We start from the raw sequence: 56227 nt of genomic DNA, 5'->3' as shown, positions 1-56227 counted from the left end.
TCGGAGCCGAACTGCGCGAAAGCAGCCATCTCGCGGTACTGCGCAAGCTCGCCCTTGATCGATCCGGCAACCTGCTTCATCGCCTTGATCTGCGCCGAGGAGCCGACGCGCGACACCGACAGGCCGACATTGACCGCCGGACGGACGCCCTGGAAGAACAGATTGGTTTCCAGGAAGATCTGGCCGTCGGTGATCGAGATGACGTTGGTCGGGATGTAGGCCGAAACGTCGTTGGCCTGCGTCTCGATGATCGGCAGCGCCGTCAGCGAACCGCCGCCATTTTCGTCATTGAGCTTGGCGGCGCGCTCAAGCAGGCGCGAGTGCAGGTAGAAGACGTCGCCCGGATAGGCCTCGCGGCCCGGCGGACGGCGCAGCAGCAGCGACATCTGGCGATAGGCGACGGCTTGCTTCGACAGATCGTCGTAGCTGATCAGCGCATGCATGCCGTTGTCGCGGAAATATTCGCCCATGGTGCAAGCGGTGAACGGTGCCAGGAACTGCATCGGCGCCGGATCGGAGGCGGTCGCGGCGATGATGATCGAATAGTCGAGCGCGCCGCGCTCTTCCAGGACCTTGACGAACTGCGCCACCGTCGAGCGCTTCTGGCCGACGGCGACATAGACGCAGTACAGCTTTTCCTTCTCAGGGCCGTTGTCGTGCACCGATTTCTGGTTGAGCATGGTGTCGAGGATGATCGCGGTCTTGCCGGTCTGGCGGTCGCCGATGACCAGTTCGCGCTGGCCGCGGCCGACCGGGATCAGTGCGTCGATGGCCTTGAGGCCGGTCGACATCGGCTCGTTCACCGATTTGCGCGGGATGATGCCGGGCGCCTTGACGTCGACGCGCTTGCGCTCGGTGGCCTGGATCGGGCCTTTGCCGTCGATCGGGTTGCCGAGCGCGTCGACGACGCGGCCGAGCAAGCCCATGCCGACGGGCGTATCGACGATGGCGCCGGTGCGCTTGACGGTGTCGCCTTCCTTGATGTCGCGGTCAGCGCCGAAGATGACGACGCCGACATTGTCGGCTTCGAGGTTGAGCGCCATGCCGCGGATGCCGCCGGGGAACTCGACCATCTCGCCGGCCTGGACATTGTCGAGACCGTAGACGCGGGCGATACCGTCACCGACGGACAGCACCTGGCCGACTTCGGAGACCTCGGCCTCCTTGCCGAAATTCTTGATCTGGTCTTTCAGAATTGCGGAAATTTCCGCGGCGCGGATGTCCATCAGCCGACCTCTTTCAGTGCAAGCTTGAGCGAATTGAGTTTGGTTTTGAGCGACGTATCGATCTGGCGCGAGCCGATCTTGACCACCAGTCCGCCGAGCAGCGACGGATCGACGGTGACCGTGATCGCCACGTCCTTGCCGGCGACGCTTTTCAGCGCCGCTTTCAGTTCGGTTTCCTGGGCAGGCGTCAGCGCATGCGCCGAGGTGACCTCGGCAGCGGTCTCGCCACGGTGTTCGGCGGCGATCTGGCGGAACGCCTTGATCATGCCGGGCACGGCAAACAGCCGGCGATTCTGGGCAACGACGCGCAGGAAATTGCCGGTGAGGCCGGTAATCCCTGCTTTGTCGGCGATCGCGGCGATCGCCTTGGCCTGGTCCTCGCTGGAGAAGACCGGGCTCCTGATCAGCCGCGAAAGGTCAGCGCTGCCTTCGAGCATGGCTTCGAACCTGTTGAGGTCGGCCTCGACGCTCGCGACCGAATTGGTCTGCAGCGCGAGTTCGAACAGCGAACCCGCATAGCGTTCTGCGACACCTGAGATTGGCGATGACGATTGGGCCACGGACCGTCTTTTCTCTTGTCTGACAGGCCGCAGATTGTTGGCGCGAGCAAAAACTCTGGCTAAATCTTTGACCTTACTGCATTTTTCCAAGCACGGAGGCGCGGCTTCCGCTATCCCCGGTCGAAAGTCGATTGCCGTCTAGCACAGGCATTTTCAGACCGCAATGCGTCGTCCGGCATGGTTTTCAGGCACTATTGTCGCATCCGCTGGCGGAGTTCAGCAACCAACCCCGGATTGATCCCTGATTCAGGGCAAAAAGCCGAAGGCGAAGGCAAGCGGCAGCGCCGCCAGCACCAGCTCGACGACGATGGAAGCCCAGTTGAACGGCGTATTGGCGCCGTCCGACATCATCGACAGCAGCCGGCCGAAGGCGGTGAACAGCCAGGAGAAGCCGAGCGCCATGTAGAGCAGCGGCTGCGCCAGGAGGATGCAGCACAGGCTGACGCCGAGATAGAAGCCCGACATCCGGCCGCGCCCCTCGGCGATCGCCGCTGCCTTCTCCGGTCTGACCTGCAGCCGCAGGATGCGGAATGCCAGCTGTGGCGCCAGGAATAGCAATAGGCCGAGCAATAAGGTCGCGACCGCGCTCGACCATGCCAGCCACTCGCCCTGGCTCATCGGCCATGGAAACGCAAATTCCATCTTGTCCCCTCGTAAATGCATGGTCGAAATTTCGGACATTCTAGCGAAGCAACTGACATGCGCCAGATGGCCGTCGGCAATATGCAGGGCGCGTCAGCCCAACGCGCGCGCCGTTGTCTCGACCGGGCTAACAGGATGTTACACGACCGGCGGTTTTTTTTTCTGCACAATTCCTATTTGTGGCTACATGAGACCACAAGGGGTTCCGCGCATGAGGACGATGCAACTACGAGAGGCAAGGGCCAGCCTTTCCGCGCTCGTGGAGGCTGCTGAGAACGGTGAGCCCACGGTTATCACCAAGCACGGCAAGCCCGCAGTCATGGTGGTGCCAATCGGTGAGGGACGGAAACTTTATCCGCAGAACAGCCAAAAAGACTTCGTGGATTTCCTGCTTCGGTATCCAGGCGGCATCGAGCTTGAGCGAAACGAATCGCCGTCGCGGTAAGTGGAGTTTTGACCGGCTATCTGCTTGATAAGTCTTTTCTCTCGGCATTTGCACCTGGTCGGCCTCTGCTTCCGTCACACGTGCAGAACTGGCTTGCCGAACAAAGAGAACGCGGCTCTTGGCAGCTCTCGTCGATAGTTATCTTGCGAAACTGAAGCGGGCGGGCGGACATATGAAGGCAGAGCGCATCAATGAGTGGTTCAAAAGGTTGCTTCTGGAGTTCAACCAGCGCATCCTTCCCATCGATTTAGCTATCGCGCGAGAAGCTGGAAACTCGAAGATGCCACGATCGCCAGAGGCGCCAATCCGGGTCTGGCGGACGTTCTGATCGCAGCTACTGCCCGTTTGCACGGCCTGTCAGTTTTGACGGCCAACACCCGGCCTTTTGCGATTCTCGACGTGCCTTACCTTAACCCATTCACCGAAGGCATCTCGAAAGGGTAATTCGACAGCTTACAAGAAGCTCTGCGGGTCGATGTCGACCTGGACTCGCACCGAGCCCCTTATCTTCGGTCCCTCGGCCAGCATGGTGCGAATGAACCCTTGCATGTCGGCGCGCCGCTCGCCCTGGATCAGCAGGCGAAAGCGATGGCGGCCGCCGATCAATGACAGCGGCGCCTCGGCCGGGCCGAGCACGAACACGTCGGTGGCTTGTGGCGCGGCGCGACGCAGGCCACGGGCGTGCCCTTCGGCTTCGGCCCGTGTCGCCGCGCTGACGATGACGCCGGCGAGCCTGCCGAAGGGCGGCAGCCCCGCCCGCTCACGCTCGGCGATCTCGCGCTCGTAGAAGGCCTCGGCGTCGCCGGAGACGATCGCGCGCATCACCGGGTGGTCGGGTTGGAAGGTCTGCAGCAGGCCGAGGCTTTTCTTGCCAGTGCGGCCGGCGCGGCCGGTCACCTGGCTGAGCAGTTGGAAGGTGCGCTCGGCGGCGCGCGGGTCGCCATTGGCAAGGCCGAGATCGGCATCGACCACACCGACCAGCGTCATGTTGGGGAAATTATGGCCCTTGGCGACGAGTTGCGTGCCGATGACGATGTCGGCCTCGCCATTGGCGATGGCTTCAAGCTCGAGCCGCAGCCGTCGCACGCCGCCCATCAGGTCGGACGACAAGACGATGGTGCGGGCATCGGGGAAATGCGCGACGACCTCCTCGGCGATGCGCTCGACGCCCGGCCCGCAGGCGACCAGATGGTCGAGCGTGCCGCATTCCGGGCAGGCTTCGGGCCGGCGTTCATTGTGCCCGCAGTGGTGGCAGACGAGCTGGCCGCGAAAGCGATGCTCGACCAGCCAGGCCGAGCAGACCGGACAGCCAAAGCGGTGGCCGCAGACCCGGCAGAGCGTCAGCGGCGCATAGCCGCGCCTGTTGAGGAACAGCAGCGACTGTTCCTTTCTCTCCAGCGTCTGCCGCATATGGCCGAGCAGCACCGGCGACAGGAAGCCGCCGCGTGCCGGCGGCGCGCGGCGCATGTCGACCGTCTTGAGATCGGGAAGTGCCGCCTCGGCAAAGCGCGCCGAAAGCACCGCCCTGCTGTAGCGGCCCTGGCTGGCATTGACCCGGCTTTCGACCGACGGTGTCGCCGAAGCGAGCACGACTGGAAAGCCGCCGATATGGCCGCGCACCACGGCCATGTCGCGCGCGTTGTAGAAGACGCGATCCTCCTGCTTGTAGGCGGGATCGTGCTCTTCGTCGACGACGATAAGTCCAAGCTCCCTGAACGGCAGGAACAGCGCCGAGCGCGCGCCGGCAACGACCCGCACGCCGCCTTCCGCCACCTGTCGCCAGACCTTTTCGCGCATTCTTGGCGGCAGGTCCGAGTGCCACTCCGCCGGCTTGGCGCCGAACCGCTCCTGGAAGCGTTCGAGAAAGGCGTGGGTCAGCGCAATTTCCGGCAGCAGGATCAGCACCTGCTTGCCACGATCGAGTGCCGCCGCGACCGCCTCGAAATAGACCTCCGTCTTGCCGGATCCGGTTACACCGTCGAGCAGGGTGACACCGAATGTGCCGGTCGCGACATTGGCGCGCAGCGTCTCGGCGGCATCGCTCTGGTCCGGCATCAGTGAAGGCTGGGCGTAGCCCGGGTCGGGTGCTGCGACTACCGGCCGCGGCGGGATCATCACCGTCTCGAATACGCCCTGCGCCCGCAGCCCGTCCACCACCGTCGACGACACGCCTGCCGCATGCGCCAGGCCGGACCGCGTCCAGGCCAGTCCGCCTTCGGCTGTCTCCAGCACGCGCGTTCTCGCCTCCGTCATCCGGTCGGGTCTGGCGAAGGTGCGCTGCAGCCCTTCGATCCACGGCTCCGGATCGAACGCCTCTGGCGCCCTGAGCAGCATGCGCGCCACCATGCCGGGCGGCGACAGCGTGTACTGCGCCACCCAATCGACAAAACGCCGCATCGCGCGGTCGATCGGCGGGCAGTCGAAAACCTGCTCGATCGGCCGCAATTTCTTCGCGTCAACCTTTTCGACGACGCCGTCCCAGACGATGCCGGCGACCTGGCGGGGCCCAAGCGGAACGCGCACGATCGAGCCCGGCACCACGCGCATGCCAGCCGGCACGGCATAGGTGTAGGGGCGCTCGGCGGGCATCGGCACCAGCACCGCTGCGGCCGCGACAAAGGGCGAATCTTCGATCATGAGGCGTGACCTTGCCCCGACTTTGGTCTAGATCAAAGTCCGACCCCAAATGTGCATGACGTGCACATGAAAAATCTTCAGGAGACCGCCATGAAATTTTTTGTCGACACCGCCGATGTCAAGGAAATCCGCGAGCTGAACGATCTGGGGCTACTCGACGGCGTAACCACCAATCCGTCGCTGATCCTGAAATCCGGCGGCAAGATCGCCGACGTCACAAGAGAGATCTGCGAGATCGTCAAGGGCCCGGTCTCGGCCGAAGTCGTCGCCACCGAATACAAGGACATGATGGCGGAGGCCAAGATCCTGGCCAGGATCGCCGACAATGTCTGCATCAAGGTGCCGCTGACGCTCGACGGCCTGAGAGCCTGCAAGGACATCCGGTCGGACGGCCGCATGGTCAACGTCACGCTGTGCTTCTCGGCCACCCAGGCGCTGCTCGCCGCCAAGGCCGGCGCCTCCTTTATCTCGCCTTTCGTCGGCCGCATCGACGACAGCGGCTGGGACGGCATGGAGCTGATTGCCGATATTCGCACCATCTACGACAATTATGACTTCCAGACTGAAATCCTGACCGCTTCGGTGCGCACCGTGAACCATGTCAAGCAGGCGGCACTGATCGGCGCCGACGTCATCACCGCGCCGCCGGCGACGCTCAAGGCACTGGTCAAGCACCCGCTGACCGACAAGGGCCTGGAGCTGTTCCTCGCCGACTGGGCAAAGACCGGGCAGAAGATCGGCTGAAGCGACTATCCTGCGAACAAAAAAGGCCGAGCAATCGGCCTTTTTTGCAGATTGCGCACTCTGGAAACACCTAGCTTGCCGCCGGCTTGCCGTGCTTGATCAGATCCTGGGCGATCGACAGCCGCAGCACATCCGCCAGTTCGCGCGCCGCACGGTTCTCGGCGTCGATCTGGGCTCGGTATGACGCGAATTCCTGGCGGGGCCTGTCGTATGACGACGGAATCGAGCGCTTGCCCCTCGCTATGACCGTGCCCGTCTTGGCATCGCTGAGCACATAGTTGGCGGTCAGCGTCACGGTGCCGGCGGTCGGCTCGTCCTCGTCGGTCGTGACCTGCTCGATTGCCGCCGATTCGACGAGTTCGGAGACGCCCAGATCAAGCGAATAGACCGGCGAAGCTGGCTCGCCGGCGCCCTGGCCGAGTGCGAAGATCAAATTGTTGCGGACCTGCTGGGCGTAGCGGGTCTTGACCGGCTTGACCGAGATCGATGCCAGCTCCGCAGCAGCGCCGACCTGCGAGCCGGCGACCAGCGGCGCGCTCGAATAGAGCGGCCGCACCGTGCAGGCGGAAACCAGCGCCACCGAGGCGAGCAGCCCGCAAAGCACGATACGGCGCACCGTCAGCTCTGTCTTTCGCGGCTTAGGCAACGACATTGACGATCCTCTGCGGCACGATGATCACCTTGCGCGGCGCCTTACCTTCGAGCGCTTTCTGAACGAAGTCGAGAGCCAGAACCGCCTTTTCGACCGCACCTTGATCCGCGTCGCGGGCAATTGTCAAATCGCCGCGTTTCTTGCCGTTGACCTGCACCGGCAGCACGATCTCGGCGTCGACGACAAGCGAGGGATCGTAGTCCGGCCAGGGCCGCTCGGCGACAAGGTCGGTGCCGCCGAGCGTCTGCCAGCACTCCTCTGCCAGATGCGGCATGACCGGCGCGATCAGGTGCACCAGGATCTCGACGGCCTCACGGCAGGCCGCTTGCAGCGCCGGACCGGCTTTGCCCTCTGCCGCCTCGTTGAGCGGTACGGTCAAGGCATTGGCGAGCTCATAGATGCGGGCGATGGCGCGGTTGAAGGCGAGCTTTTCGATGTCCTCGCCGACCGATTTCAAGATCTTGTGCGCGGCCTTGGACACTGTCCCGGCCTCGCCGTCCTTCGCCGCCTCTGGCCGGACTCCGGCGAGCGATTCGGCAGCCGTCGACACCAGGCGCCAGATGCGCTGGATGAAGCGATGGGCGCCGGCCGCACCCTCGTCGGTCCATTCGACATCGCGCTCGGGCGGCGAGTCCGACAGCATGAACCAGCGCGCCGTATCGGCGCCGTAGCCGTCGGTGATCTCTTCCGGGCTCACCGTATTCTTCTTCGACTTCGACATTTTTTCGAGCGGACCGATCACCGCCTCTTCGCCGGTGGCGATTTCGAAGGCGCGGCGCTTGCCGTCGGCGTCTTCCAGCCTGACCTCGCTGGGCGCAAGCCAGCGGCCGTTCGAGGCGCCGCCAACCCGATAGGTCTCGTGCACCACCATGCCTTGCGTGAACAGGCCCCTGAACGGCTCGGCCAGATCGACATGGCCGGTCTCGCGCATGGCGCGGGTGAAAAAGCGCGAATAGAGCAAATGCAGGATCGCATGCTCAATGCCGCCAATATACTGGTCGACCGGCAGCCATTCGGTCGCGGCCTTGGGATCGGTCGGATCGTTTGCCCAGGGCGCCGTGAAGCGCGCGAAATACCACGAAGAATCGACGAACGTGTCCATCGTGTCGGTTTCGCGCCGCGCGTCCTTGCCGCAACGCGGGCATTTGACGTGCCGCCATGTCGGATGGCGATCGAGCGGATTGCCCGGCCGGTCGAACTCGATATCATCCGGCAGCTTGACTGGCAGGTCGGCTTTCGGCACCGGCACCACGCCGCAATCCTCGCAATGGATCATCGGGATAGGGCAGCCCCAATACCGCTGGCGCGAAATGCCCCAGTCGCGCAGGCGGAAGTTCACCTTGCGCTCGGCCATCGGCCGGTTGCCGATGGTCTTTTGTTCCAGCAGCTTCGCCACCTCGTCGAACGCCTGATCAGGCTTCATGCCGTCGAGGAAGCGCGAATTGATCATCACGCCGTCGCCGACATAGGCCTCATCGATGACCTGGAAGCTTCCTTGATTCTCGCCTTCCGGCATCACCACCGGAATGACCGGCAGGCCGTATCTGTTGGCGAAGTCGAGGTCGCGCTGGTCACCGGACGGGCAGCCGAAGATGGCGCCGGTGCCGTAGTCCATCAGCACGAAATTGGCGACGTAGACGGGGAGCGTCCACTTCTCGTCGAACGGATGGACGACGCGAATGCCGGTATCGAAGCCCTTCTTCTCCGCCGTCTCCAGGGCCGCCACCGAGGTGCCCATATGGCGGACCTCGTCGATGAACTTTGCCAGCGCCGGATTGTCTTCGGCGGCCTTTTTGGCCAGCGGATGGTCGGCGGCAATCGCCATAAAGGAGGCCCCGAAGATGGTGTCAGGCCTTGTCGTATAGATTTCGAGCTCATGCTCGCCGGCTGCTGGCTTGGCCAGCGGCCAGCGGATCAGCAGCCCTTCCGAACGGCCGATCCAGTTCGCCTGCATCAGCTTCACTTTTTCCGGCCAGTCGTCGAGTTGATCGAGCGAATCCAGCAGGTCCTGCGCGTAGTCGGTGATCTTGAAGAACCACTGCGTCAGCTCGCGCTGTTCCACCAGCGCGCCTGAGCGCCAGCCGCGTCCGTCGATGACCTGCTCGTTGGCAAGCACCGTCATGTCCTCCGGATCCCAGTTGACCTTGGAGGATTTGCGCGTCACCAGCCCCTTCTCGACGAAATCGAGGAACAGCATCTGCTGGCGGTGATAGTAATCGACATCGCAGGTGGCGAACTCGCGCGCCCAATCGAGCGACAGGCCCATGACCTTGAGTTGCTCGCGCATGGCGGCGATGTTCTGATAGGTCCAGTCCTTGGGATGGACCTTGTTCTGCATCGCCGCGTTTTCGGCTGGCATGCCAAAGGCGTCCCAGCCCATCGGGTGCAGCACGTTGAAACCCTTGGCCCGCTTGTAGCGCGCCACCACGTCGCCCATCGTATAGTTGCGGGTATGGCCGATATGGATGCGCCCCGACGGATAGGGGAACATCTCCAGCACGTAATATTTCGGGCGCGGGTCGTCATTGTCGGCTTCGAACAGCTTCTTGGCGTCCCAGGCCTTCTGCCATTTGGGCTCTGACGCGCGCGGATTGTATCGTTCGGTTGCCATCGGGTGTTTTTCACTTAAAAGCATGCGCGAGCCGCCGGACAATGCCCGGGCGGCTCAGGAAATGTCGTCGCGGTGTTCACCATGGATTGCCGGACCCGTCAACTGCGGCGATCCGGCGAAAGCCAAACACAGGCAGGATATAGGCATGGCGAGCGCCGTCGAACAGCTTTTCACGGTTAAGGCAAGGATCGCTGCCGCCGAGCGCGAGGCAGGACGCGACGCTGGAGCGGTGACGCTGGTCGCGGTCTCGAAAACCTTCGACGCCGCCGATATCCGCCCCGTCATCGAGGCCGGCCAGCGCGTCTTCGGCGAAAACCGGGTTCAGGAAGCACAAGCCAAATGGCCGGCACTGCGGACGGCGTTTCCCGATGTCGAGCTGCATCTGATCGGTCCACTGCAATCGAACAAGGCAAAGGAAGCGGTGGCATTGTTCGACGTCATCGAAACCGTCGACCGTGAAAAGATCGCCGCCGAACTCGCCAAGGAGATCGCCAGGCAAGGCCGGTCACCAAGGCTGTATGTCCAGGTCAACACCGGCTCCGAGCCGCAAAAGGCCGGCATCGAGCCGCGCGAGGCTATCGCCTTCGTGGCCCGCTGCCGCTCGGTTCACGCCCTCGCCATCGAAGGGCTGATGTGCATTCCGCCGGCCGGCGAGAACCCCGGTCCGCATTTCGCGCTGCTGGAAAAGCTTGGGCTTGAGGCCGGGGTCGACAAGTTCTCCATGGGCATGTCCGGCGACTACGAAACCGCGATCGCCTTCGGCGCGACCAGTGTCAGGGTTGGATCGGCGATTTTCGGCGCCAGATGAGGCGCAGCCGGCCTTAGGCCACAGGCTGACATTGACTAAGCCAAGGTATAGAAACGGAACGTTTCGTTCCTATATGGCTCGAGTTATTCTCAACCCGTCTGGAGCCACCATGCGTTACAATCAACTTGGAAATACGGGGATGTTCGTCTCCGAACTTTGCCTCGGCACGATGACGTTCGGCGCGGCCGGCGAGAACGCCCAATGGGGTCTGATCGCCAGCCTCGACCAGAAGGGCGTTGACGAGATCGTTGCCCGCTCGCTCGCCGCCGGCGTCAATTTCTTCGACACGGCGGATGTCTATTCCTTTGGTGCCTCGGAACGGCTTCTCGGCCAGTCGCTCAGGAACCTTGGCGTCAACCGGCAGGACGTGATCATCGCCACCAAGGTTCATGGCGCCATGGGCGGAGGCCCGAACCAGCGTGGTTCCTCGCGCGGCCACATCATGGATTCGGTCGAAGGCAGCCTCGAACGGCTGCAGCTGGATCATATCGATCTCTACCAGCTGCACGGCACCGACACGGTGACGCCGATTGACGAAACGCTGCGGGCGCTCGACGACCTGGTTGCCGCCGGCAAGGTCCGCTATGTCGGCGTCTCGAACTGGCAGGCCTGGCGCATCGCCAAGGCGCTGGGTATTGCCGAGCGCAAAGGCTTTGCCCGCTTCGAGACCGTGCAGTCGTATTATTCGATCGCCGGCCGCGATCTCGAGCGCGAGATCGTGCCGCTGCTCAACGAGGAGAAGCTCGGGCTGATGGTCTGGTCGCCGATGGCTGGCGGCTTGCTCTCCGGCAAATACGGACCGGGCGCCCCCGGCAATGGCGAGGGCCGCCGCGCCAGCTTCAATTTCCCGCCGGTCAACGAGGACCGTGCCTGGGCAGCAGTCGCCGTCATGCGCGAGATCGCCGCCAAGCACGGCGTCAGCGTCGCTACGGTGGCGCTCGGCTATGTCCTGGCCAAGCCATTCGTGATGAGCGTCATCATCGGCGCCAGCCGCATGGAGCAGCTGGAACAGAACCTTGCAGCCACCGAGTTGCAGCTCGATGCCGATGATCTTGTTCGCCTCGACGAAGTCAGTGCCCTGCCCGCCGAATACCCGGGCTGGATGCTGGAGCGTCAGGCGGCCGGCCGACGGCCGGCGCCCTTTGTGCCGAAAAAGTAACTCAATCTTACCTTCCTCACCTTCGTTGCTTCGGGAGCCGGCAGGCTCCCGATCGTTTTGGGCTCAGTTCAGCCGGACAGTCTCGACCAAAAAGTCCAAAAAGGCCCGCACCCGCGCCGGCAGATGCTTGCCTTGGCCGACATAGACGGCGTGGGTGAGTTCCTCGTCGCCGGGGTTGAACTCTTCCAGCAGCGGCAGGAGCCGGCCGGCGGCAATGTCGGCCTCCACATGCCAGCTTGCCAGCCGGGCGATGCCCGCCCCCGAGAGCGCCATCAGCCGCATCGTCTCGCCGTCGCTGACCAGCGTATTTCCGATGATCGACAGGGTGATCGGCTTGCCGGCGGCATCGATAAAAGGCCAGCCCTCGAGGTGGCGTACGAAACGGAAGCCCATCCGGTTGTGACGATCGAGATCGGCGGGCGTCATGGGCGTGCCACGCGCTTCGAGATACGATGGCGCCGCAACGACGACCACCCGGCTCTGCCCGAGCTTGCGCGCCACCAGCCGTGATTCGCCGAGTGGCCCGGCCCGGATGGCGACGTCAGCGCGCTCCTCCATCAGGTCGATGACATCGTCGGTCAACACCAGATCGACCGAGATTTCGGGGTAGCGCTCTAGAAAACGCGGCAAAATCGGGATCAGCCGATGCTGCCCGAAAGGCACGTAGCTGTTGATCCGCAGCCGGCCACGCGGCGCGGCACCCGCCGCCGCCTCGCGCTCGGCCGCTGCCATATCGGCCAGGATACGCACGCCGCTGTCGAAGAAGGCCGCCCCCTCCGGCGTCAGTTGCAGCTTGCGCGTCGAACGGCTGACCAGCCGCGCGCCGAGCCGTGCCTCCAGCCGCGCAATCAGCTTGCTCACCGCCGACGGGGTCATCCGCAACGCACGGGCAGCGGCCGAAAAGCTGCCCGCCTCGACCACGCGGACGAACACTTCGATCTCGCCGGAGCGGTTGATGTCGGGCCTGGCCATTGGTGAATCTATTTCACAGACGATGTGCCCGATGCAAGGCTGGTTCACAGCACATCGCGACACGATCTTCCGGATTGGGGCGTAGGAGGAGCACGGCGCCCGTCGTCAAAACTGGTCGTCATCGAAGTGGGAACCGCCATGCCGTTTGCTCTTTACGCTCTTGCCGCCGGTGCGTTCGGCATCGGCGTCACCGAATTCGTCATAATGGGACTGCTGCTCGACGTCAGCACCGATCTCGACGTCTCGATCTCGGCTGCCGGCCAGCTTATTTCCGGCTATGCGCTCGGCGTCGTCATCGGCGCGCCGCTGCTGACGATCGCAACCGGCCGTTGGCCGCGCAAGACCGTGCTTCTGTCGCTGATGGCGATCTTCACGCTGGGCAACCTCGCCTGTGCGCTTGCCCCAGACTACTGGACGCTGATGGGTGCGCGCGTGCTGACCGCCTTCGCCCACGGCACCTTCTTCGGCGTCGGCTCGGTCGTGGCGACCGGGCTGGTGGCGCCCAACAAGAAAGCTTCGGCGATCGCCCTGATGTTCACCGGCCTGACCATCGCCAACATCCTCGGCGTGCCCTTCGGCACTTGGCTCGGCCAGGCCTTCGGCTGGCGCGCGACGTTCTGGGCGGTGACCCTGGTCGGCATCGCCGCCTTCGCCATCATTCTCCTGCTGGTGCCGCGCAGCCGAACAGAACCTGAGAAGAGCAATTTGCGCGCCGATCTCGCCGTGCTCGGCCGCACGCCCGTCCTGCTTGGCTTTGCCACCACCGTGCTTGGCTATGCCGGCGTCTTTGCCGTCTTCACCTACATCGCCCCGTTGCTGACCGAGATCACCGGTTTTGAGGAAGCAGCGGTGTCGCCTATCCTGCTGGTCTTCGGCGGCGGCCTCATCGCCGGCAACATCGCCGGCGGCAAGTTCGCCGACCGCCGGCTGCTACCTTCCGTTCTCGGCAGTCTCGTCGTCCTGGCGCTGGTGCTCGGCACCATGACCTTCGCCCTGCACAGCCAGGTCATGGCCGTTATCTATGTCGGCCTGCTCGGCGCCGCCGCCTTCGCCACCGTGGCGCCACTGCAGATGTGGGTGCTGGAAAAGGCACAAGGCGCCGGCCAGAGCCTCGCCTCGTCCTTCAACATCGCCGCCTTCAACCTCGGCAACGCGGCCGGCGCCTGGCTCGGCGGCGTGGTCATCGCGCACGGTCCCGGCCTCGGCGCCGTCACCTGGGTCGCGGCCCTGTTGCCGCTTTCAGCGCTTGCCGTGGCGGCGTTTGCTCTGCGCCTCGACCGAGACCCCGCCCTCCCCACACCGGAAATCGCGCCGTCATAGAACGGCAAACCTCAACCAATCTTTGAAACAGCCATCCTTCCACAAGGAGCAAACCCATGGATTATCGAAATCTTGGCGCATCAGGCCTGAAGGTCCCGGCACTCTCGTTCGGCGCTGGAACCTTCGGCGGTTCAGGCCCGCTGTTCGGCGCCTGGGGCAACAGCGATGCGACGGAAGCACGGCGGCTGGTCGACATCTGCCTAGAGGCCGGCGTCAACCTGTTCGACACCGCCGATGTCTATTCGATTGGCGCTTCCGAACAAGTGCTCGGCGCTGCCATCAAAGGCCGCCGCGACGCCGTGCTGATCTCGACCAAGACCTCGCTGCCGATGGGCGACGGTCCCAACGATGCCGGCTCGTCACGTTCACGCCTGATCAAGGCCGTCGAAGACGCGCTGAAGCGTCTTGGCACCGATTACATCGACCTGCTGCAACTGCACGCCTTTGATGCCGCAACACCGATCGAGGAAGTGCTGTCGACGCTGGACGGTCTCGTGCGCGCCGGCAAGCTGCGTTATGCCGGCGTCTCCAATTTTTCCGGCTGGCAAGTGATGAAGTCACTCGGCCTGGCGGACAGATATGGCTATCCCCGATACGTCGCCCATCAGGTCTACTACTCGCTGGTCGGACGCGATTATGAATGGGAGTTGATGCCGCTCGGCCTCGACCAGGGTGTCGGTGCGCTGGTGTGGAGCCCACTCGGCTGGGGCCGCCTGACCGGCAAGATCCGCCGTGGCCAGAAGCTGCCTGAGAAAAGCCGGCTGCATGACACGGCAAGCTTCGGACCGCCCGTCGAGGATGAGCATCTCTATCGGGTCGTCGACGCGCTTGATGTTGTCGCCGAGGAAACCGGCAAGACCCTACCGCAGATCGCCATCAATTGGCTGCTGCAGCGGCCGACCGTCGCCTCCGTCATCATTGGCGCGCGCAACGAGGAGCAGTTGCGCCAGAATCTCGGCGCCGTCGGCTGGTCCTTGACAGCCGAGCAGATGAAGAAGCTCGACACGGCAAGTGAGGTCACCGCACCCTACCCGTATTTTCCCTATCGCCGGCAGGAGGGGTTTGCCCGGCTGAACGCGCCCGCAGTCTGACGCTCCAAAAGCTGGCGGCGGCTCCCGGGGCTGCCGCCCCCGGCTAATGCAGCACGAACTCGCCGTCGACCTTGCGCCATTCGTTCGGCGCGATCAGCTTCTGGTGCGTGTAGCTGACCGAATGCAGCGGGCCTTCGAGCTCGGCCTTCCAGAACTCGATGAAGCGGATCAGCACCGGAAATTTCGGGGCGATGTCGTAATCCTGCCAGATGAAGCTCTGCAGCAGATGCGGATGATCGGGAAAGTGATAAAGAATCTTGGCCGTGGTCAAGCCATAGCCCTTGAGCATCAGGTCCATTTCTGAATGGTCGCGCATTGCGGTCCCCTGGTTGATTCTCCTTCCTCCCAGCCTGAAATTGTGCACCCCATTTGCTTATTCGTCTATTGATATTTCTGCGATCAAACCAGATTCCTCCCGCAAAAACATGCGCTTAGCAGCCGCCTCACGAGAGTGCTGACACCGCCTGGCAAGGCACCTGCGGCATCCCGCCGCGCGAATCCAACGTCTAATGTTGCCGTCACCGCCGAACTGTTAATAATGCGCGCGAATTCGCGGCCGCATCGCTGCGATCCTGCCGGCGGTCAAGCCGGCGGTTTGGTTTTGGGGAGGAAGGCGAAGAAATGTCCGATGTTCATGTCCATCGCGTCCAGCCGGCGTGGAAGAAGAACGCGCTGATTGACAATGACACCTACCTGAAATGGTACGCCGACAGCGTCAAGAACCCGGACAAGTTCTGGGGCAAGCACGGCAAGCGCATCGACTGGTTCAAGCCCTACAGCAAGGTCAAGAACACGTCCTTCGACGGCAAGGTTTCGATCAAATGGTTCGAGGATGGCCAGACAAACGTTTCCTGGAATTGCATCGACCGGCATCTGAAGAAGCGCGGCGAACAGACCGCCATCATCTGGGAAGGCGACAATCCCTACGACGACAGGAAGATCACCTATAACGAACTTCACGCACATGTCTGCCGCCTCGCCAATGTGATGAAGAAGCACGGCGTCAAGAAGGGCGACCGCGTCACCATCTACATGCCGATGATCCCGGAGGCCGCCTATGCGATGCTCGCCTGCACGCGCATCGGCGCCATTCATTCGGTCGTCTTCGGCGGCTTTTCGCCGGACGCGCTGGCCGGACGCATCGACGACTGCAAGTCGACCTTCGTCATCACCGCCGACGAAGGCCTGCGCGGCGGCAAGACTATCCCGCTGAAGGACAACACCGACAAGGCGATCGAGATCGCCGCCAAGGCCGGAACAAAAGTCGAAAAGGTCTTGGTCGTGCGCCGCACCGGCGGCAAGACCGGCTGGGCCGCCGGGCGCGACGTCTTGTACCATGACGAGGTCGCCACGGTTAAGGCCGAATGCAAGCCCGAGAAGATGAACGCCGAGGACCCGCTGTTCATCCTCTACACATCCGGCTCAACCGGCAAGCCGAAGGGGGTGCTGCACACCACAGCCGGCTATCTCGTCTATGTCTCGATGACCCACCAATATGTCTTCGACTATCATGACGGCGACATCTACTGGTGCACCGCCGATGTCGGCTGGGTCACCGGTCACAGCTATATCGTCTACGGGCCGCTCGCCAACGGCGCCACCACGCTGATGTTCGAAGGCGTGCCGAACTACCCGTCGCAGTCGCGTTTCTGGGACGTGATCGACAAGCACAAGGTCAACATCTTCTACACGGCGCCGACGGCGTTGCGTGCGCTGATGGGCGCCGGCGATGCCCATGTCACCAAAACGTCGCGCAAGTCGCTGCGCGTGCTGGGCACCGTCGGCGAGCCGATCAATCCGGAAGCCTGGGAGTGGTATTTCAACGTCGTCGGCAACGGCAAGGTGCCGATCGTCGACACCTGGTGGCAGACCGAGACCGGCGGCATCATGATCACGCCGCTTCCGGGCGCCACCCACCTCAAGGCGGGTTCGGCGACGCGGCCCTTCTTTGGCCTCAAGCCGCAGCTGGTCGACGCCGACGGCAAGGTACTGGAAGGCGAAGCCAGCGGCAATCTTTGCATTGCCGACTCATGGCCGGGCCAGATGCGCACCGTCTATGGCGATCACGACCGCTTCGTGCAGACCTATTTCTCGACCTACAAGGGCAGGTACTTCACCGGCGACGGCTGCCGCCGCGATGCTGACGGCTACTACTGGATCACCGGCCGGGTCGACGACGTCATCAACGTCTCTGGCCACCGCATGGGCACCGCCGAGGTCGAATCGGCGCTGGTTTCGCATGAGAAGGTCTCGGAGGCCGCCGTCGTCGGCTACCCGCACGATATCAAGGGCCAGGGCATCTACTGCTATGTCACGCTGATGGCCGGCGAGACGCCAAGCGAGGACTTGCGCCAGGAGCTCGTCGTCCATGTCCGCAAGGAGATCGGCGCCATCGCTTCGCCCGACAAGATCCAGTTCGCGCCCGGCCTGCCGAAGACCCGTTCCGGCAAGATCATGCGGCGCATCCTGCGCAAGATCGCCGAGGATGATTTTGCCGCGCTCGGCGACACCTCGACGCTCGCCGATCCGGCAGTCGTCGACGACCTGATCGCCAACCGGCAAAACAAGAAGGGCTGATGCAACCCGCATTGGGCGCCGTCACCGAGCTTTGGCGCTATCCCGCGAGCTCGCTCGCCGGCGAGTTTCAGGAGGCGATCTCCGTCGACTGGTATACCGTCGAAGGCGACCGCCTGTTTGGTCTTGTCGATACCTCGACCGATGAAATCGCACGGCCCGACCGCGAAGCGAAATGGCACAAGGTGCCCCGCATCCGCACCCGGCTGTCGCAGGCCGGCAGGCTGGAGGTCGCCATCCCCGACGGACGCTGGCTTTCGGCACCTGGCGCGCAAAGTGATCGCACGGTTTCCGCGTATCTCGGCTTTGCGGCTTCCATCCGGCCGTTCCGCCGGGAAAATGCGGCTCCGGATTATGCCGGCCCTCTGCTGACGGAACGCTATGTCAAAGCCCCTATTCATCTGCTGACCACCGCCTCACTGGCGCGTTTGAAAGTGCTGCATCCAGAGGGCACCGCCGACGCGCGCCGCTTCCGCCCCAACATCGTCGTCGATATGCCGGAGGTCGAGGGGTCGTTCCCCGAGACGGAATGGATCGGGCGCAAGCTGGCAATCGGCGACCTGCTCCTGACCATCTCCGAGCCGTGCCGCCGCTGCGGCTTCACCATCATTGGCCAGGACGGGTTCGACCACGACCCGGCAATCCTGCGCAGCCTGGTCCGCCACAACGCCCATAATCTCGGCGTCTACTGCACCGTCGACCGACCGGCCCGCGTCGAGATCGGCGCCACGATGCGCCTCCTGTAGCTATCGGTACAAATCCGCCCGCGTCGGCGGCAGGCCGCTCGGCCCACGCGCGCGCCTTGTGGCGACGGTCTGGAAAACCTGCGCCGATGCACGTTCGAAAGTAATCGAGCAGCCGGTGAGATAAAGCAGCCAGAGCCGCGCCTTGGCTTCGCCGACCTCAGCGATGGCTTCGTCAAAGCGTGCGTGGAGACGCTCTGCCCATAGCCTGCAGGTGCGCGCATAGTGCTCGCGCAAGTTTTCGACGTCGTAGACGAGGAAGCCGTGCGCCTCGAGATTGCCGAGCGTCATGCCGATCGTATCGAGTTCGCCGCCCGGAAAAATGTATTTGATCAGCGCCTTGAATTCCGGCCCCTTGCGCAGCGTCTTCTTCATGTTGCCCTTGTCGCGCCGGGTGATGGCGTGGTGCAGATAGATGCCGCCGGGCTTGAGCAGGCGATGGATCCTCGAGAAATAGGCCGCATGGTTGGCAAGTCCCAGATGCTCGAACATGCCGATCGACGAGATCTTGTCGAAGGAGCCGGACAGCTCGGCATAGGACTTGATCTCGATGGTGATGCGGTCCTCCAGCCCCGCGGCGCGGATGCGTTCGCGGGCGAGCTCGGTCTGTGCCTCCGATAGCGAAACGCCGTGGCCGACGACGCCATAATTCTTCACCGCATGGATGAGCATCGCTCCCCAGCCGCAGCCGATGTCGAGCAGTTTTTCGCCGGGCTTCAGCCGAAGCTTGCGGCAGATATGGTCGAGCTTGTCTCTTTGGGCCTGATCGATATCGTTGGCGAAATCCTTGAAATAGCCGCAGCTATAGACCATGCGCTCGTCGAGGAAGAGCCGGTAGAATGCGTTGGAAATATCGTAGTGATGCTGGATCGCCTCCTTGCTCGACCCGCTGACGTAAGGATTGCGGCCGGAAAGATCGGTTCGCGCCGTCATCTGTTTTCGCGAAAACAGCACCGCCGGCAGGTCGCGCAGGATCGCCAGCTTCGGCAACGTCTTGAGCTTCGTCCTGAGCTTGCCGTGCGTGGGCAAGGCGTAGAAATCGAACAGCGATCCGTCTTCGACGTCGACCGCCTTGGCAATCCACATCTCGATCAGCGTCGATAAAGAGGGCCGACGTACGATCTGCCAGACGATGTCCTGGTCGTTGATAGTGAGCACCGGGCCGGTAGCCGGGCCGATCCGCTCGCCTGTCCACAGCCTCACCGCGAAACCCGGTTTCAGCGTTTCGATGACCGTCCGAACAATCCGGGCCGCTCTTTCGGCTGCCTCCATCCCCATCCTCCCTTACCCGGCAAAAAGCGGCCCGGAACAATCGCGGCTCGATCTTGCCTGCCGGATCGGCCGGCCGCAAGCCGCCCGAGTGCACAAGCACGCTTGTTCAGGATTTTCGAGTGCCCCGCCTTGCCATTTGCCGGATGACACCCCATCATGAGCTAGTGTTCAACAAATCGAAAGGAGGTGATCCGATGTCGAGTGATTTCGTTTTCCAGAACGTGGCCTCAGCGGATCGCACTTTCGGGAAGCAGTCTTCCCGTTAAGGCGCGAGATGCGCGGCTGGCGACCAACCGTCGCAGCCAGGAGCCGCGCCATGGGCGGAAACACGGAAGGCCGCCGACTTCGCAAGAAGCGGCGGCCTTTTCCTTTTTGGGCTGTTGTCCCTTATTTGGTTACGCTCAGCATCTCGACGTTGCGCGCTATGTCCTGGAAAGCCTGGTTGAGTTCGGTTCCATTGGCAGCTTGATAGAAGTGCTTGATCTTGGTGGTGTCCGGGCTCGCGCAATCCTGGAGCGTCGCCTTGGCATTCGTTTCGTTTAGGTCAAACCCAATAGTGAAGATCTCGATGCCCTTGTCGCGCATCGCAGCGCAAAGTTTCTTGGCTGCCGTGCGGGTCGGCTCCTTGCCGGCGTCATTGTAAACGTCGCTCACCGTGCTCGCATCGAAGTAGGACAGGTTGAATTCGCCGTCCGTCATCAGGATCGCGATTTTGGCGACCTTTTTTGGATCCATCTTGGCCGGCCGCTGCGAAGTTCTCATTATGCTCCCCCAGTTCTCCGAGAGCATGTACCAGGTCCACTGCACGCCGATATGGCCGGCAGTGCCGCCGGAGGCGACGAAATTCTTGATGACCGTCTTGAGCGCCGTCGCATCGGCCGTCAGCGGCATCAGCGTGGCGGCCGGGCAGGCGGCGGTGCCGGTTTGCCAGGCGAAGGACGACAGCAGGTAGTCGCGGTTGACCATGCTGGCGTCGGGGCCTGCGTCCGAATACTGGTAGGTCCCCTTGCGTTCGGTGGCGCAATTATCGGGACGGATGAAGCCCGAGACATACTGCACGGCGTCATTGGCCGGCGCCTGTTTGCGTTGGCTGGCGGTGGTTTCCACATAGACGCTGCTGGTGGCAAGTGTACCGGCATTCACCGAATTGGCATAAGGCACGATGGCAACCCGCACGCGCGGTTTGGACGGGTCCTGACCGCCCAGGAAGCTGTCGACAGCATTCGCCGCAGCCGTCCGCAGATCGATGATTTTCTGGCCTGCCATCGAGCCGGTAACATCGAGCATCATCGCGACTTCGATCTGCTTGTCCGAATAGAGAGCCGTCGTCGATGCGGGAACGCGCTGCATGCTACCCGTGCTGAAAAGCGGGAAATAATAGCTGACATTGACATGAACGTCCGCCTGAACGGTCTTGGCGATTCGGTCGACAGTCAGTTTGTCGAGAACGATCTGATTGTCCTGCAGGATACCCGCCGTGCTGTTGGCATCGAGAAAGGCCTGCACCGATTTGCTGGCGTCAGCCTCGCTGATGACGCTGGTCGTCAGGTCGCGGGCCGTCGAGGTGACCGCAGCATCGACGATGCCTTGCAGGCTCGATTTCACATTGTAGAGTTGGGAGACGTTGACGGCAAAGCCGACGCTCAGCGCCAGTACTGAGCCGATTATACCAAACAGCACCGCGAAATTTCCGCTGCGATCCCCGGCAAAGCCGCCGATCGCCTGAACAAGACCCCCGAAACGCCGCATTCCTTCCGCCTCCATTCGCCACAGCCTGCAGCTGTCCGAACGCGCATTGCAGGAATCCGGCCGGATCGCGCCGCCGGGCGCGGGAAAGCGAGCAGCCCCCGCTCAGGCCATTGTTTCCAAACGGTCTCGAGCAGCGACAAGGTAAACAGCGGGTAAACGAAAGCCGCGTCGGCGCGGCTTTGTTCACAAAGCGCTTACCACGATCCGGCTCGCAATTCGGAACGGCCGGATGGCGTCCCGATCCGGTACAGAAGAGATGTCTCGAACCGGATCAGCACGACCGCGATGGCGGGACGTGGAAACATGGGCTGTGAACGTCTCCGGGAGGATTAGGCCAGCATCCGTGCGGTGACGGTCCTGTCGAGGCCGCGATAGGGCGGCTTGAACAGGTTGCCTTCCTGTTCGTAGGTCCAGACCTTGAACAGGCTGAGCCGGTGCGGGCCGAAACTGTGCAACAGCGGCACGTCGGTGGCGTCGCGGCCACGCGCAATGACGACACGGCCGATTCTCGGCACGTTGTGGCGAGGATCGAACGTGTACCACTTGCCGTCGAGGAACACTTCCATCCAGGCCGAGAAGTCCATCGGCGCCGGATCGGCGGGCACGCCGATATCGCCGAGATAGCCGTTCACGTAGCGGGCCGGGATATTCATGCAGCGGCAGAGCGTGATCGCCAGATGGGCAAAGTCGCGGCAGACGCCGACGCGTTCCTCATGCGCCTGCGCCGCCGTGCGGGTCGAGCGCGCATAACCGTAGCCGAAGGACAGGCGGTTGTGGACATAGTCGACGATCGCCTGCACCCGCGCCCAGCCCGGCGGAAGCTGGCCGAACAGTTGCCAGGCCAGGTCGCCGAGATGGTCGGTCTCGCAATAACGGCTGCCGAGCAGATAGCCGAGCACCTCGTCCGGCAATTCGGCGACCGGAACTTCCCTGGCCAACGCGTTGACTTCGTCCGTCTCACCGCTGTCCTCGACCACCGCGTCATAGAGGATGCGAAAACTTCCGGCCGGCGCCGTGAAGCGGCGGCAGCTATTGCCGAAAAGATCGTGGTAGACCCTGGTCGGGACCGACGGCGAGGTCAGCACGCGCGTTTGCCGCTTGATGTCGGCCTGGCGATCCCTGTGGATCTCGAGCAGCGAAATGACCGGCGTGGCTGCAGCGCATTCAATGCCAATTTCATAGCCGAGCCTGATCAGCATCGCCGTCCCCCTACGATCGTCATGGAAGATAGTGCTGGTCAACGCGGGAGAGTGCGCGGCGGTTCCTTGCGAACGTCGAAAACGACGCCTCGCGGCTTCCCATACGGACGCGGCAACGTTACGGTCGATCGACACGCGTCTTTCGAAATAACCCCTCCAGGATGACCCGGGAAAACCGATGTTTGCAGGCAGAAAATTTGCGGCCTTCCTGTTCGATATGGACGGCACGATTCTCAATTCGATCGCCGCGGCGGAAAGGGTCTGGGCAGCTTGGGCGCATCGGCAAGGTCTTGACGTCGCCGCATTCCTGCCGACCATCCACGGCGTGCGGGCGATCGAGACCATCGGCCGGCTGGCGCTGCCAGGCGTCGATCCTGCCCGCGAAGCCGATGCGCTTTTGCAGGCCGAGGCAGCCGACGTCGAGGGTATTCGCCCGATTGCCGGCGCCGCGGCGTTCCTCGCATCGCTGCCGCCTGGGAGTTGGGCGATCGCCACCTCCGCGCCGCGCGAACTTGCCTTGCTGCGCCTGCAGGCCGCCGGCATTCCGGCTCCCGCCGTGATCGTTGCGGCGGAGGACGTGGCCCGCGGCAAGCCGGCGCCCGACTGCTTCCGGCTGGCGGCCGAACGGCTCGGCGTCGATGTGCGCGACTGCCTCGTCTTCGAGGACGCGCCGGCCGGCATAGCGGCAGCCGAAGCCGCGGGCGCCGCAATCGTGGTGATCAGTGCCACGCACCGGCATTCTTTGCAGACGCCGCATGCCGCTATCCCCGGCTATGACGCGATCGGCATCGCCGTCGATGCCAGCGGCTGGATTGCCATCGAAGCGGAGCGGACGACGCAGCCTGTATAGTTTGGCGCCCCTGCCTGGGCTAAAAGTCGCTGGTCAGGCCCTTGACCTCCCAGTCGCCGTAGCGGCCAGGCTCCTTGCCGCCGCGCCCGCCGATCTCCCTCGGCAGCGTGGCTTCTGTCTCGCGATATTTTTGCCGCCGGGCCTCGGCCTCGGCCAAGGCACGCCGGGCTGCCGGCGTCAGCGCCTTTTGCGGCGCGTGGTGAGCCTGTGTTTGGTTGGATTCGTCGATCATGCGATCTTCCGGCAGATTGAAACAGGCCCCGATTGAAACGAGAACCGCTGTTTCCCATCATATAGCGATGGGTCCACAAGGGATCGACCCCTTTGTTGGGCAGAACGGAGCAGACAATGAACACCCTTCGCACCGCCATGCTTTTGGCCGCAATGACGGCCCTGTTCATGGGCGTCGGCTATCTGGTCGGCGGATCCGGCGGCATGATGATCGCCTTGCTGATCGCTGCCGGCACCAATCTGTTCAGCTATTGGAACGCCGACAAGATGGTGCTGGCGATGCACCGAGCGATCGAGGTCGACGAAAGCAACGCGCCTGAATATTACGCCATCGTGCAGGGCCTCGCCCGACGCGCCGGTCTGCCGATGCCGAGGACCTATCTCATCGACAATCCGCAGCCCAATGCCTTCGCCACCGGCCGCAATCCGCAAAATGCCGCTGTCGCCGCCAGCACTGGCCTGCTCGAGCGGCTATCGCATGAAGAAGTCGCGGCGGTGATGGCGCACGAGCTCGCCCATGTGCAGCACCGCGATACGCTGACCATGACGATCGTCGCGACCTTCGCCGGCGCAATTTCGATGCTCGGCAATTTCGCCTTTTTCTTCGGCGGTAACCGCGACAACAACAATTCCTTCGGCATCGTCGGCGTGCTGGTGGCAATGATCGTCGCGCCTTTGGCCGCCATGATCGTGCAGATGGCGGTGAGCCGCACTCGCGAATACGAGGCCGACCGGCGCGGTGCCGAAATCTGTGGACACCCGCTGTGGCTCGCCTCGGCGCTTGACAAGATCGCCCGTGGCGCCGAACGCATCCGCAACCCGGATGCCGAGCGCAATCCGGCAACCGCCCATCTCTTCATCATCAATCCTCTTTCCGGCGAGCGCATGGACAATTTGTTCTCCACCCACCCGAGCACCGAAAACCGCATCGCCGCTCTGCAGCGGATGGCGCAACAGATGGCCGGCGCACCCGAAGCGGCCGCGACGCCAAGCCCGGCGCCGGACGGGATCGGGCAGCAGCCGTCGGGTCCGTGCGAAAGGGCCGCCCGGCCCGAAAGGCCGGCCGAGCCGGCCAGGCCGAAACCCAATCCCTGGGGACGCAATCCGACCGGGCCTAAAGGTCCGTGGTCGTGACGAGCGCGACAGACAAAAAAGGCGGGATCTCGCTGGCGGAAATACGCGATCTTTGTGCAAGGCACTGGAACCCTATCGGCATACCGATGGCGAACATGGAAACATCAAGTGAACTGGAATTTCGTCCGCTTCCTGAAAACGAATATGACACCTATCTCCACCACATCGTCCGACTTGTCGGGGATGGTGCATCTCCAAAGCAAGTCGCGGACTATGTTGACAAGGTTGAGAAAGACTACATTCAGGTGACCTCACCCCTAGGAAGCAAAGAAGATTTTGTCAGCGCCATATTTAAACTAGTCAACCGATCGCCGGCACAATGAGGCCAACTCACAGTGAGGCTTCAGAAGCTCGCGGTCTCGCCGCGCGCAAGGCAGCCGCGCGGCTGCTTGCCGCCGTCATCGACGCGAGAACGCCGCTCGACGGGCTGACCGACCATGAAAACGGCCATCCGCAATACAAGGCGCTCGACCTGCGCGACCGCGCCCTGGTGCGCGCCATTCTGGTCACCGCGCTGCGCTACCGCATGACCATATCAGGCCTGTTGGCCCGCCGCCTGGAAAAGCCGCTGCCGCCCAACGCCACGGCGCTTTCGCACATCTTGCATGTGGCGGCGGCGCAGATCCTGTTCCTCGATGTTCCCGACAGCGCCGCCGTCGACCTCGCCGTGACGCATGCCAAGTCCGATCCGCGCACGGCGCGCTTTTCCGGCCTCGTCAACGGCGTACTGCGTACGTTGGCGCGGGCCAAGCAGGATGAGCTCGCGGCGGCGGTTGCGGCCACCGACGAGGCGCCAAAATGGTTTTCCGACCGTTTGAAAACGGTCTACGGCCTCGACAAGACCAGGCAGATACTGCTCGCCCAGCGCCACGAGGCGCCGGTCGATTTCACCGTCAAGTCGGACCCGGCGCTGTGGGCCGAACGGCTCGGTGGCTTAGTCTTGCCGACCGGCACAGTGCGCGTGGAAAAGCTCAGCGCTTCCGTGACCGAACTGCCAGGTTTCGCGGAAGGCGCCTGGTGGGTTCAGGACGCGGCGGCCAGCCTGCCGGCCCGGCTGTTCGGCGACATCAATGGTTTGCGAATCGCCGACCTCTGTGCCGCGCCGGGCGGCAAGACCGCCCAGTTGATCCTCGCCGGCGCCCACGTCACCGCGCTCGACATATCCAAAACGCGGCTGGCACGGCTGACGCAGAACCTCGAACGGCTCGGCCTGGCCGCGGAGATAGTGCAGGCCGATCTGCTCAAATACGAGCCGAAGGACCGCTTCGACGCCGTCCTCCTCGACGCACCTTGCTCTTCGACCGGCACGGTACGGCGGCATCCCGACGTCCCCTGGACGAAGACGGCGGCCGACGTCGAAAAACTGGCCGACCTGCAACGCCGGCTGCTTGTCCGGGCCGTCACCCTGGTCAAGCCTGGCGGTCGCATCGTCTTTTCCAACTGCTCGCTCGATCCGCTCGAAGGCGAAGAGCTTTATCGCGACTTTCTCGCCGGCAATGCGGAAATCATCGACGACCCGCTTCGGCCGGGTGAGATCGCCGGCATCGACCCGTTCCTGACGCCGCAAGGCACGTTGCGCACCACGCCTGCCGACCTGGAGCTTGGCTCCCCTGCCCGTTCCGGGCTGGACGGCTTCTTCGCCGCCCGCATGCGCAGAGCCGGCTAAGGGCAGAACTCGAAGCGCGTCCGGCCTTTTGGAGCGAGGAGGCACGGAAAACAGGCTGAACGGCCACGCTGCCGCGGAATTCGCCTTCGCACAAGTTCTTGAATCATATAAACTTGTGCCTGGGTGAGGACGATCAGGAGAGATTTTGGCAATCGCTGCCGGTAACACGACGCGTCTGTGGACGCTTGTCGCGAGGGAGTTCTGGCGCAAGGCGCGCCGGCGCTTGCGTGCCGGACCACTCTATCGCTGGCGCTACTCAGGCCGCACGCCGGAGCGCGTCCTGATCGCCCCGCCGGACCTGCGCCTCGCCGATCCTCAGATCGCGCTCGAGATCTATTACGGCCGCTATCCGCTTTCGGGGCATCTGGTCGAGACCGGCGGCAAATCGCCCTTCCAGATCGACGTGCCCAATCCCGGCTGGCAAAAGACGCTGCATGGCTTTCGCTGGCTGCGCCACATGCGTGCCGCGGGTACCGAGCTCGCCGCCGCCAACGCGCGGGCGTTGGTTTCCGACTGGATTGCAATCCATGGCAGCCATATTTCCGGCGTCGCCTGGGAGCCCGGCACGACGGCCAAGCGCGTCATTGCCTGGCTGCAGCATTCCTCGATCGTGTTGCAGGGCGCCGAATTTCCGTTCTACCGCGCCTTCCTGAAATCGCTTGCCGTCCAGATCCGCTATCTGCGCGCCATGGCGCGCGAGATGCCGGACGGCAAGGACAGGCTGCGCGCGCGCATTGCGCTGGCCTTTGCCGCTTTGTCGCTGCCGGCGCCGGCCTCGGCGCTGCGCGGTGCCACCCGCAGTCTCGGCGACGAGATCGACCGCCAGATCCTGCCTGACGGCGGCCATATCTCGCGCAATCCGATGGCCGTGCTTGAAATCCTCGCCGACCTTCTGCCGTTGCGCCAGACATACGCCAATCAGGCCGAGACACCGCCGGCCGCCCTGATCGGCGCCATCGACCGGATGTTGCCGGCGCTGCGCTTCTTTCGCCATCAGGATGGCAGCCTTGCCCGCTTCAACGGCATGGGCGCCACCATCCACGACCGTATCGCCAGCATCCTGCATCACGACGACACCGCCGGCGCACCATTGCTGCACGCGCCGCATTCGGGTTATGAGCGCCTGTCGATGGGGGGTGTCACCGTGATCGCCGATACCGGGCCGCCGCCGCCCGTCGACGTGTCCAATGCCGCTCACGCCGGGTGCCTCGCCTTCGAATTGTCGTCGGGCCGCCAGCACTATGTCGTCAACGCCGGCATAGACACCTATGGCGCCGCCGAGTTCCGGCCGCTTGCCCGCGCCACCGCCGCCCACTCGACCGCCACCATCAACGACACGTCGTCGGCGCGCTTCAACCACTCCCTGCGCGTCAACGACCTGCTCGGCACGCCTTTGATCGGCGGGCCGCAGCATGTGCCTTGCAAGCGCACCGACCAGAAGGGCAGCCAGGGCTTCATCGCCCGCCATGACGGCTATGTCGCGCGCTTCGGCTTCCTGCATGAGCGCGAGCTGAAATTATCGACCGAAGGCAATGTGCTTGCCGGCAGGGACCGCTTCCTGCGGCCGGGCGGCGCCTCTATCCGCAACAATGGCCGTGATTTCGTCACGGTGCGTTTCCATGTCCATCCCGACATAAACCTGCTCCAGGATGAGCATGACCGTCTGGTGCTGGCCGCCGACCATGCCGACACCTGGGTGTTTACCTCCACCGAAGTGGTACCCGAGGTCGAGGAATCGATCTATTTCGCCGGGCTCGGCGGCCCGCGCCGCAGCCGGCAGATCGTGCTTGCGTTCAAAGCCTCGGAGATTTCCGAGGTCCACTGGCAATTGACGCGGACTACTCTCGGTGGTCATCCGGAAAAAGCTGAAGCCAGTGGCAACGGCAAACACTGATCAAGCCTTGCTGCTTGATTTCCGGGCCTCATGTGCTACGGCCCGCGGACGCTCTCCAACCAGAACTGGAAAGGCCGCCAGCCCATGGCCGTCGCCGCCAAGAACATTCCCGCGCCCGACCTTGTTCCGATCCGTCGCGCGCTGCTCTCCGTCTTCGACAAGACCGGCCTGATCGACTTCGCCAAGGCGCTGGCTTCGGCCGGCGTCGAGCTGGTTTCGACCGGCGGCACCGCAAAGGCGATCGCCGAGGCCGGCATGGCCGTGCGCGACGTATCCGAGCTCACCGGCTTTCCCGAGATCATGGACGGCCGCGTCAAGACGCTGCACCCGTCGGTGCATGGCGCACTGCTCGGCGTGCGCGACGATCCCGAGCACGTCGCTGCGATGCGCGACCACGGCATCGAGCCTATTGACCTCGTCGTCTCCAATCTCTATCCATTCGAAGAGGTGCGCCGCTCCGGCGCCGACTACGCGGCGATCGTCGAGAACATCGATATTGGCGGCCCGGCGATGATCCGTGCCTCGGCCAAGAACCACGCCTATGTCGGTACCGTCACCGACCCTGACGACTATGCCTCGGTGCTCAACGCGCTGGAGATGAATTTCGGCTCGCTGTCGCTGGATTTCCGCAAGAAGCTGGCGGCCAAGGCCTTTGCCCGTACTGCCACCTACGATGCGGCGATCTCGGGATGGTTCGCCGAGGCGCTCGAGATCGAGCATCCGACATGGCGCGCCTTCGGCGGCAAGCTGCAATCGGTGATGCGCTATGGCGAAAACCCGCATCAGGGCGCCGGCTTCTATGTCAATGGCGACAGGCGGCCGGGCGTCGCTACGGCGCGCCAGCTTCAGGGCAAGCAGCTTTCCTACAACAACATCAACGACACCGACGCCGCCTTCGAGCTGGTCGGCGAATTCGATCCGACCCGCTCCGCCGCAATTGCCATCATCAAGCACGCCAACCCGTGCGGCGTCGCCGAAGCCGCTTCGCTGCACGCGGCCTATGCCAAGGCGCTGGCCTGCGATCCGGTCTCTGCCTTCGGCGGCATCGTCGCCATGAACCGCATCCTCGACGCCGGAACCGCCGAAGAGATCGTCAAGACCTTTACCGAAGTGATCATCGCACCGGAGGCGTCCGAGGAAGCAGTCCGCATCATTGCCGCCAAGAAGAATCTACGCCTGCTGGTTACCGGCGGCCTGCCCGACCCGCGCGCGGCGGGCCTTGGCTTGAAATCGGTTGCCGGCGGCTTGTTGGTCCAGGGCCGCGACAATGCGGTGGTCGATGACCTCGACCTGAAAGTGGTGACCAGCCGCGCTCCGACGCCGGCCGAATTGGCCGATCTGAAATTCGCCTTCCGCGTGGCAAAGCACGTCAAGTCGAACGCCATAGTCTATGCCAGGGATAGCGCTACAGTCGGCATCGGCGCCGGCCAGATGAGCCGGGTCGATTCCTCGCGCATCGCCGCGCGCAAGGCGCTCGACGCGGCCGAGGCTGCCGGTCTGACGGAGCCTTTGACCAAGGGCTCTGTCGTCGCCTCGGATGCCTTTTTCCCGTTCGCGGATGGGCTTTTGTCGGCAATCGAAGCCGGCGCCACCGCCGTCATCCAGCCCGGCGGCTCGATGCGCGACGACGATGTCATCGCCGCCGCCGATGCTCACGGCATCGCCATGGTGTTTACCGGCGTGAGGCATTTCAGGCATTGAACTCCCTCCCTTCCCTCTGTGGGAGAAGGGACGAGCAGATCACTCCGCCGGCCGATCCGCCGGATAGGGCGTGCCGATCAGGATCCCCATGCCCGCTCCGAGGAACAGCACGATCGCCGCCATGCCGAGCCGCGCCGAGCCGCTGGCCAGGGTGATCGTGGCCACCATGAAAGGTGCGGCAAAACTGGTTGCTCGGCCGGCCAGCGCATAGATGCCGAAATAGCGCCCCGATTCGGCAGCGGAGACGCTGCGCGCCATGTAGGAGCGCGACGATGCCTGCACCGGCCCGAAAGCAAGCCCGATCAGCAGGCCGTAGAAAATGTAGGCTTTTTCCGCCGCCGTACCGAACAATCCGCCGCCGTCCAGTCCAGGCATCACCCAGGCGCCGAACAGCGTATAGCCCGGGCCGGTCGAGACGATGCCGAGCGTGGCGATGCTCAGCATGACCAGCGAAATCATCACTATGGACTTGGAACCCAGGGCCGCGTCGAGGCGTGCGGCAACCAGGCATCCGACTATGGCGACGACGTTGAGAATGATGCCGAACAGGCCGATCTCGGTAATCGACCAATGGAACATTGCCGCCGCAAACGTTCCGCCCAGCGCCAGCAGCGCGTTGACGCCGTCCTGATAGATCATGCGGGCGACGAGAAAGCGAAAAATGCCGCTGCGCTTGCGCACTTCGGCCAGCGTCGACTTCAGTTCCGACAGTCCCTCGCGCACCGCCGGCCCGATTGGAATGCCTTTGATTGCATCCGGCGTGAAGAAGAACATCGGCAGGATGAACAGGAAATACCAGGCCGCCGACAACGGTCCGGTGGCGCGCGCGTCCTCGCCGAGCCTGGGGTCGAGGCCGAAGATCGGGTCCAGCCCAACAACGGTCTTGCCGGTTTCAGGCGAGCCGGCCATGACGGTAACGACGAAGATCAGTGCGATCATGCCGCCGAGATAGCCGAGCCCCCAGGCCATGTTCGAGATCCTCCCGATGTCGCTCTTCGGCACCAGGCGGGGCATCATCGAATCATTGAACACGGTCGAGAATTCCGCCGCGACCGACGCCAGCGAGAACAACGCGACGACCAGAAAAAGATTAGAGCCGGGCGCGGCGAACCACAGCAGGGTGAGGCAGGTGATCTTGACCGCGGCGAAGAAGGCTATCCACGGCTTTCGCGGTCCTGTCTGGTCGGCGATCGAACCGAGGACCGGCGACAAAACAGCGATGACGAGGCCGGCGGCGGCAATGCCGTAGCCCCAGGCCGCTTGCCCGGTCTCGGGATTGCTGGCCATGCGCGAAACGAAATACGGACCGAAGATGAAGGTAGTGACGACCGTGAAAAACGGCTGTGCCGCCCAGTCGAACAGCATCCATCCCCAGATGCCGCGTCCCGACGCCCGCTGCACTGCCATCTCAGCCATGTCCCCTCCGCTGGAGCTTGCTCAATGCCGATCGAATCGGAATGACGCTCCGTCTTGTTGTTGAGCACGATCTTGTCCAAAAGCCGATCGTTAGGTTCGGCATCATGCTCCGGCGCTCCCCAAAGCAGCGCGCCGTTCGCTCTATTGCGCAGTTCTTCCCGGCAATCCCGCGCGATATGGAAGACGTCTCACAGCCCCGTCAGATCGCTCATCAGGCCGGACGCCACCGACAGCCGCGACACGGTGATGTCGCCGCCCTCGGTCAGCGCCTGCAGCCGCTCGCGGATGCGTCCGACCCGTTCGCCGCCGGCCTCCAGCCATGCCGCCACCGGATCCGCCGCCTCGGCATGGCTGGTGAGTGCCGCCACGGCGATGCCGCGCCTGGCCGCGCCGATCGTGTCGGTGGCACGGGAAAGCGCCAGTTGATCGTAATAATCCGAGGGCGTGATCGAGCGCGCCGCATCTTCGACGCGCGGGATGCGAAAGACATCGCTGACCGCGAAAAATGCCTTGGCGGCAGCGACGATGCCGGCATTCGCCGTCCGCGCCGTCAGGGCAATGTCGGGGATGAGTTCCGCCACATCGGTCAACGCCAGTTGTTCGGCAAGGCTCCCCGGCGCGCCGCCCTTCGACAGATTGTGCCGCCGCTCCTCGATCCGCTCGCGCGAGAAGGCCGGCAGCAGCGAAACCAGCTTCGGCTCCAGCGCCTTGCGCGCCTCCTGCAACTCGGCGATCCGCTGCCCGAGCGGCGCGGTGCCGGCATCGTTCTTCAGGTACCAGCCGCTCGTCACATAGATCAGCCGGCTGACCGCCTGATAAAGGTCGAGCTGGATCTGCCCGTCGATCTGGTTGTCGAGCGCGTCGATCTGCCGGTAGAGCGCCGGCAGCGCAAAGCCGTCCCGCACCACGGCGAAGGTGCGCACGACATCAGCGGCACTGCGGCCGGTTGTTTCCTGCAGCCTGTTGACGAAGGACGGACCGCCGCGATTGACCAGATCATTGGCGACGACACGGGCGATGATCTCGCGGCGCAGTCGATGGCCGTGGATTTCTCCCGCATATCTCTTCGCCATGCGCTCGGGGAAATAGCCCATGAGATCACGGTCGAAATGCGGATCGTCGGGCACGTCGCTGGCGACGATATCGGAAAACAGCACGATCTTGGCATAGGCAAGCAGCACGCCGAGCTCGGCCCGGGTCAGCGGCTCGCCGCGCGTCTCGCGCTCGACAAGGGCCGCCGGCGACGGCAGCGCCTCGACGGCACGGTCGAGCAGTCCGCGCGCCTCCAGCGCCGCCATGAAGCGGCTCTGATGGGCGATGTCGGCGAGGCCGCGCTTGCGGGCAAGCGACAGCGCCAGCGTCTGCTGGTAATTGTTGGACAGCACCAGGGCGCCGACCTCGTCGGTCATCTCGGCCAGCAATTTGTTGCGCGCCGGCCGGGTCAACGATCCCTTGCGCATCGCGGAAGCCAGCGCGATCTTGATGTTGACCTCGACGTCGGAACAGTTCACGCCGCCAGAATTGTCGATCGCATCCGAGTTGCAGCGTCCGCCATTCAATCCGAATTCGATGCGCGCCCGCTGCGTGACGCCGAGATTGGCACCCTCACCGATCACCTTGGCGCGCAGGTCGAGCGCGGTGATGCGGATCGCGTCATTGGCACGGTCGCCGACGTCCTGGTTGGTCTCGCCCGATGCCCTGACATAGGTGCCGATGCCGCCGAACCACAAAAGATCTGCCGGCGCCTTGAGGATGGCACTCATGATCTCGACCGGCGTGGCCGTTGTCTTGCCGAGGCCGATCGCTGCAGCCGCGGCGGCCGGCAAGGTGATCGACTTCTGGCTGCGCGAGACGATGATGCCACCTTCGGACAGCTTCGTCTTGTCGTAATCCTGCCAGCTTGAGCGGGCGAGAGCGAACATACGCCGGCGCTCGGCCATCGAAGCCGCCATGTCGGGATCGGGATCGATGAAGATGTCGCGATGATCGAAGGCGGCGATCAGCCGGGTCTGCTCCGACAGCAGCATGCCGTTGCCGAACACGTCGCCCGACATGTCGCCAACGCCGACGACGGTGAACTGAGTGGTTTGGATGTCGCGGTTCATCTCGCGAAAATGCCGCTTGACCGCTTCCCAGGCGCCCTTGGCGGTGATGCCCATCTTCTTGTGGTCGTAACCGGCCGAACCGCCGCTGGCGAAAGCGTCGTCGAGCCAGAAGCCGTGCTTTTCACTGATGGCGTTGGCGATGTCCGAGAAGGTCGCCGTGCCCTTGTCGGCGGCAACGACGAAATAGGGATCGTCCTGGTCGCGCCGCACCACGCCCGCCGGCGGGATGACGCCGTCCAGGCCGATATTGTCGGTGATCGACAACAGGCTGGAAACGTAATTCTTGTAGGCGGCTGTGCCGGCCTCGAAAATGGCGTCGCGCCCGGCGCTCATCGGCAGCTTTTTCGGGTAGAAACCGCCCTTGGCGCCAACCGGCACGATCACCGCATTCTTGACCTGCTGTGCCTTGACCAGGCCGAGTACTTCGGTGCGATAGTCCTGGGCACGGTCCGACCAGCGCAGGCCGCCGCGCGCGACCGGGCCGAAGCGCAGATGCACACCCTCGACCTCGGAGCCATAGACAAAGATCTCCCGCCATGGCCGCGGCGCCGGCAGCCCGTCCACCGATTGCGAATCGAGCTTGATCGCCAGCGATTGGCCTTTCTCTTTCGTATCGGCAACGAAATGGTTGGTGCGCAGCGAGGCCTCGATCAGGTTCAGATAACGGCGGATGATGGTGTCGTCATCGATGTTGGGAACGTCTTCCAGCGCATCCGTGATCTTGGCCTTCAATTGTTTGGCCTGGACGACACCTTCCGTTTCCGCCGTCGGGCCGAGGCGGGCGACGAACAGCGCATGCAGGCCGCGGGCGATCTCGGGATAGCGATTGAGCGCGGCGGCGATGAAATCCTGGCTCTGCGGGATACCGGCCTGCTGCAGATAGCGGCCATAGGCGCGCAGGACGGTGATCTCGCCCGACCACAGGCCGGCGGTCTGGGCAAGGCCGTTATAGCCGTCATTGTCGACATCGCCGCGCCAGACGGAAAGGAACGCATCCTCGAACAGCGCGCCGCCATTGCCGAGGTCGATCGGCCTGCCGTAGCTGTTCTCGAGTTCCATGTCGTGGATGAAGACCATGCCGGATTGATTGTCGCCGACCTCGAAAGTGCGCTCGCTGATGACGCGGAAACCGATGTTTTCCAACACCGGCACACGCCGCGACAGCGCCACCGGGCTGCCGTGGTGATAGATCTTCAGTGCCGCCTGATGCGGCTTCTGGACGGCGTGACGGTAATAGTCGATGGCGATCGGATTTGACGCATCGAGCTTGGCGATGCGTCCGGCGTCGGCCAGCGCCACGGCCGGCGGAAAACTGTCGCGATAGCTTTCCGAAAAACGCGAGGCGATGGCCGTGAGTCTCGCATCGGCGCCGGTCTCTGTCGCGGTCTCGCGCAGTGCATCGTCCCAGGTCCGTACGATGTCGCGGATCGCCGCCTCGATCGTCGCCTGCTCGACCTTCGGCGTCTTGCCGCCGGAGCGGCCGATGATGAAATGGACACGCGCCAGCCCGCCTTCCGGGAACGCCGGATAATAGGCCGACAGCCGGCCTTCGAAGACGGTCTTCAGATACGTGCCGATCTTCTCGCGCACGACGCTGTCGTAACGGTCGCGCGGCACGAAGACGAGCACGGAGACGAAGCGGTCGAACTGGTCGACACGCACCAATGCCCTGACGCGCGGCCGCTCGATCAAGCCCAGGATGGCTTCGGCATGCTTGCGCAGGATCGGCACCGGAACCTGGAACAGCTCGTCGCGCGGATAGCTCTCCAGCACGTTGATCAATGCCTTGCCGGAATGGTCGCTTGGATTGAAGCCGGATTTGGCGATGACGGTTTCCGCCTTCGAGCGCAGATAGGGGATTTTCATCACCGAGCGCGTATAGGCAGTCGACGTGAACAGGCCGACGATGCGGAGCTCGCCCGAAAGCACGCCTTTGCCGGTGTAGGTCTTGACGCCGATGTAGTCGAGGTAGATGCGGCGGTGCACCGATGACTTGGCGTTGGCCTTGGTGACAATCAGCGGTTCCGGCCCATGCAGGAAGGCGCGGATTTCCGGCGTCGTGCTTACCGCTTCGGTGCCGCGCCTGAGCACCAGCACGTCGGGATCGGAAAGGATGCCCAAGCCGGGCTTTTCGGCGCGCTCGAGCATGCCGCTCGTCTCGCCGCCGGTGTAGTTGAATTCGCGCATGCCGAGAAAGGTGAAATTGTCGTCGCGCAGCCATTCGAGGAAGGCGATCGCCTCGGTGACATGGGCCTTGTCGAGCGGCACTGGCGAGTAGCGGAATTCCGAGATCGCCTGGTCGAGGCGGGCGAGCATCGGCTTCCAGTCGGTGACGGCGGCGCGCACTTGGCCGAGCAGCTTGGTCAGGCGCGCGGCCAGACCTTCAGCCTGCTCGGCCGAAAGGCGGCCGATATGGACGTGGATGACGCTCAGCCGGTCATGGCTGTGGTCGCCCTTGGCATAACCCCCGTCGCCGAGGATTTCCTCGACGCCGTTTTTGCCGTGCCTGACGACTATGACCGGGTGGGTAACCAGCAGCGGCTCGCCCGCGCTCTCGGTGATTTCGCCGAGGACGGAATCAAACAGGAACGGCATGTTGTCGTTGACGACGGTGATCACCGTCATCGGCCGGCCCTGGCGGACGACACCGGAATCGACGTCTATGGCAACGACGCAGTCGTCCTTCTTGTGCCTGGCCACTGCGCGGCCAGCGAGTTCGGCAGCGCGTTCGAGATCGATGACGTCGTAGGCGGCGACATCTTCGGCCGGAGCTCGGGCCAGCAGGTAGTCGGCAAGCCTGCCGGGCTTTTCGCCACCCGCGGCTTCACCCCTCGTCAGGCCGGCTTTTTTCAACCGGCTCGCTGACTTTACACTGGCCATGAGTCCCTCCCGTCGCATGTTTTTGCGGCTATGCTAACAGATGACGGGTATTTGGCGACAAAGGTTTGACGGCTTGCGACGAAATGTCGGAATTCACCGGCAGCCTGGCGAAAAACGAGGAGAAATCCGCCATGACGGACAAAATCACCGCGCTTGACCTGGCACCGGCGGAGCTGAGCGACGCGACCAAGGCCTATTTCGCCAAATGCCGGGAGAAACTCGGCCTCGTTCCCAATGTGCTACTCGTCTATGCCTTCGACGAGAAGAAGCTGCGCGCTTTCACCGACATGTACAATGATTTGATGCTGGGTGAATCCGGCCTGTCGAAACTCGAGCGCGAGATGATCGCGGTCGCCGTCTCTTCGGTCAACCATTGCTACTATTGCCTGGCCGCGCATGGCGCGGCGGTGCGCCAGCTTTCCGGCGACCCCGCCTTCGGCGAGATGATGGTGATGAATTTTCGCGCCGCCAAGCTGTCGGACAGGCAACGCGCCATGCTCGAATTCGCGGTGAAGCTGACCGAGCAGCCGGCAAAGATCGTCGAAGCGGACCGGGCGGCGCTGCGGCAAGTCGGCTTTTCCGACCGCGACATATGGGATGTCGCCTCGACCGCGGCATTCTTCAACATGTCGAACCGGTTGGCATCGGCAATCGATATGCGGCCGAACGATGAATACCACGCGATGGCTCGATAGGGCGCCGCCGTTGCGGGCCAACCGCACATTATATTAGCTACTTCGCATTCTCGTTGCTTGTTTGCCGGTTTGGTCAGATGATCGGCATGCGGCATGACCGCATGCCGGTTCGATGCCGCCGATCAGAGGAGGAGAACATGGCGAAATTTCTCTACGTCTATCATGGCTCGGGCAAGATGCCGACCGAGGAGGCCGAACGGAAGGCAGCGATGGATGCCTGGAACGGCTGGTATGGCAAGCTTGGCTCAGCGGTGGTCGACGGTGGCAATCCAGTCGGCATGTCGAAGACCGTACTGCCTGGCGGCAAGGTCGAGAACAACGGCGGCAGCAATCCGACCGCTGGTTACACCATCATCGAAGCAAAAGACATCGACGATGCCGTCGGCAAGGCCAAGGATTGTCCTATCTTGACCGACCCAGCCTTTAGTATCGAGATCGCGCCGATCATCGAAATGGGTTGACGCGCCGGCTCAAGATCGCGCCGCGATCGCCGCCGCAGCGCCGGCCATGGTGCCGGCGCTGATGCGGTTGGCGATCTTCATCGCCCGCTTGCTTCTCAAGAGCTTGCGCGCCTGCGATGCGGCGAGCACCCAGGTCAAATCGATGGCGACCAGGACCACTGCCATGGTCGCCGTCAGCTCGACCCAGCCGACCATGCTGACCGAACCGAGGTCGATGATGGTCGGCAGCAGCGCCAGATAGAACATCATGATCTTGGGGTTGCCGAGCGTCACAGCCATGCCGGCAAAGAACAGCTTGGCAGGAGAATCTTCGCGCGGCAGCGAACCTTCCTTCGCCTCGACCGGTGCCGTCCACATCTTCCAGGCAAGCCAGCCGAGATAGCTGACGCCGACCCACTTCACGACGACAAATGCATAATGGAACGTCTGCGCCACCACAGCGAGGCCAAACACCGCCAGAGACAGCCAGATCGCTTCGCCGATCCACATCGCAAGCAGGAACGGAAACACGTCGCGGAAGCCCTTTGCGATGACCCGCGCCACAAGAGCGGCGATCGACGGGCCGGGCGAGCCGGCGGCAACAAGCAGGGCGCCGGCAAAAATCAGCAGCGACGTGAAATGCATGACGGGGTCTCGTTTGAAGTGTTTGGGGTGTTCAACATAACCCAACTGTTCCGGCGACGGTAGCGTCTACCGAAAGAAGGCTTGTCCGCCAGGCACCTCACGGCTAGAGATGTCGTTCCGAAATCCTTTCCGAGCTTCACTTTGCCTACGTAACCGCCGGTCTCGTCAACTCCCCCAACACAGAGCAGGGCGTCCCAGTCGCGGTGCCTGTTTCACATGATCTGTTCTTCAGGGTGGCGGTTCGAGACCGGTTTGGCACTGCTGAACCGCTGTCGCGCATAACCACCCGCGACACCTGATTTCCAACTGCCGCAGTCTCTCGCCACGCCGTGCCCGCAAGGGGTTCTCGATATCGCCGATCTGACGAACTTCCCGACGGGAAGGGCTTTTCGGCATGCCTTCGATACTGCGCATTCGCTGGGCGATCGCGCCCAAAACCGCACCTCGACCTCACCTCAACTGCAATCGCTGCGGCGGCATGAAAGCCTATCGCTGCAGCGGCAAATTCCGCGTCAATGCCAATGGCAAGCGCATTGACGCCTGGTTGATCTACCGCTGCATCGACTGCGACAATTCCTGGAATTTCTGCATTCTGGAGCGCTGCAGCCGCCGGGATATCGAACCGGCAATATTGCAGGCGCTCGAAAGCAACGATCCGGTCCTGGCGCGGCGCCATGCCTTCGATGTTGCCGCATTGCGAAGCAGTATCGGGCGCGTTGAGGAGTTCCCCGAAGCCGCCGTTCAAAAGGAGGTGCTCGGGGATAGACCGGAAAATACCAGCGCGCTCGAACTCCAGCTCTGGCTCGAAATGCCGACAGCGCTGCGGCTCGACCGGTTACTCGCCAGCGAACTCGGTGTCTCGCGATCGCGGCTTCAGGTTTGGGAAGAGAAACGATTGCTGGTGGTTGGTCCGGACGGAGCCAAAGCCTTGCGCAGGCCGGCGCGGACGGGAACGGCGATCCGCATCCACCTGTCTGGCGAACCAGACCGGGACGATATCATTTCGGCTGCCGGCGGATGAGGCGACGGGAAGGGCATCCGCAATCGGAGACAGTTGCGGCCAGGGGTCAATCGCCCTCTTTGGAGGCCGAGCCGATCAAACCCTTGGCCGCATCGGGATCGCTGTCGGCGACTTGCACATGAATCCAAGCCGAGCCTGCCCGTGTCGAGAAGATAATTCGCGAGAGCACAAATTCCATACGCGTCGAGCATCGACACGCAAACTTCGGCCTCGGGTCGATTGTCTATATGACAGCCGTGACCAGTTTACCGCTCACTGCGCGGTATTGCCCTTTATGCCGCGCCGACCACTTTCGCCGACTTCTCAAAACGCTTGCGCTCGTTCGGGTCGAGATAGAGCTTGCGCAGGCGGATGGTCTTCGGCGTCACTTCGACCAGCTCGTCGTCCTGGATCCAGGCCAGCGCGCGTTCCAGCGTCATGCGGATCGGCGGCGTCAGCTTCACCGCCTCGTCCTTGCCGGCGGCGCGGATGTTGGTCAGCTTCTTGCCCTTGAGCACGTTGACCTCAAGGTCGTTGTCCCTGGAATGGATGCCGATGATCATGCCCTGATAGACCTTGACGCCGGGATCGATGACCATCGGGCCGCGGTCCTCCAGGTTCCACATGGCATAGGCCACCGATTCACCCTGTTCGTTGGAGATCAGCACGCCGTTGGTGCGGCCCGGCAGCTCACCCTTATAAGGCTCATAGGCATGGAACAGCCGGTTCATCACGGCGGTGCCGCGCGTGTCGGTCAACAGTTCCGACTGGTAGCCGATCAGGCCGCGCGTCGGCGCGTGGAAGACGATGCGCTGGCGATTGCCGCCCGAAGGGCGCAACTCGACCATCTCGGCCTTGCGCTCCGACATCTTCTGCACGACGACGCCGGCATGCTCCTCGTCGACGTCGATGACGACTTCCTCGACCGGCTCCAGCAATTCGCCGTTATCGCCCTTCTGCATGACGACGCGCGGCCGCGACACGGCGATCTCAAAACCTTCGCGGCGCATCGTCTCGATCAGCACGGCCAGCTGCAATTCGCCGCGGCCGGAAACGAAGAACGAATCCTTGTCAGGTGATTCCTCGATCTTCAGCGCGACATTGCCTTCGGCCTCGCGCAGCAGGCGGTCGCGGATGACGCGGCTGGTCACCTTGTCGCCTTCGGTACCGGCCAGCGGCGAATCGTTGACGAGGAAAGACATCGTCACCGTCGGCGGATCGATCGGCTGCGCATGCAGCGGCTCGGTCACCGACAGGTCGCAGAAGGTGTCGGCGACAGTACCTTTCGACAGGCCGGCGATGGCGACGATGTCGCCCGCCTGCGCTTCCTCGATGGGCTGGCGCTCGAGCCCGCGGAAGGCGAGGATCTTCGAAATGCGGCCGGTTTCGACCTGGGTGCCGTCATGGTGCAGCACCTTGACCGCCTGGTTGGATTTCAGCGTGCCGGATTCGATACGGCCGGTGATGATGCGGCCGAGGAACGGATTGGCTTCCAGGATGGTGCCGATCATGCGGAACGGGCCGGGATGAACGGTCGGCGCCGGCACGTGCTTGATGACGAGGTCGAACAGCGGCGCCAGAGCCTGGTCCTTCGGGCCTTCGGGGTTTTCCGAGACCCAGCCGTCGCGGCCTGAACCGTAAAGGATAGGAAAGTCGAGCTGCTCGTCGGTGGCATCAAGTGCTGCAAAAAGGTCGAACACCTCGTTGACCACTTCGACATGGCGGGCATCCGGCCGGTCGATCTTGTTGATGACGACGATCGGCTTCAGTCCAACCTTGAGCGCCTTGCCCACGACGAATTTGGTCTGCGGCATCGGGCCCTCGGCGGCGTCGACCAGCACGATGGCCGAATCCACCATCGACAGGATGCGCTCGACCTCGCCGCCGAAATCGGCGTGGCCGGGCGTGTCGACGATGTTGATGCGGGTATCCTTCCAGTCGACCGAGGTCGCCTTGGCCAGGATGGTGATGCCGCGTTCCTTTTCAAGATCGTTTGAATCCATGGCGCGCTCGGCGACGCGCTGGTTGTCGCGGAACGAGCCGGACTGTTTCAGGAGCTGGTCGACGAGGGTGGTTTTTCCATGGTCGACGTGCGCGATGATCGCGATATTGCGGATTTTCATGTTTCGGTCTCGGGAGCGTTGCAGGCAGCAGGCCAAAAGGCGCTGCCTCTTTCGGTTGGGCGGCTCATACAGGGTTTTTCGCATTTGCGAAAGAGGAGGCGAGCCACCAAATAAAGTCACCAAATCTTAAATGTCTTGGTGTGAAGTGGAATTATTAACCAAGGCGGAACCTTTCGTGGTCCGGACAGTTCGAATTTCATGATCGAGACAGGCATCAAACTCCGGCCGATTTTGGCATGTACCGCGCTCGCCGTCCTCCTCGCGGCAAGCGCGGCGCAATCGGCCGCGCCGTCCAAGGAGACGCGGTCTGCTCTGCCGTCCGACAAGCGCTCGGCAGAGCAGCTTTTTGCCGATGCTCCGGACGGAGTCGACCCGGTGGTGACCGGACCGGTCAGCACCGCCTTCAAACAAAGGCAAAAAAACGCCGGATGCGACAGCGCCGTCTGGCCCAATATTCCCGTCGTCTGCTATCCCGATTGATGCACATCCACCTTCGGGGTGGTCCTAAAGGCAATCTCACGCCGACCGCACCGGATCGAGCGTGACCTTGTAGAGTTCGCTGTCGTCGCGATCCATCAGCCGCACCGTCAACTGCTCGGTGGCTCCATCGATGTCGACGAGCCCGAAGAACTGCAGGCCGGCCGACGGCGGCAGGTTCTGACCCTGTTCGGCGGTCGGTGCCTTGATGAACCTCAGCTCCGGGCCGAAAGTCATGTCGAAAGCATTCGGTCCGAACGTGCCGGCGTGGATCGGACCCGAAACGAATTCCCAGAACGGATTGAAGTCCTGGAACTGCGCCTTGTCCGGATTGTAATAATGCGCGGCTGTGTAATGCACGTCTGCGGTTAGCCAGACGGTATTGCTGATCCCCGCGTTCTTTATATAGCGAAGGAGGTCGGCAATTTCCAGCTCGCGCCCCTTGGCCGCGCCATTGTCGCCATTGCTGATTGCCTCGGCCCCGACCTTCATGGTGCCGTCGTTCCAGACGACGAGGCCGAGCGGCATGTCGGCGGCGATGATTTTCCAGGTTGCATTGGAATTCGCCAGCTCGCGCTTCAGCCATTTCGTCTGTTGTTCGCCGAGGATGCGTGATTGCGGCGTCATCGTCTCCTGCATATTCGGACCGTTGGGGCCGCGATAGGAACGCATGTCGAGGAAGAACACATCGAGCAGCGGCCCATAGGCGATTTTGCGGTAGACACGGCCGGGCTCAGACGGCTCGTAGCGGATCGTCGTCATTTCGTGAAAGGCGCGCGCCGCGCGTGCCGTCAGTACATGGATGGATTTTTCGGTGTAGCGGTCGTCGGCGCTCAGATCCTTCGAATCCGACCAGTTGTTCACCACCTCGTGGTCGTCCCACTGGTAGAACGTCGGGCAGATGGCGTTCAGCGCCAGCACGTTCCTGTCCATCAAATTGTATTTCCACTGACCCCGGTATTCATCCAGCGTCTCGGCAACCTTGCGTTTTTCGTCGATCAGCACGGTGTTCTTCCACTTGCCGCCGCCGGGCAGGTCGACCTCGTCCTTCATCGCGCCGTCGGCATAGATCGTATCGCCCGAATGCAGGAAGAAGTCCGGCGTGTGCTTGGCGATCGTGGCGTAGGTCTTCATGCCGGTGTCGTCGATGCCCCAGCCCTGGCCGGCGGTGTCGCCCGACCAAGCGAAACGAATGTCGCGCTTCGAGGCAGGTGCCGTGCGGAAGCGGCCGACGATCGGCTCGGAAACGGCGTTGATATCGGAAAGATCGGCCGCGACCATGCGGTAGAAGATGTCCTGGTCGGAGGCGAGATCGGTAAGCAGCCGCTTCACCGTATAGTCGCTGGCCGGCGAGCTATCGAGCGGCGCCAGGCGGACGGCATTGGCGAAGCTCTCCGTCGACGACACTTCGAACATGACGCGCGACGGCCGGTCCGTGCGCGCCCAGACCATGCCGCTGGTCGCGTCGACGTCGCCGGATTGGATCCCGTGGGTAAAGGCCGGGCGCTGATTGGCGCGCGAGTAATAGGGAAGCGCGAGGCCCGACGCGCCGACCAGGCCAACGGCGCTGGCCGACGTGACGAAAGCGCGCCGCGTCATCGAAATCTTGTTCATGGCTGTCTCCTGGATGGCGTTGAACGTCGCCGCCAAGCTCCAGCTTCAATGTTTCAGGCACATTTCGAAACGATGAAGGTTTGATAACAGTGAACAGGCGGGCGATCTCCCCCTCAACGGGGGAGATTAGCACTCAACTGTCGCACCCTAAGCCGCCTGCGGTTCCGGCTCGAAGGCCGGGCGGCTGGTGTTGATCAGCAGTGAGATGCAGGCGGCGGCTATTGCCGTCATACCGGCGATCAGGAAGGCAAGCTCGTAATTGCCTTGCAGCTCGCGCATGGTGCCGCCGAAGAAGGCCGCTGTCGCGGCGCCAACCTGATGGCCGGCGACGATCCAACCGAAGACGATCGGTCCGCTGCGGTCGCCGAACGCCTCGTTGGAAAGCCTCAGCGTCGGCGGCACCGTGGCGATCCAGTCCAGTCCGTAAAACACGGCGAAGATGATCAGGCTGGTTGCCGAAAAGCCGGAATAGGGCAGATAGATCAACGACAGGCCGCGGATGCCGTAATAGACGCCGAGCAGCTTGCGCGGATCGAAACGGTCGGTGAGCCAGCCCGATAGCGTCGTGCCGATCAGGTCGAAAATGCCCATCATCGACAGCAGGCCGGCGGCTTGCACTTCGCCTATGCCCATGTCGCCGCAAAAGGCGATCAGGTGCGTGCCGACCAGCCCGTTGGTGGTGAAGCCGCAGACGAAGAAAGTAGCGAACAGATACCAGAACACGCGCGTGCCGGCGGCGCGGCGCAGCGTGCTCAGCGTATGCGAAAGGAAATTGCCTTGCGCGGCCGGCGGCGCCGGCGGCACGTCGTCGGCTTCGGCGCCATAGCGGACCATGCCGATCGAGGCCGGGCGCTCCGGCACCAGCATATAGACCAGCGGCACCAGGCAGGCGGTGGCCACGGCAATGGCGATGGCGACCGGCTTCCAGCCGCCTGACTGGGCGAGCGAGGCGAGCAGCGGCAGGAAGACCAGCAGCCCGGTGGCGCTGGACGCCGACATCAGTCCCATCACCAGGCCGCGATTGGTCTTGAACCAGCGGTTGACGATGGTTGCGCCGAGCACGGTGGCGACGGCGCCCGAGCTGACGCCGGAAAACACGCCCCAGGTGAGGAGCAGATGCCACGGCTTGGTCATCAACAGGCTGAGCGCGGTCGATCCCGACATCAAAAGCAGCGCGGCAAGCAAGGTGCGGCGCAGCCCGATCCGCTCCATCAGCGCCGCGGCAAACGGCCCGGTCAGGCCATAGAGGAAGATGCCAGTGGCAGCGGCCAGCGAGACGACGTCGCGCCGCCAGCCGAAACTGTTCTCCAGCGGCAGCATCATGACTGCCGGCGCCGAACGCAGGCCCGCTGCGATCAGCAGGCAAAGGAAGATGACGGCGACCACGACGAAAGCGTAGCGCTGGCCAAACGGGCGGGATTGAGCTATCATGTTACTGACCGGTACGTTGCAGGAGCGCGAAACATACGTACCGACCGGTAACATTGTCAACCAGCTAATCGGTACACCAGACATGAAAAGCATTGAACCAACGATCAAGGCGAATGACGCACCGCCGCCTCGCGCCGCCGAACGGATTCTCCAGGTGGCGCGCGACCTGTTTTACCGGCAAGGCATCAGGGCGATCGGCGTCGACGAGATCGTGCGGCGTGCCGGCGTCACCAAGCCCAGCCTCTACCGCAGCTTTCCGTCCAAGGATGAGTTGGCCGCATCCTATCTCCGGCACTATGACCTCGAATTTTGGGAGCGCTTCGACGAGGCGGTGAATGCCCATCCCGGCGATCCGCGCGCGCAGATCCTCGCCTTCCTGACGCGTGTCGGCAAGCGTACGCAAAGGCCCGATTATCGCGGCTGCGGCATGACCAATGCCGCGGTCGAATATCCCGAACATGGCCATCCAGCCCGCGTCGTGAGCGAAGCCAACAAGCGGGAATTGCGCCGGCGCCTGCGTGCCATGGCGGCAGAGATGGGCGCCGGCGACGCCGACACGCTGGGCGACGGGCTGCTGCTCCTGATCGAGGGCGCCTATATCAGCGGCCAGCTGTTCGGTGTCGGCGGGCCGGCGCAGTCGGTCGCCCGCAACGCCGACCTTCTGATCGAGGCAAGCTTGAAGAAATAGCGTTCCGTTTACCAGATCACTGTGAGCAGCCTGAGTTCGTCTAGGCTGCTGCTAGATTTGACGGTACGCTGCGGCAGCCCGAACGGAGTTGTCCGCCATGCGCGCTCTTTTGATCCCGCTTGCCTTCGCCGGCTTCTGCAACGCCGCCCGGGCTGGCGACATATCCAGCGTCTATACCGATCTCGTCTGGGAGAAGGACTGCGTGACTTATGCCCAGGCGGAGGAAGGCGACGGCGACTGGGCCGACCTCGCCTGTTCGGGTTATGGCGGCTACCCGGTAATGGTTTCCTACGACGACGCGCGGGAATCGCTGTTCTACGGCTTTCCACCCGGCGATATGACCACGGTCTGGGAAAGCTTTTCCGGCCTCAACTCGGCTGGACCTAAAGTCGAGTGGCGGATCGAAACCAACGGCAAAACCACCATTCCGTTCGCCGTCATTCATCGTCGCTCGATCAGCGATACCGAGGGCGAGAACAAGTCGACGGAAGTGTTGATCGTCGCCAAGGTTGCCCAGCCTGACGCCCACCAAGGCTGCACGATCGGCCTTGTGCTCGCCACCGGCAATCCCGCCGCCAACGATCAGGCGCGCAAGCTTGCCGACGAGAAGGCACGCACCTTCGCCTGCGGCAAGGACAAGCGCGTAGTGATCGGCGACGCGCCCGCTTTCGGCCGCGTCGACAACTGATTATTTGCGCCCGATAATTACTTGCGCTTGGCCCGCTCGATTGCCTCGACGATCATCTTCTTGGCATAGGCCGCATCGTACCAGCCTTCGATCTTGACCCATTTGCCGGGTTCGAGATCCTTGTAGTGCTCGAAGAAATGCTGCACTTGCTGGCGGGTAATGTCAGGCAATTGCGTGTATTCGTGGACGTCCTCGTAGCGTAAGGTCAGCTTGGGCGAAGGCACCGCGATGACCTTCTCGTCCTGGCCGGCATTGTCCTCCATCACCAGCACGCCGATCGGCCGCACATTGATGACGCAGCCTGGCACCAGCGCGCGCGTGTTGCAGACCAGCACGTCGATCGGGTCGCCGTCGCCCGATAGCGTGTGCGGTACGAAACCGTAATTGCCGGGATAGCGCATCGAAGTGTGAAGGAAGCGGTCGACGAACAGCGTGCCGGCCTCCTTATCCATCTCGTATTTGATCGGCTCGCCGCCGATCGGCACCTCGATAATGACGTTGACGTCCTCGGGCGGGTTCTTTCCGCTGGCAATCGCTTCGATCCGCATCGCTTTATCCCTCTCTCGATTGAAGATCGATAGCGGCCGATGGCGAATGGTGCAATGCGGCGAATGGTACTGGGGGGATCGTCCGAACCGAAACCGGCCGGATCATGCGCTGGCCGTCATTCCCAGACGAAAGCGACCTTCTTCAGCGCCTTCTGCTCGAAGATCTCGACGCCCTCGGCCACATCGCGTCCGCCGGCGCCGGCATAGAAGGCAAGTGCGTTCTGATTGTCTTCCAGCGCCCACACCACCATGCCTTTCAGGCCATGGTCGGCCAGCCGTGCCCGTGCGGCTGCGAACAGCCGGCTGCCGAGCCCGATGCCTTGATACTCCGGCCGCAAGTAAAGCTCGTAGATCTCGCCCTGCTGCCTGAGTTCACGTGCTCGGTTCTTGCCGATCGTCGCGTATCCGGCAATTTTGCCGCCGATTTCGACGACCAGGACGGTGGCGGCCCGGCGAATGGCATTTGCCCACCAATCGGCACCGCGGCGGTTGATCATCGATGTCAGTGTACGGTGCGGGATGATGCCCGAATAGGCGCCGCGCCAGGCCTCGAGATGCACGTCGGCAATGGCGGCTGCATCGCGTGGTTCGGCTTTCCTGATGTCGATGCTCAGCGTATTCATGATTGGTTAACCATAAACCCGCCGCGCCCGATTGCAAGAGTCCGGTCGGCCGCCGCGATGCTTTCACACAGCCGAACAGTGCGTCCTTGAGACGCTGGAAAACCGCTTTTAGCGAGATCAAATCTCGACCAGATGGTCGTCCAGTTCGTTGCTGTCGCCGCTCGAGACCGGAAAATGCTCGGCCAGTACCGCACCGACCGCTTCGATCGCCTTGACGAACCCGTCGGCAAGCCGATCGTCGCCGGCATGCGCCGTAAGGTCGCGGACGACACTGTCCCAGACATGCTGGCCGACACGAGAATCGATGCCGCTGTCGGCGACCACCTCGGCATAGCGCTCGGCGATCGAGACGAACACCAGCACGCCCGTGCGCGCCGTGGTGCGGTGGACGTTGCGGGCGAGGAACTGCTTCATCGCATTGGCGTGGGCGGCTTGGTAGCGCAGACGCCTCGGCACCAAATGGATGCGCAATGCGGGCAATGCCCACAACAGGATGAGCACACTGGCAAGCGCCAGCAGCTCGGCGATGACGAAATGCGGCAAGCGGATCGACAGCCACCAGGCTTCCAGCCCGTAACCGACGGCGAGGCTGACGACGAGCATGCCGAGCATCGCCATGAAAGCGGCCGGGAAAAAATAGCCGTCGCTGGCATGCGCCACGACGCAGTAGATCTCGCCGTCGGTCTTTGCTTCGGCAGCGCGGATCGCATCGGCGATGCGCTCATGATCCTCGGGGCTGATCGGTCGTGTTGCCATGATTGAGGTCTCACCAGCTTCCTGAAGAACCGCCGCCGCCGGACGAACCGCCGCCGCCTGAAAACCCGCCGCCGGAACTTCCGGACGACCAACCGCTGCCGGAACTTCCGGACGACCAGCCACTGCCGGACGAGGTCCCCGACGTCCAGCCAGCGCCACCGGAGGATGACGAAGCTGGCCCACGGCCGTAGCGGAACGTCATGCCCAGCCACTTGTACACGCCCGGCGACAGCTTCGTGCCGAAGATCGGCGGCAGGAATGCCATTGCCAGGCCGCCGAAGAACATCGTCGCCCACAGGACGATGAACAGAACGAAGATGGGATCGACAGGATTGTCATTCGCCGGATTGCGCTTGCCGCGCGCCTCCAGCTCTTCGGGATTGCCTTCCAGCACCATGATCATGTCGTCGACGGCCTTGCTGATGCCGCCAGAGAAATCGCCGGCGCGGAAGGCCGGCACCATGTCGTTTTCGATGATCAGCTTGGTGTGCAGGTCGGTCAGCGTGCCTTCCAGCCCATAGCCGACCTCGATGCGCATCTTGCGGTCGTTCGGCGCCACCAGAAGCAGGACGCCGTTGTTCTCCTTCGCCTGGCCCAGTTTCCAGGCGCGGAACAGCCGGTTTGCGTAAGGCTCGATCTCCTCGCCGTCGAGGCTGGGCATGGTCGCAACCACGATCTGGTCAGAACCTTTGGTCTCGAAATCGGCAAGCTTCTGCGTCAGCGCGGCCTCGGTTGCGGCATCGATGATGCCGGCATTGTCGACGACCCGTCCGGTCAGCGCCGGCAATTCGGCGGCAATGGCCGCGAAGCCGACCAGCAGCACCGCCATGCCCATAAGCGCGGTGCCGATCGTTTTGACGAAACGGCCGAATTCCACCGGGCTGATGGCGTGTCTTGTCATCTCGTCACCAACTTCCCGACGAGCCGCCGCCACCGGACGAACCGCCGCCGCCGGAAAACCCGCCACCGCTTGAACCCGACGACCATCCCCCGCCGGAACCTCCCGACCAGCCGCCGGACGACCGCCGGTTTGGCTCGAAGGTCATGCCCAGCCAGCGATAGCGGCCGGGACCGATCTTCTGGCCGAAGATCGGCGGCAGGATGGAGGCTGCGAGGCCGCCGAAAAAGATGATTGCCCAGATGGCTATGAAGATCGTGAAGAACAGGTCGTCGCTGTTGAACGGCGCCTGCTGGTTGCGTTCGCCGCGGGCTTCCAGCTCTTCGGGATTGCCTTCCAGCACCATGATCATGTCATCGACGGCCTTGCTGATGCCGCCAGAGAAATCGCCGGCACGGAAGGCCGGCACCATGTCGTTTTCGATGATCAGCTTAGTGTGCAGGTCGGTCAGCGTGCCTTCCAGCCCATAGCCGACCTCGATGCGCATCTTGCGGTCGTTCGGCGCCACCAGAAGCAGGACGCCGTTGTTCTCCTTCGCCTGGCCCAGTTTCCAGGCGCGGAACAGCCGGTTGGCGTAAGGCTCGATCTCCTCGCCGTCGAGGCTGGGGATGGTCGCGACGACGATCTGGTCCGAACCTTTGGTCTCGAAATCGGCAAGCTTCTGCGTCAGCGCCGCCTCGGTTGCGGCATCGATGATGCCGGCATTGTCGACGACCCGTCCGGTCAGCGCCGGCAATTCGGCGGCGAGAACGATGAGAGGGAGCAGGAGAAAGGTTAGAACGAAGCCAAGAAAAATCAGGGCGGCGTTTCTTCCCACCCCCCGCTGTGGGGAGATGTCCGGCAGGACAGAGGGGGGCGCGAAGGAATACAAGGCCAACAGGCCCAGGCTCAACAGGCGCCGTTCACCCGCCTTGCGTGGTGTTGGTGCCGAAATCGACCTTCGGCGGCTGCATCTTGTCCTCCTCGATGGTGAAATTCGCAAACGGCTGGTTGCCGCGGAACCACAAGGTCGCCCAGATCACCGACGGGAAAGTCCTCAGCGTCAGATTGTACTCTCTCACTGCCTGGATATAGTCGCGGCGGGCGACCGTGATGCGGTTCTCGGTGCCTTCGAGTTGTGCTTGCAGCGCCAGAAAGTTCTGGTTGGCCTTGAGATCGGGATAGTTCTCCACCACTGCCAGCAGGCGCGACAGCGCGCTGGTCAGGCCGGCCTGGCTGTCCTGGAATTTCTTGAAGGCTTCCGGATTGTTCAGCGTTTCCGGCGTCACGGTCACCTGCGTCGCCTTGGCGCGCGCTTCGACCACGGCGTCGAGCGTGTCCTTCTCGTGCGCGGCGTAGCCCTTGACCGTGTTGACAAGATTGGGGATGAGATCGGCGCGACGCTGGTATTGATTCAACACCTCGCTCCATGCTGCCTTGGCGTTTTCCTCAGCCGTCGGGATGGTGTTGTAGCCGCAGCCGGCAAGCAGCGGCAGCATGACGGCCATGACCAGGAACGCAGCTATATTACGGAAGATTGGCGGTGAAGAAAGGCGCTGGACAAGCATGATAAGGTCCCCTCGATAGCATTGGCACGCGAAGCATTAGCACAATCCTTGCGCAAGAAAATGACTTCGGCCGAGAAGTGTTACTGGTTTTCTACCATTCGCCGTCGGGCCCTGTGACAGACGAGGCGAACGGGTTAAGCTCGGCATAAAACGGGACATCACCATGGCGAAACGCCACGACAGCGACGCGGAATCGCGCCGCATCATCGAACGGGTGGCGCGCGAGACCGACCCGGGCGGCACCTCGTTCCTTGCACGAACCACTAAAGGCGCGCGCGACCGCGTCACCGCGGCCGATGCCGACCGGTCGGATCCGATCGAATATTGGGGCACCCGCATCGGTCGGGCAGCGGGCTTGCTTATTGCCATCGGCCTGTTGATCTGGCTCGTGCTTTTCGTCACCAGGGGCAGTTAGGAAAATCAATGAGTGCCGAAAAAACCGACGCGCCGCGCGCGGTCATCGTCGTCTCCAGCCATGTCGCACGTGGCTCGGTCGGCAACCGTGCCGCCGTCTTTGCGCTGGAGACGCTCGGCTTTCCGGTTTGGGCGGTGCCGACCGTCATTTTGCCCTGGCATCCGGGCCATGGCCGGGCCACCCGCATCGTGCCGCCGCTGGACCAGTTCAAGGCGCTGATGACCGACCTCGAGCGCGCGCCGTGGCTGGGCGAGGTCGGCGCCGTGCTGTCCGGCTATCTCGGCGAGGCTGGCCAGGCCGATGCCGTTGCTTCGCTGGTCGGCGCGGTCAAGGCGAAGATACCGGAAGCCCTCTATATCTGCGACCCGGTGATGGGCGATTCGGGCGGCCTCTACGTACCTGAGCCGACCGCTATCGCCATGCGCGACCGGCTGATGCCGATCGCCGATATCGCCACGCCCAACCGCTATGAGCTGGAATGGATGGCCGGAGCGCCGCTGCCAGACCTGAAATCGGCAATGGCTGCGGCCCTGCAGGCCGGCCCACCGGCCATGCTGGTCACTTCGGCGCCGGCGATGATGGCCGGCGGCACCGGCAATTTGCTGCTCACAGGCAGGGAGGCGCTGCTTGCCGAACACCGGCTCATCGACAAGCCGCCGAATGGGCTCGGTGACCTGACGGCTGCCGTCTACCTGGCGCGGATCCTGTCCGGCCAGCCGGCCGCCAAGGCTCTGCAATCGACCACCGCGGCGGTCTACGAGATCCTGGCGCGCACCGCCAAGCGCGGCGGCGACGAATTGCAGCTCGAGACCGATGCCCAGAGCCTGTCGCACCCAATGGCGATGGTGCAGCTTCGCCATCTCCTGCATCCGGAACGGGACCGCCGGGCGTGACGCAGGCCGAAAACGCCGTGCCGCAGGACGATGCGCCCGAGGACGTTGTGCTTGTCGGCGTCGACGGTTGCAAGGCTGGCTGGATATCCGTCCGCCGCGATCCCGGTGCGGCACCGTCTACAGCCGTTTTCCCAAGCTTCGCGGCGTTGCTCGACCGACTGCCCGTCAATGCGATCGTGGCGGTCGACATGCCGATCGGCCTGCCCGATTTCTCGCAAAGAGGCGGTCGCGGCCCGGAGGCGCTGGTGCGGCCGCTGCTCGGGGCCCGGCAGTCCAGTGTCTTTGCCATCCCCTCCCGCGCCGCGCTCTACGCCGAGATCGAAGCTTTCACCACGCTCGATGCCTGGTACGCCGCACATCGCAAGGCAAGCGAGGTGGCCAGGACGACATCAGATCCGCCGCGCGGCGTCTCGATCCAGGCCTTCGGCATCTTCGCCAAGATCCGCGAGATCGATTCGCTGCTGATCGCGCGGCCCGAACTGCGCAGCCGCGTCTTCGAATCGCATCCGGAAGTTGCCTTCTGCAAACTGAACGGCGACCGCGCTATGCGCCTGCCCAAGAAGATCAGGGGCAACATCAATCCGGCCGGCATGGCCGAACGCAAGGCGCTGCTTGCCCAGCATGGCTATAGCGAGGATTTTCTCGACCAGACGCCGCCGCGCGGCGCGGCCGCCGACGATTTCCTCGACGCCGCGGCAATGATGGTGGTTGCCGGACGCATCGTCAGAGGCGAGGCAATGCCGTTTCCGGATCCGCCGCTCGCCGATCGTTTAGGCATTCCGGTCGCCATTTGGGCCTGAGGACCAGGGCGTCAGGAGCGTGATCTGAGCGCCTCGTTGAGTGCCCACATATCCTTCTCCTCGGGCGCAGTCTCCAATCCGAGCACGGGAATTTGCTTACGCAAATGGTCGTGGTGGGTGCGCACGCCATATTCGAGATCGGAGAGGTAAAAACCTCCGAAGGCTTCGGACAGCATGGATTCGTTGGACCATATCGAAAGCTGCACGTCCTCGGCCAGCGTGTCGCGATCGATGCGGTAGGACAGGTAGCGAGCAGCCGCCTGTTGCCTGGTCTCGTCGCGATAGCGGTAGATGGCGCCGCGCAGCAGCGTCTCACCCGTCGACAGCGGGAATTCCTGATAGAACTGTACCGATTCCGGCATGATCGACAGCACGTTGTTCGGGAAGATGCCGTAGTAGATCCAGGCCTTGCGCAGGTGCTCCGGCAGGTGCTTCGCCTCGGGTGCGAGCTTGATATATTGCGCGACGCTCCAGCGCCGTCCGGCATGCGGATTGTAAGTGGCGAACGAGCGCGACACGCCGTTGACGAACGGCTCGTCGAAATAGGTCGCACCGTAAAGATCCTGCAGCGCCGGATGTGCCATGGCGACGTGGTAGCCTTCATTGTCGACGTCGCGCACCGACTTCCAGTTGACCGGCGTGTTTTGGGTCCAGATGCCCCGGGACGGCACCATCTCGACTACGCCATAATGAGCAATCTCGGCTTCGATCGGCTTCAACAGCTCGGCCACGGATGGCTGCGGCCCACCCTTGCGGAAGCGGATGAAGATGAAGCCCATCCAGATTTCGAGCTCGAGCGGCATCAAGCCGAATTCGGTCTGGTCGAGGTCGGGGAAGGAACGCGGGCGGGCAGCACCGCGCAGTGTGCCGTCGAGATTGTAGACCCAGCCATGGAAAGGGCAGACCAGCGCGTTCTTGCAAGTGCCCTGGCTGTCGGCGACAACGCGACTGCCGCGGTGGCGGCACATATTGTTGAAGGCGCGTACAACGCCATCCTTGCCGCGCACGATCAGCGCCCGCTCGCCGACCACATCCATCGTCAGATAGTCGCCGGCGTTCGGCACGTCGCAGACATGGCCGGCGATCTGCCAATGATTGCGGAAGACGTGCTCTTTCTCGAGTTCGAGCAAGGCGTCGGAATGATAGCTCCAGCCCGGCAGCCCCCGCCGATCCCAATCGTTGGGAATTGCCACGTCACGCAGATGGGGGTTCATAAAGGCTCTTTATTTATTGAATGCTCGTTCAATAAAAGCATATTTCCCGTTGAAATGCAATGGCTTGCGAAAATGGGGCGAATTTTTGACGGGAAATCGAGCGGGATTTGAGAGCCGAGTCCGAACGATCGAAGCCAGGAAAATCCCGGGAATTCCGGACGTTAATCCCCTTACACTTGTTGAACCCCGACGCTCCGTGGGCCTGGAAAGGCGACGTGGATCTGGTGCCGTGGGTAGCTGAAAACGAGAATGCCACCGGTGCTGCCAGCTACGCCTGATCGGTTCGCCCAGGAATGGCCGCGGGCTTGGTTTCATGCCGGTTACACAATCGTTAATCCATCATCGTTGGCCGGTTACAAGGTGCGATTAGGTTCGTTTCAACAGAGAAAAGAAGAAGACCGAAGGAAACGACGATGCGTACGAAAATCCAGGTCACCAATACCGACCTTCGCCAGCAGGGTCCCCAACGTAACGACCGGCGCCCGAAGCTGGCGCTGCGCCAGCGCGCCAGTGATCATCCAATGGCGATGTTCATGCTGCTGGCGTCCGCCGCATTTGCCGGCATGGCGTTGACGCCGACCGTCGGTCCGGCCTTCGCCTCACTGAACCCGCCGGCCAACCTCATCGATGGCGCGACGACCAGCACCAAGACGGCGCGCCTGCCGATTTCGGAGATCGATTTCGCCTGCAAGGGGCAGGCCTGGGGCGCCGAGAGCCTGGACTGCCTGCGCGTCATCGCCGCCCAGTCGGGCAAGGCACGGCCGGTCCGCATGATCGCCAACGCCGCCCCGCTGGCCGATACGCCGAACGTTTTTTGATTTTGCGAGCGCCCTCCAGCACTCCAGTCAGGCTCCCGCCGCAATGTCGGCCGGGAGCTCTTTTTTCTTCCGGGAGAGATGGCGGAGTCTAGCCGCCCAGAGCAGCCTGCTCGGCAATGGCCGAGAGCACGCCGCGCACATCCAGCGTGCTGAACGGTTTTTCGAGGATTGGCGGCCGCTGCGGCGCCGGCAGCGCCTCGATCTCGCCTTTCGCGCCGATCAGATCGCCGGTGACAAGCACGAAGCGCCGCGCCAGACCCGGCAATTCGGCGAGTAGCTCGCGATAGGCGGCTATGCCGCTGGTGCCGGGCATGCGCAAATCGGAAAACACGATGTCCGGCGGGACATGGCCACTCAGCGTAGCGGCGGCCGAGACCCAGGCCGGCACGATCCGCGACTTGATGCCCATCAACTCCAGAATGTCGGACAGGGACGCGGCGACATCCGGCTCATCGTCTATGATCAGCGCGTGACGCAAGCCGCTCGACCGCGACGGAGCTTCGCCGGCGGCGGCCGCGCCGGCCGCGATCGCCGGCAGCTGCACGACAAAACGCACACCTCTCGGCGAAACCTCCTCGAACCAGATATTGCCATTGTGCCGCTCGATGATCGATTTCGAGATCGACAGACCGATGCCGGTACCGACACCGACCGGCTTGGTGGTGAAATAGGATTCGAATATGCGTGAACGTATCGCTTCCGGCACGCCTGGTCCGTTATCCTCGACCGAGAATCCGGGATTGCCGCGGTCGCTGCGAAACGTCCGGACCTTGATCCGGCGGTCGCCGGCAACGCCGGCCAAGGCATGCTGGCTGTTGATGAGGAAGTTGGCGGCCACCTGCGTCACGTGGTCGGCATCTGCCATGGCCAGCAGCGGGCCGCTGGCGAAATCGGTGTCGATGATGATGCCGCTCGACCGTGCGCCATAGGCGGTCACTTCGAGTGCGGCGCGGATCACCTGGTTGAGGTCGGTTTCGGCCTGTGCGGCCGGGTGCAGGCGGACCATCGACAGGAAGCTCTTGACGATACGGCCGCAGCGCTCGGCAGCGGCGCGCACTTTTTCGGCGCGCACCTTGGTCTGCGGATCGGCGGCGAATTCGTGCAGCAGCGTCGACTGGGCGACAACCACGGCCAGCGGATTGTTGAGCTCGTGCGACACGCCGGCGAGCAGCGAGCCCATCGCCGCCATCTTCTCGTTCTGGTGCAGTTTTTCGCGCTGGCGATTGATTTCCTCCTCAGCCCGCAACTTGTCGCGCAGGTCACGGATGGAGCCGAAGATCAGCTGGCGATCGGCGACGCGCATCTCGGTTGCCGTCAGCTCGATCGGAAAAACCTCGCCGGCGGCATTCTGGGTGACCGTTTCAAGCCGTTGGCCGACCATCGGCGCGCCGCGGCCCGACATGTATTCGGCGCCCGACGCATAGCCCTTGCGATAATATTCCGGCACGACCGTATCGAGCAGGTCTTTGCCGAGGATGGCGCTGCGCCGATAGCCGAACATCTTCTCGGCGGCCGGATTGAATTCGATGATCGAGCCGGTCTCGTCGATGACGATGATGGCGTCGAGCGAGGCCTGCAGCATGGTGCGGCGAATGACGTCGCTGGCATGCGCGTCGGACGGCGACCGTTCGAT

General features: G+C 63.3%; 51 protein-coding genes (2 of these 51 only partly in view). 25 read left to right on the top strand and 26 right to left on the bottom strand.

The window, feature by feature from the left end; translation table 11 throughout:
- From atpA to NKI79_RS19495, 3 genes are all read right to left on the bottom strand, one after another.
- Positions 1-1226: the 5' portion of a F0F1 ATP synthase subunit alpha gene (gene atpA, locus NKI79_RS19505; protein ID WP_254820453.1), read on the bottom strand. It extends 304 nt beyond the left edge of the window; only the first 1226 of its 1530 coding nucleotides appear in the window; the start codon lies at positions 1224-1226; its stop codon lies beyond the left edge, outside the window.
- The gene (locus NKI79_RS19500; protein WP_352801577.1) at positions 1226-1786 is read right to left on the bottom strand and encodes a F0F1 ATP synthase subunit delta; all 561 of its coding nucleotides are present in this window, start codon (positions 1784-1786) and stop codon (positions 1226-1228) included. Before NKI79_RS19500 ends, atpA begins: the two co-directional genes overlap by 1 nt.
- 246 nt (positions 1787-2032) lie before the next feature.
- On the bottom strand, positions 2033-2428 hold the full coding sequence (locus NKI79_RS19495) for an AGROH133_08824 family phage infection protein (protein WP_023719708.1): 396 nt from the start codon (positions 2426-2428) through the stop codon (positions 2033-2035).
- 211 nt (positions 2429-2639) lie between these two features.
- On the opposite strand from NKI79_RS19495, the gene NKI79_RS19490 reads away from it, so the two are divergent.
- Both NKI79_RS19490 and NKI79_RS19485 read left to right on the top strand, forming a co-directional pair.
- On the top strand, positions 2640-2873 hold the full coding sequence (locus tag NKI79_RS19490; protein ID WP_352801575.1) for a type II toxin-antitoxin system Phd/YefM family antitoxin: 234 nt from the start codon (positions 2640-2642) through the stop codon (positions 2871-2873).
- Between the two features lie 118 nt (positions 2874-2991).
- Positions 2992-3201, top strand: coding sequence for a PIN domain-containing protein (locus NKI79_RS19485; protein ID WP_352801991.1), 210 nt, complete (start codon positions 2992-2994; stop codon positions 3199-3201).
- A gap of 125 nt (positions 3202-3326) precedes the next feature.
- Here the strand turns inward: NKI79_RS19485 and NKI79_RS19480 are convergent, their stop codons facing one another.
- Positions 3327-5510, bottom strand: coding sequence for a primosomal protein N' (locus tag NKI79_RS19480; protein ID WP_352803515.1), 2184 nt, complete (start codon positions 5508-5510; stop codon positions 3327-3329).
- A gap of 90 nt (positions 5511-5600) precedes the next feature.
- Between NKI79_RS19480 and fsa the strand changes: the two genes are divergently transcribed.
- Positions 5601-6254 carry a fructose-6-phosphate aldolase gene (fsa, locus tag NKI79_RS19475; protein WP_023678103.1) on the top strand — a complete coding sequence of 218 codons (654 nt, stop codon included), beginning with the start codon at positions 5601-5603 and terminating at the stop codon, positions 6252-6254.
- 70 nt (positions 6255-6324) lie between these two features.
- Here the strand turns inward: fsa and NKI79_RS19470 are convergent, their stop codons facing one another.
- The gene (locus NKI79_RS19470) at positions 6325-6906 is read right to left on the bottom strand and encodes an LPS assembly lipoprotein LptE (RefSeq protein WP_352479576.1); all 582 of its coding nucleotides are present in this window, start codon (positions 6904-6906) and stop codon (positions 6325-6327) included.
- Positions 6893-9517 (bottom strand): leucine--tRNA ligase, encoded by a 2625-nt coding sequence (leuS, locus tag NKI79_RS19465; RefSeq protein WP_352479575.1) that lies wholly within the window; start codon positions 9515-9517, stop codon positions 6893-6895. The genes NKI79_RS19470 and leuS overlap by 14 nt, the downstream gene beginning before the upstream one ends.
- A gap of 145 nt (positions 9518-9662) precedes the next feature.
- On the opposite strand from leuS, the gene NKI79_RS19460 reads away from it, so the two are divergent.
- Together NKI79_RS19460 and NKI79_RS19455 are read left to right on the top strand one after the other, a co-directional pair.
- Positions 9663-10325: a YggS family pyridoxal phosphate-dependent enzyme gene (locus tag NKI79_RS19460; protein ID WP_352803512.1), complete on the top strand. Its 663-nt coding sequence runs from the start codon at positions 9663-9665 to the stop codon at positions 10323-10325.
- Between the two features lie 109 nt (positions 10326-10434).
- Positions 10435-11484, top strand: coding sequence for an aldo/keto reductase (locus tag NKI79_RS19455; protein WP_352803509.1), 1050 nt, complete (start codon positions 10435-10437; stop codon positions 11482-11484).
- Positions 11485-11547: 63 nt separating this feature from the next.
- On the opposite strand, the gene NKI79_RS19450 is transcribed toward NKI79_RS19455, so the two are convergent.
- Positions 11548-12456: a LysR family transcriptional regulator gene (locus tag NKI79_RS19450; RefSeq protein WP_352803507.1), complete on the bottom strand. Its 909-nt coding sequence runs from the start codon at positions 12454-12456 to the stop codon at positions 11548-11550.
- A 138-nt stretch (positions 12457-12594) separates the two neighbouring features.
- Between NKI79_RS19450 and NKI79_RS19445 the strand changes: the two genes are divergently transcribed.
- Positions 12595-13776 (top strand): MFS transporter, encoded by a 1182-nt coding sequence (locus NKI79_RS19445; RefSeq protein WP_352479571.1) that lies wholly within the window; start codon positions 12595-12597, stop codon positions 13774-13776.
- Positions 13777-13832: 56 nt separating this feature from the next.
- The gene (locus tag NKI79_RS19440) at positions 13833-14867 is read left to right on the top strand and encodes an aldo/keto reductase (protein WP_352479570.1); all 1035 of its coding nucleotides are present in this window, start codon (positions 13833-13835) and stop codon (positions 14865-14867) included.
- Positions 14868-14910: 43 nt separating this feature from the next.
- On the opposite strand, the gene NKI79_RS19435 is transcribed toward NKI79_RS19440, so the two are convergent.
- Positions 14911-15183 (bottom strand): usg protein, encoded by a 273-nt coding sequence (locus NKI79_RS19435; protein WP_254820441.1) that lies wholly within the window; start codon positions 15181-15183, stop codon positions 14911-14913.
- Positions 15184-15488: 305 nt separating this feature from the next.
- Between NKI79_RS19435 and acs the strand changes: the two genes are divergently transcribed.
- On the top strand, positions 15489-17444 hold the full coding sequence (acs, locus tag NKI79_RS19430; RefSeq protein WP_352803502.1) for an acetate--CoA ligase: 1956 nt from the start codon (positions 15489-15491) through the stop codon (positions 17442-17444).
- Complete coding sequence (locus NKI79_RS19425; protein WP_352479568.1) at positions 17444-18187, top strand: MOSC domain-containing protein; 744 nt, start codon at positions 17444-17446, stop codon at positions 18185-18187. Before acs ends, NKI79_RS19425 begins: the two co-directional genes overlap by 1 nt.
- Here the strand turns inward: NKI79_RS19425 and NKI79_RS19420 are convergent, their stop codons facing one another.
- The 3 genes from NKI79_RS19420 to NKI79_RS19410 form a co-directional block, all read right to left on the bottom strand.
- Complete coding sequence (locus tag NKI79_RS19420; RefSeq protein WP_254820438.1) at positions 18188-19456, bottom strand: class I SAM-dependent methyltransferase; 1269 nt, start codon at positions 19454-19456, stop codon at positions 18188-18190.
- Between the two features lie 387 nt (positions 19457-19843).
- Positions 19844-21205, bottom strand: a complete 1362-nt coding sequence (locus NKI79_RS19415) for a pilus assembly protein TadG-related protein (protein WP_352803500.1) — start codon at positions 21203-21205, stop codon at positions 19844-19846.
- A gap of 329 nt (positions 21206-21534) precedes the next feature.
- Positions 21535-22404, bottom strand: a complete 870-nt coding sequence (locus NKI79_RS19410) for a transglutaminase-like domain-containing protein (protein WP_352803499.1) — start codon at positions 22402-22404, stop codon at positions 21535-21537.
- 178 nt (positions 22405-22582) lie between these two features.
- Here NKI79_RS19410 and NKI79_RS19405 point away from each other — a divergent pair, with 178 nt between their 5' ends.
- Positions 22583-23254 carry an HAD-IA family hydrolase gene (locus NKI79_RS19405; protein WP_352803497.1) on the top strand — a complete coding sequence of 224 codons (672 nt, stop codon included), beginning with the start codon at positions 22583-22585 and terminating at the stop codon, positions 23252-23254.
- A gap of 19 nt (positions 23255-23273) precedes the next feature.
- On the opposite strand, the gene NKI79_RS19400 is transcribed toward NKI79_RS19405, so the two are convergent.
- Positions 23274-23486, bottom strand: a complete 213-nt coding sequence (locus NKI79_RS19400; RefSeq protein ID WP_352648896.1) for a DUF1674 domain-containing protein — start codon at positions 23484-23486, stop codon at positions 23274-23276.
- A 116-nt stretch (positions 23487-23602) separates the two neighbouring features.
- Between NKI79_RS19400 and htpX the strand changes: the two genes are divergently transcribed.
- The 5 genes from htpX (at position 23603) to purH (ending at position 29880) form a co-directional block, all read left to right on the top strand.
- On the top strand, positions 23603-24619 hold the full coding sequence (gene htpX, locus NKI79_RS19395; protein WP_352803494.1) for a zinc metalloprotease HtpX: 1017 nt from the start codon (positions 23603-23605) through the stop codon (positions 24617-24619).
- Complete coding sequence (locus tag NKI79_RS19390) at positions 24616-24942, top strand: hypothetical protein (protein WP_352504869.1); 327 nt, start codon at positions 24616-24618, stop codon at positions 24940-24942. The genes htpX and NKI79_RS19390 overlap by 4 nt, the downstream gene beginning before the upstream one ends.
- Positions 24939-26285 carry an RsmB/NOP family class I SAM-dependent RNA methyltransferase gene (locus NKI79_RS19385; protein ID WP_352803491.1) on the top strand — a complete coding sequence of 449 codons (1347 nt, stop codon included), beginning with the start codon at positions 24939-24941 and terminating at the stop codon, positions 26283-26285. Before NKI79_RS19390 ends, NKI79_RS19385 begins: the two co-directional genes overlap by 4 nt.
- Before the next feature lie 145 nt (positions 26286-26430).
- Entirely contained in the window at positions 26431-28179 is a 1749-nt protein-coding gene (locus NKI79_RS19380; protein ID WP_352803489.1) for a heparinase II/III family protein, read from the top strand.
- Between the two features lie 84 nt (positions 28180-28263).
- Positions 28264-29880, top strand: coding sequence for a bifunctional phosphoribosylaminoimidazolecarboxamide formyltransferase/IMP cyclohydrolase (gene purH / locus NKI79_RS19375; protein ID WP_352803487.1), 1617 nt, complete (start codon positions 28264-28266; stop codon positions 29878-29880).
- Positions 29881-29919: 39 nt separating this feature from the next.
- Here the strand turns inward: purH and NKI79_RS19370 are convergent, their stop codons facing one another.
- Together NKI79_RS19370 and NKI79_RS19365 are read right to left on the bottom strand one after the other, a co-directional pair.
- Positions 29920-31296, bottom strand: a complete 1377-nt coding sequence (locus NKI79_RS19370) for an MFS transporter (RefSeq protein WP_352803485.1) — start codon at positions 31294-31296, stop codon at positions 29920-29922.
- Positions 31297-31484: 188 nt separating this feature from the next.
- Complete coding sequence (locus NKI79_RS19365) at positions 31485-36281, bottom strand: NAD-glutamate dehydrogenase (protein ID WP_352803482.1); 4797 nt, start codon at positions 36279-36281, stop codon at positions 31485-31487.
- Positions 36282-36412: 131 nt separating this feature from the next.
- Here NKI79_RS19365 and NKI79_RS19360 point away from each other — a divergent pair, with 131 nt between their 5' ends.
- The gene (locus NKI79_RS19360) at positions 36413-36976 is read left to right on the top strand and encodes a peroxidase-related enzyme (RefSeq protein ID WP_352803481.1); all 564 of its coding nucleotides are present in this window, start codon (positions 36413-36415) and stop codon (positions 36974-36976) included.
- A 137-nt stretch (positions 36977-37113) separates the two neighbouring features.
- Entirely contained in the window at positions 37114-37437 is a 324-nt protein-coding gene (locus NKI79_RS19355; protein WP_352479555.1) for a YciI family protein, read from the top strand.
- Between the two features lie 9 nt (positions 37438-37446).
- Here the strand turns inward: NKI79_RS19355 and NKI79_RS19350 are convergent, their stop codons facing one another.
- On the bottom strand, positions 37447-38061 hold the full coding sequence (locus tag NKI79_RS19350; protein WP_352479554.1) for a LysE family translocator: 615 nt from the start codon (positions 38059-38061) through the stop codon (positions 37447-37449).
- 394 nt (positions 38062-38455) lie between these two features.
- On the opposite strand from NKI79_RS19350, the gene NKI79_RS19345 reads away from it, so the two are divergent.
- A complete protein-coding gene (locus NKI79_RS19345) occupies positions 38456-39082 on the top strand; it encodes a DUF1062 domain-containing protein (protein ID WP_352803479.1) in 627 nt (208 codons plus the stop codon).
- Positions 39083-39354: 272 nt separating this feature from the next.
- Here the strand turns inward: NKI79_RS19345 and typA are convergent, their stop codons facing one another.
- Positions 39355-41184 carry a translational GTPase TypA gene (typA, locus tag NKI79_RS19340; protein ID WP_254817743.1) on the bottom strand — a complete coding sequence of 610 codons (1830 nt, stop codon included), beginning with the start codon at positions 41182-41184 and terminating at the stop codon, positions 39355-39357.
- A 198-nt stretch (positions 41185-41382) separates the two neighbouring features.
- Here typA and NKI79_RS19335 point away from each other — a divergent pair, with 198 nt between their 5' ends.
- The gene (locus tag NKI79_RS19335; RefSeq protein ID WP_352803478.1) at positions 41383-41664 is read left to right on the top strand and encodes a hypothetical protein; all 282 of its coding nucleotides are present in this window, start codon (positions 41383-41385) and stop codon (positions 41662-41664) included.
- Between the two features lie 36 nt (positions 41665-41700).
- On the opposite strand, the gene NKI79_RS19330 is transcribed toward NKI79_RS19335, so the two are convergent.
- Together NKI79_RS19330 and NKI79_RS19325 are read right to left on the bottom strand one after the other, a co-directional pair.
- On the bottom strand, positions 41701-43275 hold the full coding sequence (locus NKI79_RS19330) for an alkaline phosphatase D family protein (protein ID WP_352803476.1): 1575 nt from the start codon (positions 43273-43275) through the stop codon (positions 41701-41703).
- 147 nt (positions 43276-43422) lie between these two features.
- Positions 43423-44706, bottom strand: a complete 1284-nt coding sequence (locus NKI79_RS19325) for an MFS transporter (RefSeq protein ID WP_352803474.1) — start codon at positions 44704-44706, stop codon at positions 43423-43425.
- A gap of 82 nt (positions 44707-44788) precedes the next feature.
- Here NKI79_RS19325 and NKI79_RS19320 point away from each other — a divergent pair, with 82 nt between their 5' ends.
- Together NKI79_RS19320 and NKI79_RS19315 are read left to right on the top strand one after the other, a co-directional pair.
- On the top strand, positions 44789-45394 hold the full coding sequence (locus tag NKI79_RS19320) for a TetR/AcrR family transcriptional regulator (protein WP_352509069.1): 606 nt from the start codon (positions 44789-44791) through the stop codon (positions 45392-45394).
- 97 nt (positions 45395-45491) lie between these two features.
- Positions 45492-46082 (top strand): hypothetical protein, encoded by a 591-nt coding sequence (locus tag NKI79_RS19315; RefSeq protein WP_352803471.1) that lies wholly within the window; start codon positions 45492-45494, stop codon positions 46080-46082.
- Between the two features lie 17 nt (positions 46083-46099).
- Here NKI79_RS19315 and ppa read toward each other — a convergent pair whose 3' ends face one another.
- The 6 genes from ppa to NKI79_RS19285 form a co-directional block, all read right to left on the bottom strand.
- Complete coding sequence (ppa, locus tag NKI79_RS19310) at positions 46100-46630, bottom strand: inorganic diphosphatase (protein WP_023721304.1); 531 nt, start codon at positions 46628-46630, stop codon at positions 46100-46102.
- A 116-nt stretch (positions 46631-46746) separates the two neighbouring features.
- Positions 46747-47253, bottom strand: coding sequence for a GNAT family N-acetyltransferase (locus tag NKI79_RS19305; protein WP_254817749.1), 507 nt, complete (start codon positions 47251-47253; stop codon positions 46747-46749).
- 117 nt (positions 47254-47370) lie between these two features.
- The gene (locus NKI79_RS19300) at positions 47371-48009 is read right to left on the bottom strand and encodes a TPM domain-containing protein (RefSeq protein ID WP_352803469.1); all 639 of its coding nucleotides are present in this window, start codon (positions 48007-48009) and stop codon (positions 47371-47373) included.
- A gap of 10 nt (positions 48010-48019) precedes the next feature.
- Complete coding sequence (locus tag NKI79_RS19295; protein ID WP_502894193.1) at positions 48020-48844, bottom strand: TPM domain-containing protein; 825 nt, start codon at positions 48842-48844, stop codon at positions 48020-48022.
- 70 nt (positions 48845-48914) lie between these two features.
- On the bottom strand, positions 48915-49724 hold the full coding sequence (locus NKI79_RS19290) for a TPM domain-containing protein (protein ID WP_352896702.1): 810 nt from the start codon (positions 49722-49724) through the stop codon (positions 48915-48917).
- Between the two features lie 85 nt (positions 49725-49809).
- The gene (locus NKI79_RS19285; RefSeq protein WP_352803463.1) at positions 49810-50454 is read right to left on the bottom strand and encodes a LemA family protein; all 645 of its coding nucleotides are present in this window, start codon (positions 50452-50454) and stop codon (positions 49810-49812) included.
- Between the two features lie 163 nt (positions 50455-50617).
- On the opposite strand from NKI79_RS19285, the gene NKI79_RS19280 reads away from it, so the two are divergent.
- The 3 genes from NKI79_RS19280 to NKI79_RS19270 are packed head-to-tail and all read left to right on the top strand — an operon-like array spanning position 50618 to position 52562.
- The gene (locus NKI79_RS19280; protein WP_352801974.1) at positions 50618-50869 is read left to right on the top strand and encodes a hypothetical protein; all 252 of its coding nucleotides are present in this window, start codon (positions 50618-50620) and stop codon (positions 50867-50869) included.
- An 8-nt stretch (positions 50870-50877) separates the two neighbouring features.
- Positions 50878-51762, top strand: coding sequence for a pyridoxal kinase PdxY (gene pdxY, locus NKI79_RS19275; RefSeq protein ID WP_352803460.1), 885 nt, complete (start codon positions 50878-50880; stop codon positions 51760-51762).
- Positions 51759-52562 (top strand): DUF429 domain-containing protein, encoded by an 804-nt coding sequence (locus NKI79_RS19270; RefSeq protein WP_352803459.1) that lies wholly within the window; start codon positions 51759-51761, stop codon positions 52560-52562. Before pdxY ends, NKI79_RS19270 begins: the two co-directional genes overlap by 4 nt.
- Before the next feature lie 11 nt (positions 52563-52573).
- Here NKI79_RS19270 and NKI79_RS19265 read toward each other — a convergent pair whose 3' ends face one another.
- Positions 52574-53776 (bottom strand): aromatic ring-hydroxylating oxygenase subunit alpha, encoded by a 1203-nt coding sequence (locus NKI79_RS19265; RefSeq protein WP_352803456.1) that lies wholly within the window; start codon positions 53774-53776, stop codon positions 52574-52576.
- Positions 53777-54189: 413 nt separating this feature from the next.
- Between NKI79_RS19265 and NKI79_RS19260 the strand changes: the two genes are divergently transcribed.
- A complete protein-coding gene (locus NKI79_RS19260; RefSeq protein WP_352480028.1) occupies positions 54190-54594 on the top strand; it encodes a hypothetical protein in 405 nt (134 codons plus the stop codon).
- A gap of 88 nt (positions 54595-54682) precedes the next feature.
- Here NKI79_RS19260 and NKI79_RS19255 read toward each other — a convergent pair whose 3' ends face one another.
- Positions 54683-56227, bottom strand: partial view of a PAS domain S-box protein gene (locus NKI79_RS19255; protein WP_352803453.1) — the 3' portion only. 543 nt of this gene lie beyond the right edge of the window; the window shows 1545 of its 2088 coding nt (coding positions 544-2088); its start codon lies off the right edge, out of view; its stop codon occupies positions 54683-54685.

This window comes from Mesorhizobium sp. M0340 (genome assembly GCF_040321535.1).
Taxonomy (GTDB): domain Bacteria; phylum Pseudomonadota; class Alphaproteobacteria; order Rhizobiales; family Rhizobiaceae; genus Mesorhizobium.
Note: the sequence above shows the minus strand (reverse complement) of the source record. Positions and strands in the feature narration are given on the sequence as shown.

What these genes read in the sequence shown, in the direction of transcription:
- NKI79_RS19260 (WP_352480028.1), top strand. Translation starts at nt 54,190, where the DNA reads ATGCGTACGAAAATCCAGGTCACCAATACCGACCTTCGCCAGCAGGGT.
- NKI79_RS19360 (WP_352803481.1), top strand. Translation starts at nt 36,413, where the DNA reads ATGACGGACAAAATCACCGCGCTTGACCTGGCACCGGCGGAGCTGAGC.
- htpX (WP_352803494.1), top strand. Translation starts at nt 23,603, where the DNA reads ATGAACACCCTTCGCACCGCCATGCTTTTGGCCGCAATGACGGCCCTG.
- NKI79_RS19455 (WP_352803509.1), top strand. Translation starts at nt 10,435, where the DNA reads ATGCGTTACAATCAACTTGGAAATACGGGGATGTTCGTCTCCGAACTT.
- NKI79_RS19345 (WP_352803479.1), top strand. Translation starts at nt 38,456, where the DNA reads ATGCCTTCGATACTGCGCATTCGCTGGGCGATCGCGCCCAAAACCGCA.
- NKI79_RS19480 (WP_352803515.1), bottom strand. Translation starts at nt 5,510, where the DNA reads ATGATCGAAGATTCGCCCTTTGTCGCGGCCGCAGCGGTGCTGGTGCCG.
- ppa (WP_023721304.1), bottom strand. Translation starts at nt 46,630, where the DNA reads ATGCGGATCGAAGCGATTGCCAGCGGAAAGAACCCGCCCGAGGACGTC.
- NKI79_RS19400 (WP_352648896.1), bottom strand. Translation starts at nt 23,486, where the DNA reads ATGATCGACGAATCCAACCAAACACAGGCTCACCACGCGCCGCAAAAG.
- NKI79_RS19335 (WP_352803478.1), top strand. Translation starts at nt 41,383, where the DNA reads ATGATCGAGACAGGCATCAAACTCCGGCCGATTTTGGCATGTACCGCG.
- leuS (WP_352479575.1), bottom strand. Translation starts at nt 9,517, where the DNA reads ATGGCAACCGAACGATACAATCCGCGCGCGTCAGAGCCCAAATGGCAG.
- NKI79_RS19495 (WP_023719708.1), bottom strand. Translation starts at nt 2,428, where the DNA reads ATGGAATTTGCGTTTCCATGGCCGATGAGCCAGGGCGAGTGGCTGGCA.
- NKI79_RS19445 (WP_352479571.1), top strand. Translation starts at nt 12,595, where the DNA reads ATGCCGTTTGCTCTTTACGCTCTTGCCGCCGGTGCGTTCGGCATCGGC.
- purH (WP_352803487.1), top strand. Translation starts at nt 28,264, where the DNA reads ATGGCCGTCGCCGCCAAGAACATTCCCGCGCCCGACCTTGTTCCGATC.
- NKI79_RS19450 (WP_352803507.1), bottom strand. Translation starts at nt 12,456, where the DNA reads ATGGCCAGGCCCGACATCAACCGCTCCGGCGAGATCGAAGTGTTCGTC.
- fsa (WP_023678103.1), top strand. Translation starts at nt 5,601, where the DNA reads ATGAAATTTTTTGTCGACACCGCCGATGTCAAGGAAATCCGCGAGCTG.
- NKI79_RS19280 (WP_352801974.1), top strand. Translation starts at nt 50,618, where the DNA reads ATGGCGAAACGCCACGACAGCGACGCGGAATCGCGCCGCATCATCGAA.
- NKI79_RS19405 (WP_352803497.1), top strand. Translation starts at nt 22,583, where the DNA reads ATGTTTGCAGGCAGAAAATTTGCGGCCTTCCTGTTCGATATGGACGGC.
- NKI79_RS19420 (WP_254820438.1), bottom strand. Translation starts at nt 19,456, where the DNA reads ATGGAGGCAGCCGAAAGAGCGGCCCGGATTGTTCGGACGGTCATCGAA.
- NKI79_RS19330 (WP_352803476.1), bottom strand. Translation starts at nt 43,275, where the DNA reads ATGAACAAGATTTCGATGACGCGGCGCGCTTTCGTCACGTCGGCCAGC.
- NKI79_RS19460 (WP_352803512.1), top strand. Translation starts at nt 9,663, where the DNA reads ATGGCGAGCGCCGTCGAACAGCTTTTCACGGTTAAGGCAAGGATCGCT.
- NKI79_RS19355 (WP_352479555.1), top strand. Translation starts at nt 37,114, where the DNA reads ATGGCGAAATTTCTCTACGTCTATCATGGCTCGGGCAAGATGCCGACC.
- NKI79_RS19315 (WP_352803471.1), top strand. Translation starts at nt 45,492, where the DNA reads ATGCGCGCTCTTTTGATCCCGCTTGCCTTCGCCGGCTTCTGCAACGCC.
- NKI79_RS19350 (WP_352479554.1), bottom strand. Translation starts at nt 38,061, where the DNA reads ATGCATTTCACGTCGCTGCTGATTTTTGCCGGCGCCCTGCTTGTTGCC.
- NKI79_RS19365 (WP_352803482.1), bottom strand. Translation starts at nt 36,281, where the DNA reads ATGGCCAGTGTAAAGTCAGCGAGCCGGTTGAAAAAAGCCGGCCTGACG.
- NKI79_RS19415 (WP_352803500.1), bottom strand. Translation starts at nt 21,205, where the DNA reads ATGCGGCGTTTCGGGGGTCTTGTTCAGGCGATCGGCGGCTTTGCCGGG.
- NKI79_RS19470 (WP_352479576.1), bottom strand. Translation starts at nt 6,906, where the DNA reads ATGTCGTTGCCTAAGCCGCGAAAGACAGAGCTGACGGTGCGCCGTATC.
- NKI79_RS19265 (WP_352803456.1), bottom strand. Translation starts at nt 53,776, where the DNA reads ATGAACCCCCATCTGCGTGACGTGGCAATTCCCAACGATTGGGATCGG.
- NKI79_RS19325 (WP_352803474.1), bottom strand. Translation starts at nt 44,706, where the DNA reads ATGATAGCTCAATCCCGCCCGTTTGGCCAGCGCTACGCTTTCGTCGTG.
- NKI79_RS19305 (WP_254817749.1), bottom strand. Translation starts at nt 47,253, where the DNA reads ATGAATACGCTGAGCATCGACATCAGGAAAGCCGAACCACGCGATGCA.
- NKI79_RS19300 (WP_352803469.1), bottom strand. Translation starts at nt 48,009, where the DNA reads ATGGCAACACGACCGATCAGCCCCGAGGATCATGAGCGCATCGCCGAT.
- NKI79_RS19320 (WP_352509069.1), top strand. Translation starts at nt 44,789, where the DNA reads ATGAAAAGCATTGAACCAACGATCAAGGCGAATGACGCACCGCCGCCT.
- NKI79_RS19435 (WP_254820441.1), bottom strand. Translation starts at nt 15,183, where the DNA reads ATGCGCGACCATTCAGAAATGGACCTGATGCTCAAGGGCTATGGCTTG.
- acs (WP_352803502.1), top strand. Translation starts at nt 15,489, where the DNA reads ATGTCCGATGTTCATGTCCATCGCGTCCAGCCGGCGTGGAAGAAGAAC.
- NKI79_RS19440 (WP_352479570.1), top strand. Translation starts at nt 13,833, where the DNA reads ATGGATTATCGAAATCTTGGCGCATCAGGCCTGAAGGTCCCGGCACTC.
- NKI79_RS19385 (WP_352803491.1), top strand. Translation starts at nt 24,939, where the DNA reads ATGAGGCCAACTCACAGTGAGGCTTCAGAAGCTCGCGGTCTCGCCGCG.
- pdxY (WP_352803460.1), top strand. Translation starts at nt 50,878, where the DNA reads ATGAGTGCCGAAAAAACCGACGCGCCGCGCGCGGTCATCGTCGTCTCC.
- NKI79_RS19295 (WP_502894193.1), bottom strand. Translation starts at nt 48,844, where the DNA reads ATGGGCATGGCGGTGCTGCTGGTCGGCTTCGCGGCCATTGCCGCCGAA.
- NKI79_RS19285 (WP_352803463.1), bottom strand. Translation starts at nt 50,454, where the DNA reads ATGCTTGTCCAGCGCCTTTCTTCACCGCCAATCTTCCGTAATATAGCT.
- NKI79_RS19490 (WP_352801575.1), top strand. Translation starts at nt 2,640, where the DNA reads ATGAGGACGATGCAACTACGAGAGGCAAGGGCCAGCCTTTCCGCGCTC.
- NKI79_RS19425 (WP_352479568.1), top strand. Translation starts at nt 17,444, where the DNA reads ATGCAACCCGCATTGGGCGCCGTCACCGAGCTTTGGCGCTATCCCGCG.
- NKI79_RS19410 (WP_352803499.1), bottom strand. Translation starts at nt 22,404, where the DNA reads ATGCTGATCAGGCTCGGCTATGAAATTGGCATTGAATGCGCTGCAGCC.
- NKI79_RS19370 (WP_352803485.1), bottom strand. Translation starts at nt 31,296, where the DNA reads ATGGCTGAGATGGCAGTGCAGCGGGCGTCGGGACGCGGCATCTGGGGA.
- typA (WP_254817743.1), bottom strand. Translation starts at nt 41,184, where the DNA reads ATGAAAATCCGCAATATCGCGATCATCGCGCACGTCGACCATGGAAAA.